We start from the raw sequence: 56,338 nt of genomic DNA on the forward strand, positions 1-56,338 counted from the left end.
CTGACCGAGGGCCTGGGCAATGCGAAGTTGCTGATACTCGACCACCGTCTGGGCGGCGACAGTGCGCCGACCATCGACCTGCGTACCTTCACCCCACCGGCAGACCCAACGGCGCCGCGTAAAGCCGTTCAGTAAGGAGTCGTCCCTTGAGTCTGTTCCATCATCATCACGATCACGCCGACCACGATAGCCATGACAGTCACGGCCATGGCGGCCATGGTCATCACCACCATCATCATGGCGCGAGCGGCCCGGCAGCGTTTCCCTGGCGGCGGGCAAGCCTGGCTGCGGTGCTGATCGCGTTTGCGATTGCAGCAGCGAGCCTGGTGCAGGTGCGTTCGGGCGAGGCGACCGTCGTCACACGCTTCGGCAACCCGTCCCGCGTCCTGCTGGAGCCGGGCCTCAACTGGCGCTGGCCGGCACCGTTCGAGGCGACCATCCCGGTGGATCTGCGCCTGCGAACCACTTCCAGCGGTCTGCAGGACGTCGGTACCCGCGATGGCTTGCGCATCATCGTTCAGGCCTACGTGGCGTGGCAGGTGCAGGGCGACGCCGACAACGTGCAGCGCTTCATGCGCGCGGTACAGAACCAGCCCGACGAGGCGGCGCGGCAGATCCGTACCTTTGTCGGCTCGGCGCTGGAAACCACGGCGAGCAGTTTCGACCTCTCCAGCCTGGTGAATACCGACGCCAGCAAGGTGAATATCACTGCCTTCGAAAATCAGCTGCGCCAGCAGATCGATCAGCAACTGCTGGCGACTTATGGGGTGCGTGTCCTGCAGGTCGGCGTGGAGCGACTGACCCTGCCTTCGGTAACGCTCAACGCTACCGTGGACCGCATGCGCGCCGAACGCGAGACCATCGCCACCGAGCGAACCGCCGTGGGCAAGCGTGAGGCGGCGCAGATTCGTTCGGCCGCCGAGCGCGATGCACGGATTGTCGAAGCCGATGCCACGGTCAAGGCGGCCGATATCGAAGCACAGTCGCGGGTTGAAGCCGCGCAGATCTATGGCCGTGCCTATGCGGGCTCGCCGCAGCTCTACAACCTGCTGCGCTCGCTGGATACGCTGGGCACTATCGTGACGCCCGGCACCCGCCTGATACTGCGCACCGACGCGGCGCCGTTCCGCGTGCTGGTGGACGGCCCGCCGACGCTGGATGGCAAGAGCGGAACGCAGCCATGAGCCAGCCGGTCGACGAAGCCGTGGCGCAGCGCCCGCCGGTAAACAGCCCTTGGTTGCAGGCGAGCCGTCTGGCGTTTCTGGGGCTGTATGGCGTGACATTGCTCGCCGCGCTTGCCTGGGCGACGTCCAACATACGCCAGATCGATCCACAGAACCGCGCGGTGGTCATGCACTTCGGCGCGATCGAGCGGGTTCAGAACGCAGGGCTGCTGATCGCCTGGCCGCAGCCGTTCGAACAGGTGGTGCTGCTGCCTTCGGCTGATCGGGTGATAGAGCGGCGCGTGGAAACCCTGCTGCGTTCGCCTGCCGCGTTGAAAGCCGATGAAGTCGCGACCCTGTCGGCACCCATGAGCGATGCACTGGCAGGCTCCGGTTTTCTGCTGACTGGCGATGCCGGTGTGGTGCAACTGGACGTCACGGTGTTTTACAAAGTGACTGACCCCACTGCCTTCGTGTTGCAGGGCGAGCATGTATTGCCCGCGCTGGACCGGCTGGTCAATCGCAGCGCTGTGGCGCTGACGGCGGCGCGGGATCTGGACACCATTCTGGTTGCCCGTCCCGAGCTGATCGGTGCTGACAGCCAGGCCGCCGAGCGCCGTGAGCGGCTGCGTGGCGATCTGGTGCGCGGCATCAATCAGCGTCTGGCCGAGCTCAAGGCGACCGGCATGGGCATTGGTGTCGAGGTCGCTCGGGTGGATGTGCAGTCGAGCCTGCCGACCTCGGCGGTCAACGCGTTCAATGCTGTGCTGACGGCCAGTCAGCAGGCCGATCAGGCCGTGGCCAACGCGCGCACGGAGGCCGAAAAGCTGACCCAGACCGCCAATCAACAGGCCGACCGAACCCTGCAAGTGGCGCATGCACAGGCGTCCGAGCGTCTGGCCAAGGCGCAGTCGGCTACCGCAACCGTTGTCAGCCTCACCCAATCAGCCGAAACCCGCAGCGACCCCGGCCTGATGCAACGTCTCTACCGTGAACGCGTACCGGTCATTCTGCATCAGGCGGGTTCGGTGACCACGGTCGATCCCAAAGACGATTCCCGCCTGATCATTCAGGGAGCACCACAATGAGTGGCGAAGCCGTTCACACCCACGACGCTGGTCAACCGCAAGCGCCTGGCAGTCTGCTGAGCAGCGCAGAACAGCGCAGTGCCGCCCGGCAACTGACCCTCGCGATGCTGGCCTTGGGCTTGCTGGGATTGGGACTGGTCTGGCGGTTTTTCGCCCCGGAGCAGGCAGGTGTCAGCCAATTGCTGTTGGGCGCTGCGTCACTGTTGGTGGCGATACCGGTGATCAGCGCCGGCTGGCACAGCCTGCGGCATCCGAGCCTGCACGGCATCACCGATCAGTTGATCGCACTGGCGATGCTCGGTGCCTGGGCCACCGGTGACCTGATGACCGCCGCGTTGCTGCCGATCATCATGATCTTCGGTCATGTGCTGGAAGAGCGCAGCGTGATCGGCTCGCAGGAGGCCATCGAAGCGCTGGGACGCCTGACTCGTAGCCAGGCGCGTTTGCTCGGCGCCGACGGCAGCGTGCGCGAGGTCGACAACGCGACGCTCAAAGCCGGCGATCAGGTGGAAGTGCGGGCGGGCGACCGCGTTCCGGCGGACGGTCGGGTGCTGTCCGGGCAAGCCAGTCTGGATACGTCGTCGATCACTGGCGAATCGGTCCCGCTGGAAGCCAGTGTCGGGGTCGAGGTGTTCGGTGGCGCCATCAACCTCGACGGCCTGCTGCGCATCGAAGTGACCCGCATCGGCGATCAGTCGACGCTGGGCAAGGTCATCGCGCTGATGCAGAGCGCAGAGCGTTCCAAGCCGCCTATCACGCGTCTGCTGGAGCGCTACGCAGGCAGTTACATGGTGCTGGTCTTGTTGATCGCGGCGCTCACCTGGTTTATCACTCAGGATGCCCAGGCGATGCTGGCAGTACTGGTCGCAGCCTGTCCCTGTGCGCTGGTGCTTTCGGCCCCGGCCACCGCCATTGCAGGTATTGCGGTCGCGGCGCGGCACGGGATTCTGATCCGCAGTTCGGCGTTTCTTGAAGAACTGGCTGACCTCAACTCACTGGTTGTGGACAAGACCGGCACCCTGACCTATGGCCGTCTGCGTCTGCAGTCAGTGCAGGCTGACGGTTCGCAGCATCCACAATTGCTGGAGCTGGCTGCGAGCCTCGGGTCTGCCAGCAGTCACCCGGTGAGTCGGGCCTTGGCCGGGCTGGTGGATAATGCCCGACTGCTGCCGCTGACCGACACCCGTGAGCGCCAGGGCCTGGGTGTGGTGGCCTCGACCGGGCAGGGCGATGCAGCACTGGGCCGCCCGGAGTTGTTCGCACAGATGGGCATCGTCACGCCTGCTGTCCCTGCACACGACGGCCCGCTGGCCGGTCTGTCGCTGGACGGGGTTTTTCTGGCCTGGCTGCTGCTGGCCGACAGTGTCAAACCCGAAGCTCAGGCGGCGCTGCTGGAATTGCGCGGCCTGGGCCTGGGCCGACAATTGCTGTTGACCGGTGACCGGCAGAGCGTGGCCGACAATCTGGCGCAAGATATCGGCATCGCTGACGTTCAGGCGCAGGCGCTGCCTGAAGACAAACTCAACCGCGTCATGGGCGAGATCTCCAGTGGTTTCCGGCCAATGGTGGTCGGCGACGGGGTCAACGATTCGCTGGCCCTGAAGGCGGGCGTGGTCGGCGTGGCGATGGGCGCGGGTGGGGCGGATATCGCGCTGGCATCCGCCGACATCGTGCTGATCGGCAGCGATCTGCGCCGCCTGGGCACCTGTGTGCGACTCAGTCGCCAGTGCCGTCACACCTTGCAGGTCAACGTCATCATTGGGCTGGGCTGGACGCTGGCCATCGTGGCTCTTGCCGCCTTTGGTCTGCTTGGCGCTGCGGGCGCGATGGTCGCAGCTATCCTGCACAATCTAAGCACCCTGTTGGTATTGGGCAACGCCGGACGTTTGCTGCGCTTTCAGGAGCCATTGCTCAAGCTCGAAGACGTGGGTGTGCAACATCAGGTCTCACGCCTGCACTGATGATCAGTGCGTCAAACGGCTTGAGCTTTGACTAATTCTGTTACAGATTAAGCGCTGTGTTTCATTGTGTGATCCAAATTCAGGCTGACTCTCGGCTCGAATCAGAGGGCACAGGGCTGTTCCCCCGCAGTTGATTCATAGCAGTTTTGCCGTCGCCAATGCCTTTTCGGGCCCTTTTGCGGGGCCTTTGCTGGATTACTCTTTTTTGAGTTTCTGGATAAGGGGGTGATTTTGAAATGCTTACACAACTTCCAACGACCTTGCAGAATCTCCACCTGCCGTTGCGGCTCCGGCTCTGGGACGGTCATCAGATGGACCTCGGGCCTGCGCCCAGCGTCACGATAGTCGTCAAGGATCCGCAACTGGTCTCCGACTTCAGTCACCCCAGTCTGGGCCTGCTCGGCAGCGCGTTTGTGGAGGGGCGGCTGGAACTGGAGGGCTCCATCAGCGAAGTGGTCCGGGTCTGCGATGAACTGACCCACGCGCTGGTGGATGATGACGACAGCGCTGGCAATCCGATCCGGGTCGAGCATGACAAGGACACTGACGCGGCCTCGATTGCCTATCACTACGATGTCTCCAACGACTTCTACCAGCTCTGGCTCGACAGGGAGATGGTCTACTCCTGCGCGTATTTCAAGACCGGGGACGAATCGCTGGAGCAGGCGCAGCAGGATAAATTCCACCACCTGTGCCGCAAGTTGCGGCTCAAGCGTGGTGAATACCTGTTGGACGTCGGCTGCGGCTGGGGCGGGCTGGCGCGTTTTGCGGCTCGCGAATACGGCGTGAAGGTCTTTGGCATCACGTTGAGCCAGCAACAATTGGCACTGGCCCGCGAACGCGTGCAAGCCGAAGGTCTGCAGGAAAAGGTCGACCTGCAATTGCTCGACTACCGCGACCTGCCGCAGGATGCGCGCTTCGACAAAGTGGTCAGTGTCGGCATGTTCGAGCACGTCGGGCACGCCAACCTGCCGTTGTACGCGCAACGCCTGTTCGGCGCGGTGAAGGAGGGCGGTTTGGTGATGAATCACGGCATCACCGCGCGGCACACCGACGGTCGTCCTGTGGGGCGTGGTGCCGGGGAGTTCATTGACCGCTATGTTTTCCCCAATGGCGAGCTGCCGCACATGGCCATGATCAGCGCCCATATCAGCGAAGCCGGGCTTGAAGTGGTCGACGTGGAAAGCCTGCGCCCGCACTACGCGAAAACCCTGGAGCACTGGAGCGCACGACTGGAATCCCGGCTCGACGAAGCCGCGCGAATCGTACCCGAACAGACCCTGCGGATCTGGCGGCTATACCTCGCAGGCTGCGCCTATGGATTCACCAAGGGCTGGATCAACCTGCACCAGATACTCGCCGTGAAACCCTTCGCCGACGGCAACACCGGACTGCCACTGACGCGCGAGGATATTTATGGGTGAAGTCCCGCTCGTCTCTTCAAGACAGGCAGCGTAGTGCACAGAGGTCTCACAGAATCGGTGAAATCAGCCGCGCCACGCGCATACCCAGTTGATGCAGACGCCGTGTTTCGTGGCTTTCCTGCACGGAGATTTCACGGGCGAGGTTGAAGTCGGCGGTGAGCATGGATTCCACCTGGCTGGAGAAGTCGCTGTCGACCGTGAGCAGCATCAATTCGAAGTTGAGGCGGAACGAGCGGTTGTCGAGGTTCGCGCTGCCGATGGCGGTGATCTCGTTGTCGACCAGGACGACCTTCTGATGCAGGAAGCCCGGCTCGTAGCGGAACACTCGTACCCCGGCACGTACGGCGTCGAAGGCGTACAGACTTGAAGCGGCGTAGACCACGTAATGGTCGGGGCGCGACGGCAGCAGCAGGCGCACGTCCACGCCGCGCAACACTGCCAGGGTCAGCGCAGCGGTCACGGCTTCGTCAGGGATGAAGTAGGGGCTGGTGATCCACACGCGCTCTTCGGCTGCGTGGATGGCTTCAACGAAGAACAGCGAGCAGGTTTCCTGCGCGTCAGCCGGGCCGCTGGTCAACAGTTGGCAAAGCACACCGTCTTCGGGAAACTCATCAGGCAGGCTTAACGGAGGCAGTTCGCGGGTGGCCCAGAACCAGTCCTCGGCGAACGACTCCTGCAAGCAGGCGACCACCGGGCCGATGACTTGCACATGGGTGTCGCGCCATGGAGCCAGCGGCGGCTTCAGGCCCATGTACTCATCACCCACATTGTGACCGCCCATATAACCTTTCAGGCCATCGACAACGACGATCTTGCGGTGGTTGCGGAAGTTGATCTGAAAGCGATTGAGCCAGCCGCCACGTGTGGCGAAGGCTTTTATCTGCACGCCACCGTCGCGTAGCTTATCGATATAACTGCCTGGCAAGGCGTGGCTGCCGATGCGGTCGTACAGTACAAAGATCGCCACACCTTCTGCCGCTTTCTCCAGCAGCAGCGCTTGCAGCTCGCGCCCGAGTTTGTCGTCATGAATGATGAAGAACTGAATCAGGATGGTCTTCTTCGCTTCTCGGATAGCCTGAAAAATGGCTCCGAAGGTTTCCTCGCCATTGATCAGCAACTTGACCTTGTTGTTGGCCAGCGCCGGCATGTTGCCCAGCTTGGGCATTGCACGCAGCGCCGCATAGGCATCTGACCGACGCGCAGCCACGGCTTCTTCCATCCACGGCCGCCAGTTGAGGCTGCCGATCGCGATCCGCATTTCCTGGTTGGCCTGGCGACGCGCCTTGATGTACGCGTCGAATGAGCTTCGGCCGAACACCAGGTAAGGCAGCAGGGTGAAATAGGGAATGAACAGCAGCGGCATCGCCCAGGCAATCGCGCCTTGGGAGGTGCGCACAGTCAGCAACGCATGGATGGCGGCGCCTGTACCGAGTAAATGAATGAAACCCAGGACATAACCGAAAAAGTACGGGTCGTGATAATCCATGTGGAACAATGCTCCTCGCCTTTGCTGCCTAACAGACCACAGCTGAACAGGAATGTCGCTATTTAATTCCGGGTGCAACTGGGCGACATGTGTGCCGTCTAAGGTTTATCTTTTGGCTGGATTATTCCAGTCTCGTTTTCATCCGCAGTGCCTGATCAGGAATCTTGAAATGAACAAACGCATGTTGGCTTGGATGTTTTGTCTGGCGGCTCCTATGGCTCAGGCGCAGATGCTGCAACCGGGTTTGTGGGAGCTGACGTCCAGCAATATGAAAGTGGACGGACAACAGCTGCCGGACATGCAGTTGATGCTGGGACAGTTGCAGAATCTGCCGCCCGAGCAGCGTGCGATGATGGAACAGATGATGAAGAAGCAGGGCGTCACCCTTGGCGGCAAAGGCGTGAGGGCCTGCCTGACTCAGGCGCAGGTGCAGTCGGACGACATTCCGCTGACTGACCCGGCATCCGGATGCACGCAAAAGATTACTGCGCGCAACGGCAAGACCTGGAACTTCCAGTTCAGCTGCCCGAAAGCCAAGGGCACCGGACAGGCGCAGTTCCTGAGTGATCGCGAGTTCACCACCAACGTGGTGGGCACGTTCAATGCCACCGGGCAGCAACAGAACGGCAGCATGGACACCCGCGCGGTTTGGCTTGGGCCGCAATGTGGCAACGTCGCCCCGCGTACCTGATCAAATTCATAGAGTTATGTTCCACGTGGAACACGCTGCGCAGAGGTGATGATTTTTTGTCACCTCTGATGGTGTGGCAGGTAACTTAATCTTCATGAAGGACCTCATCTTTCGTCCGTAACTGCATGTTATATTGTTACTAATGATGTGGATGAACCCTTCGTGAGCCGGGATGCTCAATTTGCTCTTTGAGACGTTCCATGCACCGACGCCAAGTGTTGCTCAACATGCTGCTTGCCAGCGCGGCCCTGACGTTGCCGTTGGGTGCCTATGCCACGCAAATTCGTAACGCCCGCCTTTGGCGTACCAACGACAAGCTGCGACTGGTCCTCGACCTGAGCGGCCCGGTGCAATACAAGACTTTCACCCTGACAGCCCCCGACCGCCTGATCATCGACGTCAGCGGTTCGCGGCTGACCGGCGACTTCAGTCAGTTGGCGCTGGACCGTACCGTTATAAAATCGATTCGCTCCGGGCATTACGGCCAGGGTGACGACACACGTATCGTGCTGGACCTCACCGCACCGGTACAGCTCAACAGTTTCCTGCTCGGCCCGGAAGGCGGGCAGGGGCATCGGCTGGTCCTGGACATGAGTTCCACGGTCCATGCGCCGGTGCAGATGGCTGAGCTGCCGCCGCCGGTGCCTGTGCCAATCCCGACCAGCAAGGCGCACACCGGACGCGACATCATGGTGGTGGTCGATGCCGGTCATGGCGGCAAGGATCCTGGCGCTGTTGGTTCGCGGGGTGAACGCGAAAAAGATGTGGTGCTGTCCATCGCTCAGTTGCTGGCCAGACGTTTGAAGCGCGAGAAAGGCTTCGACGTACGTCTAGTGCGCAACGATGACTTTTTCGTACCGCTGCGCAAGCGCGTCGAGTTCGCGCACAAGTCCAACGCCGACATGTTCATCTCCGTGCACGCCGATGCTGCGCCTCGTCTGACGGCATCGGGTGCGTCGGTGTTTGCCCTTTCCGAAGGCGGAGCAACGTCGGCAACGGCGCGCTTCATGGCTCAGCGGGAAAACGGCGCGGACCTGCTGGGTGCCACGTCGTTGCTCAATCTGAAGGACAAGGACCCGATGCTCGCCGGGGTGATTCTCGACATGTCGATGAACGCCACTATTGCAGCCAGTCTGCAATTGGGCCACACCGTTCTGGGCAGTCTCGAAGGTATCACCACGCTGCATCAGAAGCGCGTTGAACAGGCCGGTTTCGCCGTTCTCAAATCACCCGATGTGCCGTCGATTCTGGTCGAGACCGGCTTCATCTCCAACAGCCGTGACAGCCAGCGCCTGGTCACTGCGCGTCATCAACAAGCCGTTGCCGATGGCCTGTTCGATGGCCTGCAGCGCTATTTTCAGCGTAACCCGCCAGTGGACTCGCACATGGCCTGGCTGCAGGCGCAGAAGCAGGAACTGCCGGTCTGATCGGCTCAGCGGCAGCCATTCAAGCGGCTGCAGGTGATCTTGCTGCGCGTGCCGCTTGAGCTGGATACCCGAGTGATGGTCGTCCAGCCCACACGCTGCACAGTGCCTGCCCAAGCCTCGCCATCAGAAGCCAACCCGGTAAAAAACGTCAATTGACCATAGCGGCTGTTGGTCTGCGCCCAGCGGCGCTTGTCGCGCACTTCGTATCCCTTCAACCAGGTCGTCGATCCGGCAGTGGCCACGCTGTAGCTATTGCCCTGCGCATCGCTGCACGCCAATACCGTCGCGCTACGCGTACAGGTGGCGAGGTCGGCGGAGGGGCTTGGAGGTGCAGCCATCACATGCGCGCTGATCAGCATCGCCATCAAACCTGTTGAAACCCGTCTCATGAAGATCCCTTCACCAAGGCCATAGCTATTTTTGGTTGTTATACTATAACATCCGGATGTGATTAGAGCTGGCTGCCTGAGGGATTCGTCGCAGCCGATATGAACAAGGTTCAAGCCTTGCAGCTGCCTGGAGAGTCCTGATGGCAAATCTTCTACCCGTTACCGTTTTGTCCGGTTTTCTCGGGGCCGGTAAAAGCACTTTACTCAATTATGTGCTGCGCAACCGTGAAAACCTGCGGGTTGCGGTGATCGTCAATGACATGAGCGAGATCAACATCGACGGCAGCGAAGTTCAGCGTGATGTCAGCCTGAACCGTGCCGAAGAAAAGCTGATCGAGATGAGCAATGGCTGCATCTGCTGCACCCTGCGCGAGGACCTGCTCGAAGAGGTCAGCCGTCTGGCTCAGGACGGTCGTTTTGATTACTTATTGATCGAATCCACAGGAATCTCCGAGCCGTTGCCCGTGGCTGAAACCTTCACCTTCCGCGACGAGGCCGGCAAAAGCCTGATGGACCTGGCGCGCCTGGACACCATGGTCACCGTAGTCGACGGCGTGAACTTCCTGCTCGATTACGAGGCGGCAGACGGTCTGTCCACACGCGGTGAAACCCTGGGTGAAGACGATGATCGCTCGATCACCGACCTGCTGATCGAGCAGATCGAGTTTGCCGACGTCATCCTGCTCAGCAAGATCGACCTGATCAGCTCCAGTGAGCGTGAAGAGCTGATGGCGATCCTCAAGCGCCTCAACCCGGAGGCCGAGATCGTACCGATGGTGATGGGCCAGGTGCCGTTGGCGACGATTCTCAACACCGGGCGTTTTGACTTCCAGCGCGCTTCCCAGGCACCGGGCTGGCTCAAGGAAATGCGTGGCGAACACACGCCGGAAACCGAAGAGTACGGCATAGCATCAACGGCCTATCGCGCTCGCCGACCGTTCCATCCGGAGCGCTTTTTCGATTTCATCAATCGTCCCTGGGGCAACGGCAAGCTGCTGCGCTCCAAAGGCTTCTTCTGGCTGGCCAGCAAATACAAGGACGCAGGCAGTTGGTCGCAGGCAGGCGGCTTGATGCGCCATGGCTTTGCCGGACGCTGGTGGCGTTTCGTGAACCGAGACAGCTGGCCCGAGGACAAGGAAAGCGTCAAATCCATTCTGGAGAACTGGTCGACTGAAACCGGCGACTGTCGGCAGGAACTGGTGTTCATCGGCCAGAACATCGATTTTGTGCGGCTGACCGCCGAGCTGGATAACTGCCTGCTCACTGATGCGGAGATGGAGGCGGGTGTCGAGCGTTGGCGTGCGCTGGCCGATCCGTTTGGCGATTGGTACGAAGAGGTGGCTGCCTGATGCTGGCTTATCGTTTTAAACCTGAAACCGCAGTCCGCCAGGCGCACGGTGATACGCCCGACGTGTTGAGCGAGATTCTGCAGGACGGCGTCAACCTTGCGCTCTGGCAGCGTCAATTGCCTGCACACATAGAGGACTTCGGCGCCTTGCTACTGTCGATGAACGAGCCTCTGGCCGAGTCCATGACCCTGGAAGTGCGGGGCGGCGAGGTCGAGCCTGACTTGAGCGCGCTGGCATCGGGCTACTCCGATCTGCTGGGCTATCAGGGGTTCGTTGCCGACGTTTCCTGGCTGGTCGGCGCCTATGCCTGTCTGCTGGGTGCCGAGTGCGTTGGCCTGCGTTTGCGGGTGCTCGACAAGGCCATGTGCCCGCGCTTCCATGTCGATCATGTGCCGGTACGTCTTATCACCACTTATGGCGGGGTTGGCAGTCAATGGCTGCATGAAGGGGTGATGGACCGTAAACAACTGGGGTGTCTGGACGCCGAGCCGACGGATGCTGCCCGTATCCAGCAGATCAACAGCGGTGAAGTGGCGCTGCTCAAGGGCGAACGCTGGCACGGCAATGAAGGTTTTGGCCTGATCCATCGCTCGCCGCAACTGCTGCGCAACGAGCGCAGGTTGATTCTGACGCTGGACTGGCTGGCTTGAAGATCAGTCAGGAGTTATCCACTGCCCCTTGCTCTGGCCTTCGCAGAAAGGCTTGAGGTACAGCGCGTCACCGGCGACGCCGTAATAGTGGATATGCTCGCGATACGGCATATTGGCAACCTGCGCATTGCGGCAGACACCGAAGGCGCCTGCCGGGCACTGTTGCGAGTAAGTGGTCTCGGTCTTCTGCCCGGCCAGTTGCGGCTGGCAGAAGCTGTCGTGAAACAGGTTTGCCGGGATGTTGATATTTTCCTGGCAGACCTTCACGTCGAGCCTTTCGGCCTGGCTGTGGACCAGACACGCTTCGGCCCACGCCGAACCGGAAGACACTGTCAGCAACATCAACACCAGGCGGGCAGGCAGCCGCATTACTTGCATCGTTATCCTTCCTTGCTCTTCAATGAACCACGCATTCGCCAAAAGTGATCTCATGCTGCAAAACATACCGACGCATGTCATCGGTGGCCCGCTGGGCGCCGGCAAGACCAGCCTGATCAAGCGCCTGCTGGCGCAGAAGCCTGCCCATGAGCGCTGGGCCATATTGATCAACGAATTCGGGCAGATCGGCCTGGACGCCGCGCTGCTGACCACGGATGCCGATGGTATCGCACTTGGCGAAGTGGCTGGCGGCTGCCTGTGTTGCGTCAATGGCGTGCCGTTCCAGATCGGCCTGGGGCGTTTATTGCGCAAGGCGCGGCCTGATCGTTTATTGATCGAGCCTTCAGGGCTGGGCCATCCCGCGCAACTTATGACGCAATTGGGCGAAGCGCCGTGGCGCGGCGTCCTGGATGTGCAGCCCGGCGTGGTGGTGCTGGACGCGCAGGCAATGCTCGCCGGACAGCCGTTGCCGAGTACTCAGCAGGAAGCGCTGGCACATGCCGGGCTGGTGGTCATGAACAAGTCCGAGCAACTGGATGATGTCTCTCGCCAGGCATTGGCCGAACAGTTGCTGCCACACGCCTTGATCTGGACCCGACATGGGGAGCTGCTTCTGAACCGTGTGCCAGGGTTTGCCAGCGGTACTGCTGTGGATAAACAGGCTGTGGATAAGCTGATGCTGCCCAACGGCGTCGGCCACTTGCCCGCGCTATGGACCGACCCGAAGGTGCCGATCTGTCTGAGTCAGGTCAGTGCCGACGGCTGGAGCATCGGCTGGCGCTGGCATCCCTCGCAGCGCTTCGATCTGCAGCGCATCCTGCACTGGCTGGAAAGCCTTGATTGGCGGCGGGCGAAGATGGTTATCCACAGCGAGGGCGGCTGGTATTCCGGCAACGTGGTTGATGGGGCTCCGCTGGCCTGGCAAGTCAGCGAATGGCGTCAGGACTCACGCCTTGAGTTGATCTTTGCCACCGCTCAGGATGTGGATAAGTTGCAGGCGCAGATGGCGGGATGCCTGGCGTGACAGCTGCCAGTTAATAACTGAAGGCAGGACGAAGAGCGTCCGGAACGGCATGCCAACGCAGAGCATTGGCACGATAGTCAAAGCGCACTTGTGTAAGGATGAGCGCTGAATCGCGGCAGCCAGCGTCGTGCTCGGCTACTGCTTCCATTTCTGATGCGATTGACGCCATTCGCTCATCTGAATAACTTCAGCGCTGGGCGGTGGTGTTTTGATTTCAAACGGGTAGGGTGCCAGTTCGATTTGCGCAGTGTGCGCGCCGAACAGGGTGATCGTGCCAGGGTGACGTTGCTCGCCGGTCACGGTGAACTCGAAGCCATACACGCGGGCCAGGCGTTTGCGGCCTTGAGCGTCGCGCGCGAAGGTCAGGCGGCGCAGGGCAACCGCGTCGTCCAGCAGTTGCAGCTCAAGGCGTTCGCAGTGCTGCTTGACGCGTGCCAGCGCTTTTTCGCGCAGACCATGGGCGTGCCACCACCAGGCCGCGGCGCTCGCGAACAGCATCAGCACGAAGATGTTTCCCAGGGTCAGCATGACGGAGTGCTCCAGCGTAGGAGTCGTCAGCTTAACTGTCCTGAGTGATTTACAGCCATACTGCGCGACTTATATTTCTCATTATTGCATTTGCATCGTGTTCAGGATTCCGCTCCCCATGAAACGTACGCCTCATTTGCTCGCTATCCAGTCCCATGTGGTATTCGGCCACGCCGGCAACAGCGCAGCGGTGTTCCCGATGCAGCGTATCGGGGTTAACGTCTGGCCGCTCAACACGGTCCAGTTCTCCAACCACACGCAATACAAGCAGTGGACCGGTGAAGTGCTGGCTCCGCAGCAGATTCCTGCGCTGATCGACGGGATTGCCGCCATTGGCGAGCTGGGCAACTGTGACGCGGTGCTGTCGGGGTATCTGGGCAGTGCGGCGCAGGGCAGGGCGATTCTGACCGGCGTGGCACGCATCAAGGCGGCCAATCCGAAGGCGCTGTACCTCTGCGACCCGGTGATGGGCCACCCTGAAAAAGGCTGCATCGTAGCGCCTGAAGTCAGTGACTTCCTGCTGCAGGAAGCGGCGGCCATGGCGGACTTCATGTGCCCCAATCAACTGGAGCTGGACAGCTTCTCGGGGCGCAAGCCCGAATCACTGCACGACTGCCTGGCGATGGCGCGGGCTTTGCTGGCGCGTGGCCCCAAAGCGGTGGTGGTGAAACACCTCGATTACCCCGGCAAGGCCGCCGATGGCTTTGAAATGCTGTTGGTCACCGCCGAGGCCAGCTGGCACCTGCGCCGCCCGTTACTGGCGTTTCCGCGTCAGCCGGTCGGCGTGGGTGATCTGACCTCCGGGTTGTTCCTGTCGCGTGTGCTGCTGGGCGACGATCTGGTTGCAGCATTCGAGTTCGCTGCGGCCGCCGTCCATGAGGTGCTGCTGGAAACCCAGGCCTGTGGCAGCTACGAGCTGGAACTGGTGCGCGCTCAGGATCGCATCGCGCACCCACGGGTAAAGTTCGAAGCCGTGCGTTTGTAAGCGCCATACCCTCAAAGGCTCGGGCATCGATGCCCGAGCCAGAAAATTACAACGCTTCTTCCTTGATCTCCTGATAACGCTTTTCCAGTTCCTGGCGGATCTGGCGGCGTTGCTGCGCCTGGATGAAACGCCGCTTGGCATCGGCCGATTCGGGCTCCAGGGGCGGCACGCTGGCGGGCTTGCGATTGTCGTCCACGGCAACCATGGTGAAGAAGCAGCTGTTGGAATGGCGTACCGACCGCTCGCGGATATTTTCGGTGACCACCTTGATGCCCACCTCCATGGACGTGTTGCCGGTGTAATTGACCGAGGCGAGAAAGGTCACCAGTTCGCCGACATGCACCGGCTCACGGAAAATCACCTGGTCTACCGACAGCGTCACCACGTAGCGTCCGGCGTAGCGGCTGGCACATGCATAGGCCACTTCGTCCAGGTACTTGAGCAGCGTGCCACCGTGTACGTTGCCAGAGAAGTTGGCCATGTCCGGGGTCATTAATACAGTCATCGACAGCTGGGCGTTTCCGGGTTCCATAGCGTACTCACACGGTCAAGGTGTTCAAGGGGCGCCTATGCTGGCGCTCAAGGGGCTTGTGACAGTTATCGGGACGCTGGCCAACAGGCGGCCGTCACGCGTCATAACTATCTGTTTCCATATATTGCACCGCCTTTATGTCGAAGGGGGCGGTGTTAACCTGCAAAAACCTGTGGATCGGGGTTTTTCCTGCGTCTTTATCGGATTTTAATGACGAAAAGGATGGCTGTCGCCCTGTAGGACACGGCGATATCGGTTTGCAACATCATCATCACAAGGAGCTTCGCCACCATGCATGCCATCAATTTCATTCAGGATCTGGCAGTGATCATGCTGGTGGCCGGCGTGGTAACCATTCTGTTCCATCGCCTCAGGCAGCCGGTGGTATTGGGGTATATCGTTGCCGGGTTCATCATCGGTCCGCACACTCCGCCGTTCAGTCTGATCCATGACGAAGAAACCATCAAAATTCTGGCCGAACTGGGGGTGATCTTCCTGATGTTCTGCCTGGGGCTGGAATTCAGCCTGCGTAAGCTGTTCAAGGTGGGCGCCACGGCGTTCATCGCGGCCTTTCTGGAAATTGCCCTGATGATCTGGATCGGTTACGAGATCGGGCAGTTCTTTGGCTGGAAAACCATGGACTCGCTGTTTCTCGGCGCGATTCTGGCGATCTCCTCCACCACCATCATCGTCAAGGCGCTCAACGACCTGAAGATGAAGAACCAGCGCTTTGCCCAGTTGATCTTCGGCGTGTTGATCGTGGAAGACATTCTCGGCATCGGCATCATCGCGCTGTTGTCCGGCATCGCTGTCAGCGGCTCGGTCAGTTCCGGGGAAGTGTTCTCCACCGTCGGCAAGCTGTCGCTGTTCATGATCGTGGCGCTGGTGGTCGGCATCCTCGTGGTGCCTCGATTGCTGTCCTATGTCGCCAGGTTCGAAAGCAACGAGATGCTGCTGATCACCGTGCTGGGCCTGTGTTTCGGCTTCTGTCTGCTGGTGGTCAAGCTGGAATACAGCATGGTACTGGGTGCCTTCCTGATCGGCGCAATCATGGCCGAGTCGCGTGAGCTGCTGAAGATCGAGCGCCTTATCGAGCCGGTTCGCGACATGTTCAGTGCCATCTTTTTCGCGGCCATCGGTTTGATGATCGATCCGGGCATCCTGCTGCAATACGCCTGGCCGATCGCCGTCATTACCGTTGCCGTGGTGCTGGGCAAGATGCTGTCCTGCGGTCTGGGTGCCTTTATCGCAGGCAACGATGGCCGTACCTCGCTGCGCGTGGGCATGGGACTGTCACAGATTGGCGAGTTTTCCTTCATCATCGCGGCGCTGGGCATGACCCTGCAGGTCACCAGCGACTTTCTGTACCCGGTGGCAGTCGCCGTGTCCGCCATCACCACCCTGCTGACACCGTATCTGATTCGCGGCGCAGACCCGTTGTCGCTCAAGCTGGCGGCGATCATGCCTCGGCGCGTTGCCCGGGTGTTCGGCATGTACGGCGAGTGGTTGCGCAGCATTCAGCCGCAAGGCCAGAGTGCAGTCCTTGCCGGTATGATCAGGCGGATTCTCTTGCAGGTCGGCGTCAACCTGGCGCTGGTGATGGCGATCTTTTTCAGCGGTGGCTATTTTGCCGAGCGTCTTGGCGGCTACATGAGCGAGTGGGTGGCCGATATCAGCCATCAGAAAGCCTGGATCTGCGGCGCGGCGCTGCTGCTGTCACTGCCGTTTCTGATTGCCGCTTATCGCAAGCTCAAGGCGCTGTCGATGCTGCTGGCCGAGATGGGGGTGAAACCCGAGATGGCGGGCCGGCATACCGTGCGCGTGCGCAAGGTCGTGGCCGAGGTGATTCCGCTGTTATCGCTGGTGGTGATTTTCGTGATGCTGGCGGCATTGTCGGCAAGCATTCTGCCGGCCAACGAACTGCTGCTGGTGGTTGGACTGATAGCCGCCCTGGTCGCCGCGTTGCTGTGGCGCTGGCTGATCCGCGTGCATACGCGGATGCAGATTGCGTTACTGGAAACACTGGGTAACCATCAAGAGAACTCCGGGCACTGAGGCCCGGAGATTCTTGAATACTGCGCAGCAGGGGTGTCTCAGCTTTCCAGCCAGACATCCCGAGCCCAGTGCCAGACCGATTCCCAGCTGTCTTCGGTAACCAGTTCTTCCTCGGCGGACCACAGCAGCACCGTGCCGTCTTCCTCGACGCAGTAATAATCGTCACCGTCCTGGCAGATCGGAATCAGCTCGCGCGGCACGCCCAGATCCCAGGCCGTGGCAGCCACGTCTGGCAGGTAGGTGTGCGACTGCGGGTCGGTCACCGTGACGGGTTCAAGGCTGCCATACACCACATCGCTGACTGTCAGGAGAAATTCCTTGAAGACAAACGGAATGTTGATGAACAGCTGTTCCTCGATCTCGACCAGTTGGTCTTCGTCAGGCAGCTCAAGCGGAACCGGAACCGGTTCATTTGCTTCACGCAGTTGTTCAATGACTTCTTCCACGACACAGATCCTCTCACTTGATGGCGCGGGTTATACAGTAGCGTAAAGCCTTTCTCAAAATAACTATCCGAACGGATAAACAAAAACCCCGGACATATCCGGGGTTCTGAACGCGAGAACGGGTTCTGGTTCAACCGTTCTGGCGAATTCCTGCCACCAGCCAGGGCTGGTTATCGCCTTGCGGGCGTTCCATGTTCCAGCTTTCGCTGAACACTTCGCCCTGGTCGAAACGCGAGGTCTTGGACACGCCCGAGAACGTCAGCGTGGCGATGGTCTTGTCGGCCCGGTCATCCACACCGTCCAGCTGGACATTGAGGTTCTCGATGTAAGTCGACTGGAAGCCGTCGCCCAGGTCCGCACGTTCCTTTTTCAGGAACTGCAGCATTTGCGGAGTGACGAACTCGGCAATCTTGTCCATTTCGTTGGCGTCCCAGTGCTGCTGCAGCGACTGGAAGTGGCCGCGAGCAGCGTCCAGGAAGCGCTGTTCATTGAACCAGGCCGGTGCGTTGATCACTGGCGCAGCGGAGGCCGGGGAAGAACTGCCGAAGATCGGGTTCTGCGCAGGCTGGCTGGTTTCACGCTGGTACGGCGCACCGGCAGCGGCCATTTTCGGCTGTTGCTGCTGACGACGACGCGCAATGAAGCGGAAGATCAGGAAGGCGATGAGGCCCATGATCAGGATGTCGAACAGTTGCAGGCCGTTGAAGCCGTCACCCATGAACATCGACGCGAGCAGGCCGCCGGCAGCGATACCGGCCAATGGGCCCAGCCAGCGCGAAGCACCGCTTGCCGCAGGGGCAGGACGGCCCGCAGCGTTGGGCGCTGCCGCAGGCGTGGAGGGGGCGGCCTGACGTGTCTGGTGCGTAGGCGCCGAGCCCATGCTCTTACCGCCACCGAAGCGCGCGGCGTTCACATCCAGGCTCATGGTGAGCCCGATGCACAGCGCCATCGCGATGCTTAGAAAACGTTGCATAAGGGTATTCCCGTTTTGTGATTGCACGCGCGCCATGTTGCACAGCGGATGGCGACATGACCAGCGCGTTAGTGTTTCGGACTTTTACATAAACAGCGTAGGACTTTTCTACGCGCTTCGTAAGATGTGTACGAGGATTATCGTTCCTCACGCTACGGCGTGGGAACGATAGTCATGGGCGCATGGACAATGATCGACCGGCCTACAACGGCACCAGCTTCGCGTAGCCCATCATCAGCCACTTGCTGCCCTCGGGGAAGTTGACCTGCACCCGGGCCTGGGCGCCAGCGCCTTCGAAGTTGAGGATCACGCCTTCGCCGAACACCGCATGCTGGACGCGCTGGCCCATGGTGAACTCGGTTTCCGGAATGCCGGTGCCGTTGAACAGGCTGCTGCTGTTGAATTTCGGCGTGCCACCGAACGGACGGTTGACGCTGTTGGACAGTCGGACTTCCTGAATCAGCGCAGGCGGAATCTCGCGTACGAAACGCGAGACCTTGTTGTAGGTTTCGCTGCCGTACAGGCGACGCGTTTCGGCGTAGGTCATCACCAGCTGTTTCATGGCCCGGGTGATACCGACGTAAGCCAGGCGCCGTTCCTCTTCAAGACGGCCCGGTTCCTCCAGACTCATCTTGTGCGGGAACAGCCCTTCCTCCATGCCCACCAGAAACACGTGCGGGAATTCCAGGCCCTTGGCGCTGTGCAGGGTCATCAGCTGAATACTGTCTTCATGCTCCTGCGCCTGGGTGTCGCCCGCTTCCAGCGAGGCATGCCCCAAAAACGCTGCCAGTGGCGTCAGGTCTTCTTCGCTTTCGTGATTCTCGAAAGCACGGGCCGCGCTGACCAGTTCCTCAAGGTTTTCTACTCGCGCCTGACCTTTCTCGCCTTTTTCCTGCTCGTGATAGGTAATCAGCCCGGACTGTTCGATCACCGTCTGGGTCATCAGGTGCAGCGGCATTTCCATGACCTTGGCCGCGAGGTTCTCGATCAGCTCGATGAACCCGCCCAAGGCAGTGGCGGCGCGTCCGGTCAGGCCCTTGTTGGCCACCAGCAGGCGCATGGCTTCCCACATTGAAACGTCGGCATGACGCGCATGTTCGCGAATCGCTTCGACGGTCTTTTCACCGATGCCGCGCGCCGGAACGTTGATCACCCGCTCCAGCGCCGCATCGTTGCCACGGCCTTCCAGCAAACGCATGTAGGCCATGGCGTTCTTGATTTCAGCGCGTTCGAAGAAGCGCTGTCCGCCATAGATGCGGTACGGAATACGCTCACGCAGCAGGGCTTCTTCGAGTACCCGCGACTGGGCGTTGGAGCGGTACAGAATGGCGATGTCGTTGCGCGAAATACCGGTTTTCAGCGCGCTCTCGATGGTCTCGACCACGTAACGCGCTTCATCGTGCTCGTTGAACGCGGCGTACAGATTGATCAGCTCGCCATCACCAACGTCGGTCCACAACTCCTTGCCCAGGCGACCACTGTTATTGATGATCAAGCCGTTGGCAGCCTTGAGAATGCTCGCCGTGGAGCGGTAGTTCTGCTCAAGGCGGATGACTTCGGTGTCCGGGAAGTCAGAGGAATACTGGTGGATGTTCTCGATCTTCGCGCCGCGCCAGCCGTAAATGGACTGATCGTCGTCGCCGACCACCATCAGGCTGTCACCGCCCTGAGCGAGCAGGCGCAGCCACGCGTACTGCACGGCGTTGGTGTCCTGGAACTCGTCCACCAGGACGTGACGGAAGCGGCGCTGATAATGCGCCAGCAAGCCCGGGTTATCGCGCCACAGGTCGAGTGCGCGCAGCAGCAGTTCGGAGAAGTCGATGACGCCGGCCCGCTGGCAGGCGATCTCGTAGGCTTCGTAGACGCTTTTCATGGTGGTCAGGAACAGGTCGCCGCTGGCCTGAATATGTTTCGGGCGCAGGCCTTCGTCTTTCTGACCATTGATGAACCACTGGGCCTGGCGTGCAGGCCAGCGTTGTTCGTCCAGACCCAACTCGCGCATCACGCGCTTTACCAGACGCTGCTGGTCATCGCTGTCGAGAATCTGGAAGGTCTGTACCAGCCCGGCTTCCTGCCAGTGCGCACGCAGCAAACGGTGGGCCAGCCCGTGGAAGGTGCCCACCCACATGCCAGCCGGGCTGATGCCCATCAGCTGCTCGATACGGTGGCGCATTTCGGCAGCCGCCTTGTTGGTGAACGTCACCGACAGGACCGAATGCGGGGAGGCTTGCTCGACCTGCATCAGCCATGCGATGCGATGCACCAGCACACGGGTTTTGCCGGAGCCAGCACCAGCCAGGACCAACTGACGACCCAGAGAGGCGGCTACGGCCTGACGTTGGGCATCGTTGAGGGAATTCAGAAGAAGAGAGAGATCATCGCGCATCAGCGCATTCTAGGGTGCCGCGCGATGACGGGCAAACCATGCTTTGCGTCAGGCAATAAAAATGGCGGGGCGCTGACGACCGGTCGTCGCCTGTTGCCGGGAGCGAATGCGTTGCGTCTACCTTTACCTGTGAGCAGGCAGTGTCTGACGGGCGATTCGGCTTAATGTAGGATTATTCCCACAATTGCCGCTGATAACGCCCGCACGGCACGTTCCAGCTTCGTTTAACTGGGCGGCTGGCGGGTCATGTAGTATAACTACAAGAAAGCTACAACCCAGCCCACCTCTCTTTTGCCGAGTCTGCCCCTTGAATCTGCTGCAACACATCGCCCAGTCACGTAATTTGCTGCGCAAATCGGAGCTCAAGGTAGCCGACCATGTGCTGCTCGACCCTGCGGCCGTGATGCACAGTTCCATGGCAGACCTGGCGCACAGCGTCGGTATCAGCGAGCCGACCATCGTGCGTTTCTGCCGCGCCATCGGTTGCACCGGGTTTCAGGACCTCAAGCTGAAGCTGGCGCAGAGCCTCGCGGCGGGCGCAAGTTTTGGGCAGTTCGCGATTCACGAAGACGATTCGGTCGCCGACTACAGCCTGAAGATTTTCGACACCACGCTGCACACGCTCATGGAAGTGCGCGAAAACCTCGACCCCCATGCGTTGCAATTGGCGGTCACGGCCATGGCCGGAGCCAATCGGGTCGAGTTCTACGGGTTTGGCGCGTCCGGTGCAGTAGCCGCTGATGCGCAGCACAAGTTCTTTCGTTTGCTGCTGACCGCTGCGGCGTATTCCGATCCGCACATGCAGGCGATGTCAGCCGTTACGCTCAAGCCGACCGATGTTGCGGTGTGCATTTCGCAGTCAGGGCGTTCGAAGGATCTGCTGATCACCGCCAATCTGGTCCGCGAGAGCGGCGCGACGCTGATCACCCTGTGCCCCAGTCAGACGCCGCTGGCCGAGCTGTCGTCGGTCAATCTGGCCATCGACGTGCATGAAGACACCGAAATCTACACGCCGCTGACTTCTCGCATTGCCCACCTGGTGGTCATTGATGTGCTGGCAATGGGCGTTGCAATGGCGCGCGGCCCCGGTCTGGTGAACCATCTCAAAAGCGTCAAACGCAGCCTGCGTGGTTTGCGCCTGTCGCCGAAGTCGATCAAGGCTCACGAAGATTGACGTCGTTTTCAATTTGAAAACGACGTCAAGAGTCCCGCCAATGACCTGCGGTTATTGGCAGGGGCCCGCGACTGGATTAATTGAGGTAATGAGTGAATTGCATCCTGCAGGGCCAGTTTCTATCGATTCGGCTCCCGAGATGCGGTAATTGTATACTTTTGGCGTTTTTTTCCGGCTATCACGTTACAAGAATTAACCAGACTGTCATGTGTCCGCTGCAGTCAGCTTGCGCAACGAAGAAAGCCCTCCCCGGAAACCCTGAGGCGTCTGGCGAGGGCTTTACTGAATCTGTTACTTGTTGATCACTGTATAACGGTCAGCTCATCGATGCTTACCAGCAACTCGTCGTCTTGATAGATACGGACGGAGGTGATGGATGCATCGCTGGGCTGGGCGTATACGGCGGGTGTCTCGCGCCCTGTCCACGGCCCCAGACCTGTCGCGTAGTAGTTGAGGTCCAGATTCAATTGGCCCGCTTCGCTCGGTATGTTGCGCAGACTCAGCCATGGGAGAGAGTGACTGGCGGATGTAGGCACCAGGCCAGCCACGGTCAGCGTATTAACTTCCGGCGTTCTGTCATCACGCGCGATCCAGTTTTTGTCTTTGGTCGTCATTGGGTAGCTCCTTGCTAGTAATTGTTTAATGAGTGAGTTGCTTTCAGCAGGGCAAGTTTGTGTGTGGCGCGTCAGCGAGCGGCAATACATATATATTTTTTGAAATTTTTTTGATGAGCGCTGAACGAAAGTTCATCGATCTGTCACCTGCGTGCCGTCTGATTGTCACTGTCACGCTCCATTCTGGTGCTCCCACAAAACGTATTGGGAGACAGGATATGGCTCGGCATTACGATGATTTACCTACCAGCACCGTGAAAACCCGCCGTCAGCAGGAAGATCAGCGTCGCATGGAGTTTCGTCGGGCAATTGAAAGCTACAGTGAGGCACGTCAGCTCAATCAGGAGCTGTGTGACTACATGGATGGCATGGATAACGCTGTCTGGCAGACGATCAAGTTGCCCGCGGTCGACCGTCGAAACGCTCGACAAGCTGGCTGATCTGCGCACGTTCGGTGCGGATGAACGCAAGAAACGCATGTGCCACGGGTGAAAGGCGTTTGTCCCCGGCCTGAGCCACGCACCAGCTTCGATACAGTGGCAACTCCGCCACGGGCAGCTCAATCAGGGCGCCTGTGGCGAGTTCCTGGCAGACCGCGTGTCGGGTCAGCATCGCCAGGCCCAGCCCGGCAACCACGCATTCACGTTGTGCTTCGCTGGAAGAGACTTCCAGCGTCTGCGTGAAGTGCACGCGCTTCTCCTTGAAGAACTCCTCGCAGGCCCGTCGCGTGCCCGATCCTGTTTCCCGGGTCAGCAACGGCCATGGCTCCAGGTCTTTCAGGTTCAGCGCCGTGCGGGTGCTCAGCGGATGGTCAGGCGGTGCCACGGCGACAATCGGGTTATTCAGGAACGGCAAGAACTCCAGGCCCATGTCCAGGGGCACTGCCGACATCACCACAAGATCATCGCGGTTATCCGCCAGGCGCCTGATGACTTGCGCGCGATTGACCACCATCAGGCTCAGGCTGACTTCCGGGTGCTGGCGCTTGAAGGCGGCGAACAGGTGGGGGATGAAGTACTTGCAGCTCGATTCGACTGCCAGCTTCAACTGGCCTTGCAGTGAGCCCTGCATATCGGAAAGCTGCATGTCCAGGCTTTCCAGGCGCCCGAAAATATCCCGGCTGGCCTGTTGCAGGGCTTGCGCCGCTTCGGTCAGGTAGAGCTTTTTGCTGACGTATTCGAACAGCGGCTGGCCGATCAGCTCTTCGAGCTGTCGAATCTGCAGGCTGACAGCGGGCTGTGTGAGCGACATTTCTTCAGCCGCACGGCTGTAGGAGCGCAGATCGCACACCTCATTGAAAATGCGCAACTGACGCAATGTCATACGCATCAATGACTTACGCATTTACAAACGCTCCACTATCCAACCGAAGCGCTAACTATAAGCTTTTACTTATGCACCTCCCAACTTTTACTCATTTTTGTTAATCCTCGATTCGGCATAGGGTGGCTCTGCGACATTCAGTCACATACACGGTTACAAGTGTGGGTCGAGGGAAACGCCAGTGATAACAAAAATTCTGATCGCCAACCGCGGGGAGATTGCCGTTCGTATCGTGCGTGCATGCGCCGAGATGGGCATTCGCTCGGTGGCGATCTTTTCCGACGCTGACCGGCATGCCTTGCATGTCAAACGTGCCGACGAAGCCTACAGCATTGGTGCCGAACCTCTGGCGGGTTACCTGAACCCGCGCAAGTTGGTGAATCTGGCAGTGGAAACCGGCTGCGATGCGCTGCATCCCGGTTACGGCTTTCTTTCCGAGAATACCGAACTGGCCGATATCTGTGCCGAACGAGGGATCAAATTCATCGGTCCCTCAGCCGAAGTGATTCGCCGCATGGGGGACAAGACCGAGGCCCGACGCAGCATGATCAAGGCCGGTGTGCCGGTCACGCCCGGTACCGAAGGCAACGTGGCAGATATCGACGAGGCGCTGGCCGAGGGCGAGCGTATCGGTTACCCGGTGATGCTCAAGGCCACTTCCGGGGGCGGTGGACGTGGTATCCGTCGCTGCAACAGCCGCGAAGAACTCGAGCAGGCCTTCCCGCGCGTGATTTCCGAAGCGACCAAGGCCTTCGGTTCGGCAGAAGTCTTTCTTGAGAAGTGCATCGTCAATCCCAAGCACATTGAAGCGCAGATTCTGGGCGACAGCTTTGGCAATGTGGTGCACCTGTTCGAGCGCGACTGTTCGATTCAGCGACGCAATCAGAAGCTCATCGAAATCGCCCCCAGCCCGCAGCTGACGCCCGAACAGCGCGCCTACATCGGCGATCTGTCGGTACGTGCGGCCAAGGCGGTTGGTTACGAGAACGCTGGCACCGTGGAGTTTCTGCTCGCCGAGGGCGAGGTGTACTTCATGGAAATGAACACCCGGGTGCAGGTCGAGCACACCATCACCGAAGAAATCACCGGCATTGATATCGTTCGCGAGCAGATCCGTACTGCCTCCGGTCTGCCGCTGTCGGTCAAGCAGGAAGACATCATCCATCGCGGTTTTGCCCTGCAGTTCCGGATCAATGCCGAGGACCCGAAGAACAACTTCCTGCCCAGCTTCGGCAAGATCACTCGTTATTACGCGCCCGGCGGACCTGGCGTGCGCACCGACACGGCGATTTATACCGGCTACACCATTCCGCCGTTCTATGACTCGATGTGCCTGAAGCTGATTGTCTGGGCGTTGACCTGGGAGGAGGCCATGGACCGCGGCCTGCGTGCGCTCGATGACATGCGCCTGCAAGGGGTCAAGACCACGGCTGCCTATTACCAGGAAATCCTCCGCAACCCGGAGTTCCGCAGCGGTGAGTTCAACACCAGCTTTGTCGAGAGCCACCCCGAGCTGACCAATTATTCGATCAAACGCAAACCCGAAGAGCTGGCCCTGGCCATCGCCGCCGCCATTGCCGCACACGCCGGTCTGTAAGGAACAGTGAAATGTCCAAGAAGATTTTCGTAACCGACACCATCCTGCGTGACGCTCATCAATCGTTGCTGGCGACGCGCATGCGTACCGAAGACATGCTGCCGATCTGCGACAAGCTCGACCAGGTCGGCTACTGGTCGCTGGAAGTCTGGGGCGGCGCCACCTTCGATGCCTGCGTGCGTTTTCTCAAGGAAGACCCGTGGGAACGTCTGCGCCAGCTGCGTGCGGCCCTGCCCAATACCCGGTTGCAGATGCTCCTGCGTGGCCAGAACCTGCTGGGTTATCGGCATTACAGCGATGACGTGGTCAAGGCGTTTGTCGCCAAGGCGGCGGTCAACGGTATTGATGTGTTCCGTATTTTCGATGCCATGAACGATGTGCGTAACCTGCGGGTTGCCATCGAGGCGGTGAAAGCGGCGGGCAAACATGCACAGGGCACCATCGCCTACACCACCAGCCCGGTGCATACCATCGAGGCCTTCGTGGCGCAGGCCCGGCAGATGGAAGCCATGGGCTGTGACTCGGTGGCGATCAAGGACATGGCCGGCCTGTTGACGCCTTATGCCACGGGTGAGCTGGTCAAGGCGCTGAAGGCCGAGCAGTCGTTGCCGGTGTTCATCCACTCGCATGACACGGCCGGTCTGGCCGCGATGTGCCAGCTCAAGGCGATCGAAAGCGGCGCGGACCATATCGACACGGCGATTTCCAGCTTTGCCTGGGGCACCAGCCATCCGGGCACCGAATCGATGGTGGCCGCGCTCAAGGGCAGCGAGTTCGACACCGGGCTGGACCTGGAACTGCTGCAGGAAATCGGTCTGTATTTCTACGCGGTGCGTAAGAAATACCATCAGTTCGAGAGCGAATTTACTGCAGTCGACACTCGGGTGCAGGTTAACCAGGTGCCGGGCGGGATGATTTCCAACCTGGCCAATCAGTTGAAGGAGCAGGGCGCACTCAACCGCATGAGCGAAGTACTGGCTGAAATTCCGCGCGTGCGCAAAGACCTCGGTTATCCGCCATTGGTCACTCCGACTTCGCAGATCGTCGGTACTCAGGCGTTCTTCAACGTGTTGGCCGGGGAGCGTTACAAAACCATCACCAATGAAGTGAAGCTGTATCTGCAGGGAGGGTACGGCAAGGCGCCGGGGCAGGTGGATGAGAAGCTGCGTCGCCAGGCGATCGGCAATGAAGAACTGATCGATGTTCGTCCGGCCGACCTGCTCAAGCCGGAGATGACCAAGCTAAGGGCCGATATCGGCGCGTTGGCCAAGTCCGAAGAGGACGTGCTGACGTTTGCCATGTTCCCGGACATTGGCCGCAAGTTCCTGGAGGAACGCGCTGCCGGGACGCTGGCGCCGGAAGTGCTGCTGCCGATTCCCGAAGCCGGAAGCGTGGCGAAGGCAGGCGGTGAGGGCGTACCGACCGAGTTCGTCATTGATGTGCACGGCGAGACTTATCGGGTCGACATCACCGGTGTGGGCGTCAAGGCTGAGGGCAAGCGCCACTTCTACCTGACCATAGACGGCATGCCGGAAGAGGTGGTGTTCGAGCCGCTCAACGAATTCGTCGGCGGCGGGGCCAGTAAACGCAAGCAAGCCCATGCACCGGGCGACGTCAGCACGACCATGCCCGGCAACATCGTCGATGTGCTGGTCAAGGAGGGCGATGTGGTCAAGGCCGGTCAGGCAGTGCTGATCACTGAAGCGATGAAGATGGAGACCGAGGTTCAGGCGTCGGTCGCAGGCAAGGTCGTCGCCATCCACGTCGCCAAGGGCGACCGCGTCAATCCGGGCGAATTGCTGATCGAGATCGAAGGTTGAGCTGACACCTGCGCATCATCCAAAGGTTTACCTCAGGGAAGCACTCGTGGCTTCCCTTTTTTTTGTGCAGGCGGGCCCAGTGGTCACGACTATCGTTCCGCACGCTCCAACGTGGGAATGCAGTTCTGGGCGCCTTGCGTCCTCAGGATCAGCGAAACGCCTCAAGCCCCTTGATCTGTTGCCCGTCAGTGAAGTTATCCACAGCCAGCCAGTTTTCAAATGCCTTTCGTAATTCAGGCCATTCGCTGTCGAGGATCGAGTACCACGCGGTATCCCTGCTCTGGCCTTTGACCACCATGTGCTGGCGAAAGGTGCCTTCGTAGCTGAAGCCGAATCGCTCGGCAGCGCGTTTGGAGCGGGCATTGTTGGCGTTGCACTTCCATTCCAGGCGGCGATAGCCCAGTGCGAAGGCCTCTCTGGCCAGCAGGTAAATGGCTTCGGTGCCTTTGGGCGTGCGTTGCATGGCGGCGCTGAAGGTGACATGACCTATTTCGATTCGCCCGTGGGCAGCGACAATCGACATCAGGCTGATGACGCCTTCGGCCTTATCGGTCTGCTGATCGACCACGGTGTAAAACCAAGGATCGGTGGCTGCCTGATGCCCGACCAGCCACGCATCGAAGGCGCTACGGTCGATGAACGGCCCGTAAGGCAGATAATCCCACAGCTTCGGGTCCGCATTCGGGCCTTCAAATGCCGCCCACAAGTCATCGGCGTGACGCGCGACATCGAGTTTTTCCAGGCGAATGAAACGGCCTGTCAGTGTATGGGGCGTGGGTAATGCAGCGGCTTGCCAGTCCAGCAGGGTGTCGGACATCAGTCACTTCCTGTTTCAGAGTGCTTTGCGAAATTGTATGAGGCCGGGCCGTTCGGCGATTCGCTCGTACAACTGAATGGCCGTGGCGTTGGTTTCGTGGGTCAGCCAGTGCACCTTGTCGCAACCGTCTGCCTTGGCCGTGGCATAGACAAACTCGATCAGTCGCCTGCCGATGCCTGTTCCGCGTTTTTCGGGTGCGACGATCAGATCTTGCAGGTAACAGGCGTTATTGATGCTCCAGTTGGAGCGATGGTAGATGAAGTTCACCATGCCCACCGCCTCGTCACCCAGCCAGGCGAGCGCCGAGTGAGTCGGTTCGTTTGGGGCCACAAGGCGTTGCCAGGTGGTGTCGCTGACGCCTTCGGCCAGCTCGGTGTTGTAGAAGCGCAGATAGGCCTGCCACAGAGGCAGCCACGCGTGATGATCGTCGACGCTAACGGGGCGAATTCGCACATCGGTCATGAGCTGCTTCCTTCGCTCATCAAGCGAGCGATCAGTTGGTCATTTGCATCCTGGCTTGCGGCGAGGCCGTCGCGCACACCGGTTATGTCCGCAGCGTTGCGATTCTGACTGAGTTTACGTTTGCCCTGTAGCCGCTGCACCGGAATGGCGAATCCGACAATCGCTCCAAGCATTTTTGCGATGTAGTCCGCCGGCGCATCGTCAATGGACCAGGGTTGCGCCCGGCCGGATTCATGACGATGGGTCAGGTCAGCCAGCAATTGATGCAAGTGCGCGACGTCGGTAAAAACCTCGGCCTGCCCATAGGCATGCACGGCCACATAATTCCATGTGGGTACGACCTTGCCGTGCTCTGCCTTGCCTGGGTAGAACGACGGGCTGACGTAGGCATCGCCGCCAGGAAAAACCACCAGTGCTTCGGCGCCGGAGCTCAACTGCTGCCACTGTGCATTGGCTTTGGCCAGATGCCCGTAAAGTGTGCCTCGGGGGCCTTCGTCGCGGCGCAACAGCAGCGGCAGGTGGGTCGCCTGCAAGCCCTCTGCGCCGTCAGTGACCAGAATCGCCAGGCGCGTCTGCTCCATCTGCTGATGCAGGCTCGGTGTGTCGTTGTCTTTGAAAGCGGCGGGTATGTACATGGGGAATATCCTTGGCTGATGACCGGATCGTAGGCAAGGCATTGGTCTGATGTAAGATCCATTTTTTATAGTTTCAATAGGGCCAATGCATGCCTGATGTCCCCGTTGCGTTTCCGTCCACGCTCACCGGTATCGCGCTGGACCCGAATCAGGGCCTGAGCAAGCAGCTTTATAGCCTGTTGCGCCAGCAGGTCCTCGATGGGCGCCTGAGCAGCGGCACGCGCCTGCCAGCCAGCCGCGATTTGGCACATTCACTGGGCATCTCCCGTAACAGCGTGATACGGGCCTACGACCAGCTGTATGCCGAGGGCTTCATTGAAGGGCGCGTTGGCGACGGCACGTATGTCGCGCAGCTCTCTGAAGCAAGCGCTGCGCCCCGACGGGCAAGCCGTAAAAAACTATCCACCAACTTACCCACAGGTCTATCCACAGGGTTACGCACAGGTTTGTCCACAATCGCGGCTGAAATGCCGTCAGATTCCTCCTGTGAAGTTATCCACAACCCGACACGCGCGCTGCTCGAAAAGCATCGTTTGCATGAACCACCAACGGGTAGGCCGCGGGCCTTTCGGGTAGGCGTACCGGCGTTCGATCTTTTCCCCTTTGCCTTGTGGGGCAAGCTGTATGCCGCTTTTTGGCGCAAGCCGGACCTTGCTCAGCTCGGTTATGGGTCGGCGGCGGGAGACTCGCGGTTACGTGAACTGATTGCGGTCTACCTGCGCTCATCGCGTGGGCTGCATTGCAGTGCTGAGCAAATTGTGATCACCAGTGGTGCACAGCATGCGATCAGCCTTTGTGCACAGTTGCTTCTTGCCCCGGGCGAGGGCGTCGCCGTTGAGAATCCGGGGTATCGGGCGGCCGGTCATGCGTTTGCACTGGCAGGTGCCCGATTGCACGGGGTGGCTGTGGATAACGAAGGCATGCGTTGCGCCGACCTCGAGCAGGCAGACTGCAGGCTGGCCTACGTGACACCTTCACACCAATACCCGACCGGCGTGGTGATGAGCCTGGCAAGGCGCTTGGAGTTGCTGGCCTGGGCCGAGAAGCACAACGGCTGGATTGTCGAGGATGATTACGACGGTGAGTATCGCTACAGCGGTTCACCATTGGCGCCTCTGGCCGCGCTCGACCGCAACGCGCGCGTGCTCTACGTCGGGACGTTCGGCAAAATCGCCTTCCCGGCGCTGCGCCTCGGGTATCTGGTTTTGCCAGAGCAACTGGTGCCGATGTTCAGCCAGCGCAAGGCCGTGGACATGCGCCATACCGAAATTGGCGTTCAGGCGGTCATGGCGCAATTTATTGCGTCGGGTCATTTCCAGCGACACATACGTCGCATGCGGCGCGCGGCGCTCAGTCGGCGCAATGTGCTGCTGGATAACTGGCCTGCCGATATTCCGGGATGCGCGACAATGCCCAGAGGGGTTGCCGGGCTGCATGTCATGGTCAAGGTCGACAGCGTGGCGCGTGAGCAGGCGCTGATTGCCAAGGCCAATGGCGTCGGGGTCGAAATGAATGCCCTGAGTGATTACTGGCTGCCTGATTCCACTGAGCCTGTGGATAACCGGGCCGGGCTGGTGCTGGGGTTTGCCGCAGTGCCCGAGGACGAGATGGTCGAGGCATTGAACAGACTGCGCGAGGTCTGGTCCGAGTAGTCCCCTTGGCAGGCGTATAATCTGCGCTTTCTGTTACCTGTCCTTGAGATACCCATGAACAACTCTCTTACTGCAACACCCGGACGCAAGTTCGGCGCGCCGCTGGCCGCGCTGTTCCTGCTGCTGATGGGCGCCCAGTTCCTTCTGCTCAGTGTCGGCACCCGTCAGGTGATGCTGTGGATCGTCGGCGCGGCGTTGGGCGTAACGCTGTATCACGCGGCATTTGGTTTCACCTCGGCCTGGCGGGTGTTCATCCGCGAGCGGCGGGGTGCAGGCCTGCGCGCGCAAATGGTCATGCTGGCGGTCGCCGTTGTGTTGTTTTTCCCGGCACTGGGCGCGGGCACGCTGTTTGGCCAGCCAGTCACTGGTCTGGTTGCTCCGGTCGGGATTTCGGTCGTCGTCGGCGCGTTCATTTTCGGCATCGGCATGCAGCTGGGCGGTGGCTGTGCGTCCGGCACACTGTTCACTGCCGGTGGTGGCAATGCGCGGATGCTGGTGACCTTGCTGTTTTTCATCCTCGGCTCACTGATTGCCACCCATCACGTCGACTGGTGGTTTGCCCTGCCTTCGTTCCCGGCGGTGTCGGTGGTCAAAACCTTCGGCGTGCTGCCTGCGCTGCTGGTCAATCTGGCGCTGTTCGGCTTGATCGCCCTGGTGACCGTCAAGCTCGAAAAGCGCCGTCATGGCCAGCTTGAAACGCCGCCAGCCACGGACCATCGCGGTCTGAGTCGTGTGCTGCGCGGGCCGTGGATTCTGGTCTGGGGCGCTGTCGCGCTGGCGCTTCTCAATTACGCAACGCTGGCGTTGGCCGGTCGTCCGTGGGGCATCACCTCGGCGTTCGCGCTGTGGGGTGCAAAAGCGGCCAGCGGGCTGGGGGTAGACGTCGGCAGCTGGGTGTTCTGGCAGAGCGCTGCAAACGCCAAGGCGCTGGCGGCTCCGGTGTGGGAAGACATCACCAGTGTGATGGACATCGGCATCATGCTCGGTGCCTTGCTGGCGGCAGGTCTGGCAGGTCGTTTTGCACCCAGCCTCGATATCCCCACGCGCTCGCTGGTGGCGGCGGTCATCGGCGGCTTGCTGCTGGGCTACGGTTCGCGACTGGCCTACGGCTGCAACATTGGTGCGTACTTCAGCGGTATCGCATCCGGCAGCCTGCACGGCTGGCTGTGGCTGGTAGCGGCCTACGCCGGTAACGTCGTTGGTGTCCGCCTGCGGCCGATTTTCTTCACCGGCGAGCGTCCACAGGTGGCTCTTAATGGCTGCTGAAAACGTCTGAAACCCCGAGACAAGCGGGCCGCTTGCGAACCAACTGCCGGTTTCGTATTCAAAGGCCATGCGGTAACTGTGCGTATGCGGTTCGCTTATTTTTCGATGGGGTGGTTCTTTTGCAGCAAACGATCATTTCGAAAATCCGTTTTCTCGGCAAGACCATCGGCTACGTAGGATGGTCGCTTTTCTGGCTTTTGATCTGGGACGTGATTGTCACGGTCGACTTCATGCTCTACCTGGAACGCAAGATCACCTTGCCGTCCATGCCGTTGACCCTGCTGGGCTCGGCGCTGGTGGTGCTGACCAGCTTCCGCAACTCAAGTGCCTATAACCGCTGGTGGGAAGCCAGGACGCTATGGGGTGCGCTGGTCAACAGTTCACGCAGCTTCGCTCGGCAAGTGCTGACGCTGGTCGAGGATGACGACGGGATCAACCCGGTCAAGGCCACACTGTTGCGTCGCCATGTCGCGTATGTGAAGTGCCTGTCTGCGCACCTGAAGGGCGCCAAATGTGGTGATGAGGTTCAGATGCTGATTCCTCGCGAGGAATTTGAACGTCGTCACGACACCAACAACTTTCCCAACGACCTGCTCAATACGTCGGCTGCGCTGTTGGCCAAGGAGTATCAGGCCGGGCGGCTGGACAGCATTCGTCTGGCACGTCTGGAGTCGACCATGGTGGACATCTCCAATTGCCAGGGCGGCATGGAGCGTATTGCCAATACACCGTTGCCTTATCCGTACGTAGCCTTTCCGCGCCTGTTCATCACGCTGTTCTGCCTTATCGTACCGATTGGTCTGGTGGAGACCCTTGGCTGGTTCACGCCGCTGGCGTCGACGGTGGTGGGTTTCATGCTGTTGGCGATCGAGAAGATCGGTACTGACCTGCAGAGCCCGTTCCGTGCCAGTGAACATGAGATTCAGATGACGGCGTTGTGCGAAAACATCGAGCGCAATCTGGATTCGATGCTCAGGGGCGCGCAGGAAGAATGCAAGGCTTCATGAAGGGGTGAGGCGTCGCGCGAGTGCGTGACGCCTCGGGTAAAGCAGAAGTAGCCGCTTAACGCAGCTCGCCACACAGGTCCAGTTCGACCAGGCGCCGTACTTCCTCGGTCGTCAGGCGTGCGCCCAGCAGCGCATGCAGCTTGCCGAGCGCGGCCTCACGGGTCATGCCACCACCGGAGAGCACGCCTGCACCACGCAGTCGGCTCCCCGCTTCGTAGACATCCAGTTCGACACCGCCCTCATGGCACTGGGTAATCGCGACCACACAGACACCCAGCGCTCGGGCGTTCTCCAGACTGGCCAGAAATTGCGGATCGTCACTTGGGCCTGTGCCGCTGCCAAAGCACTCGAGCACCAGACCGCGGATACCGCTATTGATCAAACCGTCCAGCTGAGCAGCACCGACACCCGGAAACAGTGGTAATACTGCGACCTCTGCCAGTGTCTTCGGCTGGCGATAGTTCAATGCGTCAGGGAGCGAAACCACCGCATGGCCGCCACGCGAGCGTTGCAGCGGTGCGAACGGTTGACGGCCGAAGCTGCGAATTTTCGCGCAGCGTACAGGTGTCATCAGTTGCCCGTGAAAATACAACTGAACGCCTGACACCAGACCCGACCCCAGCGCCAGCAGGGCGCCGTTGACGTTTTCCCAGGCATCGCTGTCCTGCACGCCGGCAGGCAGCATAGAGCCGGTGAACAGCACCGGCGCGCTGAACCCCAGCAACTGGAAGCTCATCGCCGCTGCGCTGTACGCCAGGGTGTCGGTGCCATGCAGAACCAGCACTGCATCGCAACCGTCGACCTCAACCGCCTCGATTACCGCCTCGCGCAGACGCAACCAGTAGGAAGGCGTCATGTTGGCGCTGTCGATCAGCGGCGACATCTCGCGAAAGTGCCACTGCGGCACCACCAGTTCCGGGTGCTCGGCCAGTTGCCCGGCCATTCGCGCTTCGAAACCGGAGGCCGGTGCCAGGCCGTTGGCGCTGGCCTGCATGCCAATGGTGCCGCCGGTGTAAAGAACCATTACGCGTTGGGCTGGTTGTTGTGCGTCATGAGGCATGGCTCTACTCCGGCGTAGTGTCGCGGTGGTTATCGTGCTTCGGGTACAGGCTTGGCTGCCGCTTCGGCATCCTGTGTCGACTGACGCGTCGGATTGGCCGGCCATGCGTTGCGGTCCAGGTCCAGATCAGGGAACTGGCTGGAATCGAACACCGGCGTCTTGACCCCTGCCCGGCGTTGCGCATCGTAGTCGTTCAAAATGCGCTTGACGACTTTGAACAGCATTGCGAGCGCGATCAGGTTGACGAACGCCAGCATGGTCATGGTGATGTCGGCGAACGCCAGTACATCTTTCAGGTCGACGACGGCACCCCACATGATCAATACCAGCACCGCGATACGGTAGATGATGATGGTCTGGATCTTCTCGCCAAACAGGAACCGCAGGCTGTTTTCGCCCAGGTAGTAGTTGTAGAGAATCGAGGTGAAGACGAACAGTGCCAACGCCACGCTGATGAAGATTCTGCCCCAGTCACCGACTACGGCTGCCAGCGAGTTCTGTGCCAGAACGATACCGTTGCCGTCGTAGCCGATGTCGTAGATACCGGACAGAAGAATCAGCAAGGCGGTGCAGGTGCAGATCACGAAGGTGTCGAGGAACACGCTGAACGCCTGAACCACGCCCTGCGCTACCGGGTGCTCGACGTGTGCCACGGCAGCCACGTTGGGCGCACTGCCCAGACCGGCTTCGTTGGCGAAGACGCCACGTTTGACGCCCATCACGATCGCGCTGCCGATCAGGCCGCCGAATACCGGATCAAGGCCGAAGGCGCTTCTGACGATGGTCATCAGCATGCCGGGAACGTGGTCGATCTGCAGGACGATGACGTAGATGGTGACCGCGATGTAGATCAGGGTCTTGACCGGAACCAGCAGGTCGGAAATAGCCGCGATACGCTTGATGCCACCAATGAAGGCCAGGCCCAGCAGTACGACCAGACAGATGCCGGTGGTTCGGGTGTCGACGTTGAACGCGCTTTTCAGCGAGTCGGTCACAGCGTGCGATTGCAGGCCGTTGAAGGCAAAACCGAAGGTCACCAGCAGCAGTACGGCCATGACCATGCCCAGCCAGCGTTTACCCAGACCATGCTGGATGTAGAAAGCCGGACCGCCACGGAACTGGCCTTCGGAATCCTTGCGCTTGTAGAGCTGAGCGAGGGAGCACTCGATGAAGCTGCTGGCCATGCCGACCAGTGCGGTCACCCACATCCAGAACACGGCACCCGGACCGCCGAGCGTCACGGCAATGCCGACGCCTGCGATGTTACCGGCACCGACGCGGCCCGCAAGGCTGAGCATCAGGGCCTGAAACGAACTCAACTGGCCCGCGCTGCTGCGCAGACTGTCGCGAAAAACCGAGAACATGTGGAAAAAGTGTCGAAACTGAACGAAACGCGAGCGGATCGTGAAGTAACTACCCAGGCCTACGATAAGTACGATCAGTACTTTACCGGAGAGAAAGTCGTTAATCATTTCCAGCATTTTTGTTATTCCTCGCTACTTTTGAGGGGGCGCACTATACCGGTGCAAAGTTTTTACGTCTGTAGTCGCTTTCTTGTACGGCTGATTCTTCATTCGCGACGATGAATGAATACTTCCACGGATGGCTCCGCAAAAGTGGTGTGCCGAAGGCTCTGGGTCCAGTGTCGGAGCCCTTTGCTGCGGGCAAAAAAAAGGGTCTGGAGAATCACTCCCAGACCCTCAAAAAATTGAGGGGTGTCTAGGCCCTCAATCTGGTGAGCAGGTTGCGCAGGTCATTCCCTGTCAGGCCTTCAAGGGGGCCAGACGCGGAGCGATCATGTTTTCCGGGCGCAGGATGTCGTCGAGCATGGCGTCGTCGAGCAGACCTTCTTCACGCACCAGTTCCAGCACGCCGCGGCCGGTTTCCAGCGCGATGCGGGCGATACGGGTGGAGTTTTCGTAACCGATGTAGGGGTTCAGGGCGGTGACCAGACCGATCGAATGCTCGACCAGCTCGCGGCAGCGCTGTTCGTTGGCGGTGATGCCGACGATGCAGTGCTCGCGCAGCATGTCCATGGCGCGCTGCAGCAGACGGATCGAGTCGAAGATCTTGTAGGCGATCAGCGGCTCCATCACGTTGAGCTGCAGTTGTCCGCCTTCGGCAGCCATGGTCAGCGACAGGTCGTTGCCGATGATTTCGAAAGCAACCTGATTGACCGCTTCCGGGATCACCGGGTTGACCTTGCCGGGCATGATCGAGCTGCCTGGCTGGCGTGCCGGCAGATTGATTTCGTTGATGCCGGTGCGCGGGCCGCTGGACAGCAGGCGCAGGTCGTTGCAGATTTTCGACAGCTTGACCGCGGTACGCTTGAGCATGCCCGAGAACAGCACGAAGGCGCCCATGTCGGAGGTCGCTTCGATCAGATCGGCAGCAGGCACCAGAGGCTGACCGCTGATGAGCGCCAGACGATCGACCGCCAGCTTCTGATAGCCGGGGTCGGCGTTGATGCCGGTACCGATGGCGGTTCCGCCCAGGTTCACTTCGGTCAACAGCTCGGGTGCCAGGCTGCGCAGGCGGTTGAGGTCTTCGGTCAGGGTGGTGGCAAAGGCGCGGAACTCCTGACCCAGGGTCATTGGAACGGCGTCCTGCAACTGGGTGCGGCCCATCTTCAGCACATGGTTGAATTCTTCGCCCTTGGCGGCGAAGGACTGAATCAGGCTGGACAGGCTGGCGAGCAGGGCGTCGTGACCCAGCAGAAGACCCAGACGGATCGCGGTGGGGTAGGCGTCGTTGGTCGACTGCGCCATGTTGACATCGTTGTTGGGGTGCAGGTGTTTGTATTCGCCTTTCTCGAAACCCATGGTTTCCAGAGCGATGTTGGCGATGACTTCGTTGGCATTCATGTTGGTGGACGTGCCGGCGCCGCCCTGAATCATGTCGACCACGAACTGATCATGGAAGTCGCCGCGGATCAGGCGGGCGCAGGCCTCGCTGATCGCCGCATGCTTGGCGTCATTGAGGTGTCCGAGCTGATGGTTTGCATCTGCTGCCGCCTGCTTGACCATGGCCAGCGCGACTACCAGTTTCGGGTAGTGCGAAAGCGGCACGCCGGAGAGGTGAAAGTTGTTCACCGCTCGCAGGGTCTGGATGCCGTAATAAGCGTTGGCAGGTACTTCGAGAACACCAAGCAGGTCTTTTTCGATGCGCGATGATGCAGGCGAGGACATGATAAAAAAAGTCTCAAAAAGGCACGGACAATGCCGGAACGCCACGAATAGTGGGCTTGCCGTCTTCGATTGACCAATGCTGTTAAACGCTGGCCTATGCAATAACGGCATAATCAGCGCGTGACCTGGATTCCGTTCAGTGCGTAAAGGGGGCAAAATGTCGCACCGGTGCGCTTCTTCGGTCACATTTGCTGCGCCGTCAGGGTATGTATCCGCCTCGCTTCGCCGGGCGTCCCACCAGGACGCTGCAAACTGGTGCCGCAGGGCACGCGCAATTGCCTGTCGAAGCCGTCATCCATTGTCCGGGAGGACCTGATGAATCTGGAAAGCAAATGGCTGGAGGATTTCAGCGCCCTGGCGGCCACTCGCAGCTTTTCTCAGGCCGCCGAGCGTCGCTTCGTGACTCAGCCGGCATTCAGCCGGCGTATTCGCAGTCTTGAGTCGGCATTGGGGCTGACACTGGTCAATCGCTCGCGTACACCCATCGAGTTGACCGCTGCCGGACAATTGTTTCTGGTCACGGCCCGTACCGTGGTCGAGCAACTGGGCGAAGTCGTGCGTCATCTGCATCACCTGGAAGGCGGGCAGGGCGAGGTCATGCAGGTGGCTGCGGCGCACTCTCTGGCACTGGGGTTCTTTCCGCGCTGGATCGCCCAATTGCGCAACGAAGGGCTGAACATTGCCACCCGGCTGGTGGCAACCAACGTCGGCGACGCAGTGCATGCGTTGCGCGAAGGTGGCTGTGATCTGATGCTGGCGTTCTACGATCCCGATGCCGCGCTGCAGATGGACGCCGAAATCTTTCCCTCGCTGCATTTGGGCCACACCGAGATGTTGCCGGTCTGTGCCGCCGATGCCGAGGGGCGGCCGTTATTCGATATGGAAGGCGAGGGCAGTGTGCCGCTGCTTGCCTATAGCGCCGGGGCCTTTCTCGGGCGGTCGGTGAACCTCTTGTTGCGTCAGCGCAATCTGCGCTTCACGACGGTTTACGAGACGGCCATGGCCGACAGCTTGAAAAGCATGGCGCTGGAAGGGTTGGGGATTGCCTGGGTGCCGCAACTGAGTGTGCGCGCCGAGCTGGCGCGTGGTGAACTGGTGGTGTGTGGCGGACCGCAGTGGCATGTGCCGCTGGAGATCCGCCTGTACCGCTGCGCACTGGTGCGCAAGGCCAACGTGCGCCTGTTGTGGCGCAAGCTTGAAGGTGCGGCGGCGCCAGATTCCCGGTGACAAGCGCCGCTCCTGGCGATGCCGGAGAGCGACCCTGGTCTGCTCAGGGAAATCTGTTCAGATGATCAGCAATGATTTGCTTGTTGGCGTCGCTGTAGGCATAGCAATTGGAGCGTATTTTTTCGTGGCTTTCGATGATATTCGTCTGACACCACCATCCCCCTTATAGATAACCTCTGCGGCCTCATGAGTGCCGCCGAGCATATGGCCCAGCTCGTGCGCGGTGATTGCGAACGTTTCCAGTGAGGCTATGCCTGTGTAGCTTTTGTCGGTACTGGCGCCCAGAGTCTTTGAGTTGATCCTGTTCTGAGTCAACAGCAGGTACTTGGTGGTCGCGTTGCGCTCCAGGCCTTGGTCGATGACATACCGATCCATCCTGTTTTTCCAGGCGTAATAGGTTTCGTCTACATCGTCGCTCTGATAAGCGAAGTCAGTAAGGCCCGGGACGTCGCGAATGAACGCCAATCGCACATAACGACCCGTGAAGCTTTGCAGATCTTTTATGAGCCAGGCGAAGTAGTCTTGGCGTAGTTCCTGGGTGCCGTGATGTGACGTGTCGTTGTGGAGAACCAGGTACAGGGTCAACGGTTGCCTGGAGGCGCTATTGTTGGCCCATGCCGCATGGCTCAGCGCCAGCGCACATAGCAGCAGACAGCTTGTATATTTCTTGATCATCGCACTCATCCTTGAGTAGGTGGATTGTGGCCGGGCCGTGTGTAGTCCGGTGCCGGAGATCTAATAGCAACTGGCGTTGACAGGAAATCAGGATCAACATCTATCGCAGTAGCCCTTGTTTGATTAGTGTGCAGTACAAGTGCCGATTCTCTGCCGGATTTTTCCGTGCTGCCTCCCGCTATAAAAACCTGGACGGTTGAGCGTATGGGGGCTGTCATCCTGGCGCTTTGCGGTATACTGCGCGGCCTTTGGCCGGTTAAACCGGTCATTATTCGTACAACAAGCCACGCCGGTTCCCCCGCGTGGCTTGTTGTTTTCAGACGCGCCTGCGGGCGCCCGATGAGAGGCACGACGATGAGCGCACTGGTTGGCGTGATCATGGGCTCCAAGTCCGATTGGTCCACCCTTAGCCACACCGCCGATATGCTGGAAAAGCTCGGCATCCCTTTTGAAGTCAAGGTGGTGTCAGCGCACCGCACACCGGATCTGCTGTTCCAGTACGCCGACGAAGCGGAAGGCCGTGGCATTGAAGTGATCATCGCCGGTGCTGGTGGTGCCGCTCACTTGCCGGGCATGTGCGCTGCCAAGACCCACCTGCCTGTGTTGGGCGTTCCGGTGCAGTCTTCAATGCTCTCGGGTGTCGACTCGCTGTTGTCGATCGTGCAGATGCCGGCCGGTATCCCGGTCGCGACCCTGGCGATCGGCAAGGCGGGTGCAATCAACGCAGCGCTGCTTTCAGCGAGCATCCTCGGCGCAAAGCACCCGCAATTCCACGCAGCGCTGAAGAAATTTCGCACTGAACAGACAGACAGCGTCCTGGACAATCCAGACCCACGCCACGCCTGAGGTTTTTCCATGAAGATCGGTGTAATCGGTGGCGGCCAGCTGGGCCGCATGTTGGCATTGGCAGGTACGCCGCTGGGCATGAACTTCGCCTTTCTCGATCCTGCGCCGGACGCCTGTGCTGCGGCACTTGGCGAGCATCTGCGTGCCGATTACGGCGATCTGGATCATCTGCGTCAGTTGGCGGATGAAGTCGATCTGGTGACCTTCGAGTTTGAAAGCGTTCCGGCCGAGACCGTGGCGTTTCTGTCACAGTTCGTACCGGTCTATCCGAGCGCCGAAGCATTGCGCATTGCGCGTGACCGCTGGTTCGAAAAGAGCATGTTCAAGGACCTGGGCATCCCGACACCGGCATTCGCCGATATCCAGTCGCAGGCCGACCTGGATGCTGCAGTAGCCAGCATCGGTCTGCCTGCCGTGCTGAAAACCCGCACCCTGGGTTATGACGGCAAGGGCCAGAAGGTCCTGCGTTCGGCAGCCGATGTGGTCGACACATTCGCCGAGCTGGGCAGCGTGCCGTGCCTGCTGGAAGGCTTCGTACCGTTCAGCGGTGAAGTGTCGTTGATTGCCGTGCGCGCGCGTGATGGCGAGACCCGGTTCTACCCGCTGGTGCACAACACGCATGACAGCGGCATCCTGCGTCTGTCCATCGCCAGCACTGATCATCCTTTGCAGGCACTGGCCGAAGACTACGCCGGCCGCGTCCTGAAGCAGCTGGATTACGTGGGCGTGCTGGCATTCGAATTCTTTGAGGTCGACGGTGGCCTGAAAGCCAACGAGATTGCGCCGCGCGTCCACAACTCCGGTCACTGGACCACCGAAGGCGCCGAGTGCAGCCAGTTCGAAAACCACCTGCGGGCGGTTGCCGGTCTGCCGCTGGGCTCTACAGCCAAGGTCGGTGAAAGCGCCATGCTCAACTTCATCGGTGAAGTGCCCGCAGTGGACAAGGTCATCGCTGTCGAAGACTGCCACCTGCATCACTACGGCAAGGCGTTCAAGGCTGGCCGCAAGGTCGGACACGCCACGGTTCGCAGCGCTGACCGCGCAACACTGGATCGTCAGGTGAAGTTGGTAGAAGCGCTGATCAAAGGCTGATCAGGCCCACGGCTAGCGTGCCGATGCTCCGCGTTGGCACGCAGTTTCAAGAGACGCCGCGTCCTTTTGCGACGCGGAGCGTCGAGAACTGCATTCCCACGCAGAGCGTGCGGAACGAGCGTTTCTAACTGTCGTGCCGATGCGTCGCGTTGAAGCACTGTTCGAGACGCCTGGCCTCCGTTCAGGTAGGTTCAGCCCCGTCATTCATGAAGAATTCTCCACCCCGAAGCAAACTGGCCATTGCGCCGGAACCATTCCCTCTCGTCGTTCTCAGATAGCAGTAGGTCGGGGCTGCTGTCAGCCCGGGCGTATTCACTTAATACAGAGGGAAATGGCATGGGTATCATTGGAACCATCTTTATCGGCCTGATCGTTGGTCTGTTGGCTCGCTTTCTGAAGCCGGGCGACGACAGCATGGGCTGGATCATGACCATCGTGCTGGGTATCGCCGGTTCGCTTGCAGCCACTTACGGTGGTCAGGCGCTGGGTATCTATCAGGCAGGCGAGGGTGCAGGTTTCCTCGGCGCGCTGGTAGGTGCAATCATCCTGCTGGTTATCTACGGCATGATCAAAAAGAAATAACGCTTAGGCGTCAGCCCTCTGTTTTACAGTGCGCAGAGGGCTAGAATGCTCGGCAACTTTCCACCCCTTTGCCGAGCTTTATCATGCGTCGCTTCCTGTTGATGACTCTTCTGCTGTTATCCGCGCTCTGCGGTCCCGCATACGCCCAGTTGCCGGAAACCGACTGGCTTGAGCTGATGCCCAAGTCCGATCAAAAAGCCCTCGAAGCCATGCCCGAGATTGACCACAATTCTCCGGAAGCCATGGGCACGTTCGACAGCAAGGGTGGACTGAAGCAGAGCAAGGGTTTGCCTGCAGTCATGTATTCGACCAAAACCGTCCCGGCAATGAACGGCAAGACGATTCGTCTTGGCGGCTACCCTGTGCCTCTCGAAACCGACGCCAAGGGCCGCAGCACGCTGTTCTTCATCGTGCCTTATCCAGGCGCCTGCATTCACGTTCCACCACCGCCGCCTAACCAGCTGGTGCTGGTGCGTTACCCCAAGGGTCTGAAGCTGGATGATATCTACACACCACTGTGGGTAGAAGGCACCCTGAAAATCGAGAAGGTCAGTAACGACCTTGCCGATGCTGCGTATGCGATGGATGCGTCAAAGGTCCGCGTGGTGGTTGAGTCGGACCTTTGATGGGCTTGATCAATTACTGATCAGAGCGCCTCGCTCCAGATACTCACTCCCAGAACATGCATCTGGTCCGGTGCCAGGGTGACCACGTCGTCCAGCACGTTGGCGGTTTCGACGCAGACCATGCGCTGCCAGCCGTCCGCTGCCATGTCGGTGAACTTGCCGGTCTTCTCGATCCACGGGTTCCATAGGATGGCTGAGTTCGAGCCCGTGCTGCGGATGTGGATGCGTCGCTGCCACTGCGGGTCAACGACGCTGAGCACGCCTGGTGTGTCCTTGTAGATGCGGTCGGTTTCGCCTGTGAAGGTCAGGTCGCCGGTCTGCTCGCGTTCTTCCCAGTTTGCCAGGGTTTCGATGTAACGCAGGCCGTCGAGCCCTTCGACGCTGACCTGACGTACATCGCTGACTGCGAAATAGGTATGCAGCGCCTGGCTGATCACCACAGGCTCAGTGCCAAAGTTGTAGCTGACCAGACTGACATTCAGTGCGTGGTCCAGACGAATGCTCAATTTCAGGGCGACATTGTGCGGCCAGCCCGGCAAATGGCCTTCGGCCTCGGGAAGGACGAACTCCACCAGCAGTGCATCGCCATCTGCGCCGATACCCAGCAACTGCCAGTCGAGCGCTCGCACTTCGCCATGTGCCTTGGCAGGTTCGCTGCTGTCGCGCATGGCCTGAACGCTTTGCGGGTTGCGCTCCAGATTGCCGAACCACGGCCAGCAGATCGGCATGCCTGCACGAATGGGTTTGCCGCGCTTGAAAACGGCCTCTTCGTTCAGCCACACCAGCGGCTGCTGCCCGGCCACTTGATAGCTGAGGATGTGTGCGCCTTGTTGCGCAACCAGCAGCTCTGCTTCGCCGTGGCAAATACGCCAGCAGTTCAGCTCATCGTAAAGGATGGATTCAACGGTGGGTTCAACCGGGGATGTTGGCATGCAAAGTTCTCACTCAATGACCGTGACGAAAATAGACCGCTTCATGCAGGGCGAGTTTAACCGGGCAGCCAACCTGGAGCCGAGCGACAATTTACCGTCGCGCGGGAACCGAGCGCGTCCGGCCGCTGGCATCTATGGCCACGAATACGAACGCGGCCTCGGTGACCTTGCGCCATTCGCTGGTGAGCGGGTCGTCGCTCCACACTTCGACCATCATCTTGATCGAGGTGCGTCCGACTTCCAGGGTGCGGGTATAGAAGGAAAGCTGTTCGCCGACCGCGACCGGGACCAGAAATGCCATGCGATCGATGGCGACGGTCGCCACGCGGCCACCCGCGACTTTGCTGGCCATAGCTGTGCCTGCCAGGTCCATCTGGGACACCAGCCAGCCACCAAAGATGTCGCCAAAGCCATTGGTTTCGCGGGGAAGGGCGGTGATTTGCAGTGCAAGGTCGCCTTGCGGGGTTGGATCTTCTTGTTCGAGCTCGATCATGCCTAGGGTGCCTCTGACCCATGACTCTCATTATTGTATGCCGCGGTTAACAGGTGCCATTCAAAACCATGAGCATGAACATTATGTGTTCAGCGCCGGTGTGGCCCAAAGGGAAACTCTGCGAAACCCGCTGATTCAGACGTTTTCGCACAACTTCCCAAGGCTGTTGACGACTTGCGAGTATATCGGGCGTTGCGTCATAGAACGACCGTGGGTCTTCATTTTGTGTCAGTGGCAGTTCTGCCATGTGTTTTTTGTAGCAATTTGCTATCTTGCTGGACCTCTACAGGTGACAAGACTGCCTGTACACGCAATTTTGGTGCCTATCTGCGCCGTTGCTCCCGACAATCGCTTCTGCACGGCACCCCGCAGCAGCCAGCGTTGCTGTCGCTCGCCCCTTTTCAAAGAACACGTAAAGAGAAGCCTTGTCATGTCATCTGTTCCTCCAAGTTCCACGCAGCCTGCGCGGCCTTTGACTCGCAGCGATTACAAAACCCTTTCGCTGTCGGCCCTGGGTGGCGCGCTGGAGTTCTACGACTTCATCATTTTCGTGTTTTTCGCGGCGGTGGTCGGCAAACTGTTTTTCCCGGTGGACATGCCCGACTGGCTGCGCATGATGCAGACGTTCGGCATTTTCGCCGCCGGTTATCTGGCGAGACCCCTGGGCGGCATTATCATGGCGCACTTCGGCGATCTGCTGGGGCGCAAGAAAATGTTCACGCTGAGCATTTTCATGATGGCGGTGCCGACCCTGATCATGGGTCTGCTGCCGACCTACGCACAGATCGGCATGTGGGCGCCGATTCTGCTGCTGTTGATGCGCGTCATTCAAGGTGCCGCCATCGGCGGTGAAGTGCCTGGCGCCTGGGTCTTCGTGTCCGAGCATGTGCCTGCACGGCGTGTCGGGTATGCCTGCGGCACCCTGACCGCGGGCCTGACAGCGGGCATCCTGCTGGGCTCGCTGGTCGCCACGGCGATCAACAGCATCTATACCCCGGTCGAGGTATCGGATTACGCATGGCGTATCCCTTTCCTGCTGGGTGGCGTGTTCGGTCTGATGTCGGTGTATCTGCGTCGCCTGCTGCATGAAACGCCGGTGTTTGCCGAGCTGCAACTGCGCAAGGCACTGGCCGAAGAGGTGCCGCTCAAGGCGGTACTGCGTGATCATCGTGGCGCCGTTGCGCTGTCGATGCTGATGACCTGGTTGCTGTCTGCCGGCATCATCGTCGTGATCCTGATGACACCGACCATCCTGCAAACCATCTATGGCTTTCCGGCCGCTACCGCGCTGAAAGCCAACAGCCTGGCGATTGTCTTCCTGAGCGTGGGTTGCATCGCTGCGGGCGCGCTGGCGGATCGTTTCGGCGCAGGCTGGGTGTTTCTGCTGGGCAGCGCAGGTTTGTTGGTCAGTTCCTGGACGTTCTATCACATCCTCGGCAGCCATCCGGAAGTGCTGTTCCCGCTGTATGCCGTGACGGGTCTGTTCGTCGGTACGATCGGCGCGGTTCCTTACGTCATGGTCAAGGCATTCCCGCCTGTGGTGCGCTTCTCGGGGCTGTCGTTCTCCTACAACCTGGCGTACGCGATCTTCGGCGGTCTGACGCCGATGGTCGTGACCTTCATGCTCAAGAGCAGTCCGATGGGGCCGGCGTGGTATGTCGCGATCCTCTGCGGTCTGGGCATGGCCATCGGTGTGTTTTTGCTGAGCCGAAAGCGCTGATCATCAGCCGCTGCTGAATCGCTCGGGCACCGCTACAGCAAAAGGCTATCTACCTGCACAGGTCGATAGCCTTTTCATCTTATTGTCATAATCAATTCATAGAGTAGTCATAAGACTGGCCCAAAAAGGCTCGTGGACACCTACACACCCTGCCAGGAGCGCAAGGATGACACTCAAGCGTTTGATGACTGCACTGACATTGGTTGCCGCCGGAGTGACGGCAGCCAATACGCTGGCTGCGGTCGACCCTGCCATCCAGGCCTATACCAGGACCTCCGGTGTGTCGGGCAATCTCTCCAGTGTCGGCTCCGATACCCTGGCAAATCTGATGACCCTGTGGGCCGAGGCCTACAAGAAAGAATACCCGAGCGTGAACATCCAGATTCAAGCGGCCGGCTCCTCCACGGCGCCACCCGCGCTGACCGAGGGCACGGCCAATCTGGGCCCGATGAGCCGCAGGATGAAGGACGGCGAGCTGTCGGCTTTCGAGCAGAAGCATGGCTACAAGCCCACTGCCATCCCGGTCGCGGTGGATGCTTTGGCGGTTTTTGTGCACAAGGACAACCCGATCAAGGGCCTGACCCTGCAGCAAGTGGACGCGATCTTCTCCGCGACCCGCCTGTGCGGCGCCAGGGCAGATGCGAAAACCTGGGGTGATGTCGGCGTGACCGGCGATCTGGCAGCGAAACCGATCCAGTTGTTCGGTCGTAACTCAGTGTCGGGTACCTACGGTTATTTCAAGGAAGAAGCGCTGTGCAAAGGCGACTTCAAGGCCAACGTCAACGAGCAGCCCGGCTCTGCTTCGGTGGTCAGCGCGATCAGCAATTCGCTTAACGGCATCGGTTATTCGGGCATCGGTTACAAGACATCCAACGTCAGAACTGTGCCGCTGGCGAAGAAGGAAGGGGGCGAGTTTGTCGAAGACAGCGAAGCCAATACCCTGAACGGCAGTTATCCACTGTCGCGCTTCCTTTATGTCTACGTGAACAAGGCGCCAAACCAGCCCTTGGCGCCGCTGGAGGCCGAGTTTGTAAAACTGGTGCTGTCGAGACAGGGCCAGGAAGTGGTGATGAAGGACGGTTACATCCCGCTGCCCGCCCGTGTCGTCGAGAAGACGCTGGCCGATCTTGGCCTGCAGGGCGCGGGCGGCGTGGCGGTAAAGTAGTCACGTACGCGTTGGAGCGGGGCTCAATGGACTGGCCTGCATACAAATTAAACAGTCCGCCGCCGGTTTCGCAGGCAGCGGGCTTTCTTGCGTCACCTTGCTGTAATGTTTCTGTCATACAAGGCGTCTACGGTGTGTGCGCATGAATGAGCTGTTCAAATCGACGATGGACCAGAGCTCGCCTCCAGCGCGTATTGATTTCAATACGCCCGCGATGGTGCGCAAGCGTCGTGTCCGTGCGTTTACCGACCGGCTCACTCACTGGTACGTCGCTATTGGCGGCCTTGCCGTGCTGGCTGCCATTACGCTGATCTTTTTCTACCTGGCCTATGTCGTTGCGCCGCTCTTCAAAGGCGCCAGCCTGACCGCCGAACCTGCGCTGAATACCGCCTGGCTGCAGGATGCCGGCGCTCCGCTGATGATTACCATCGAAGAGCAGAACCAGATCGGCATGCGCATTTCCGACAAGGGCGAAGTGGTCTTTTTCAACAGCGAGGACGGCGCAGAGCTGCGGCGCATTGCCTTGCCGCTCCCTGCGGGCGTGTCCGTTGCGTCCATCGGCAAGGATCAGCCCGGCGCGCCCTTGATAGCCCTGGGTTTGTCCAACGGTCAGGTGCTGGTGTTCAGGCACTCCTACCTGACGACCTACCCGAACGATCAGAAAACCATCACCCCGAGCGTGGCCTGGCCTTACGGCGAAGCGCCCCTGGTACTGGATGAGGCCGGGCGTGCGGTCGAGCATGTCACCGTCAGTGCCGATGGCGACAGCCTGAAGCTGGCAGGGTCTACCGGCACTCAGTTGCATGTCATCTCGCTCGAACAGAAAGAAAACATGATGACCGGCGAGATGACCCGCGAGCAGACGCGTGTCGAGTTGCCGCAGATGTCCGCAGCGGTCAAGGCGATCTACATCGACCCGCGTCAGCAATGGTTGTATGTCATCAACGGGCGCGCGCAGGCGGATGTGTTCAGCCTGCGCGATCGCAGCCTCAATGGCCGCTATAAATTGCTGGAAGACGGCAACGCCGAGATCACGGCGAGCGCTCAACTGGTCGGCGGCATTTCGCTGATCATCGGCAACTCGAAAGGCAGTATGTCCCAGTGGTTCATGGCCCGGGACACTGACGGTGAGCAGCGCCTGATGCGCATCCGCGATTTCAGCCTGGGCAGCGCACCGATCGCGCAGATCAAGGCCGAGCAGCGCCGCAAGGGGTTCATCGCTCTGGATGCTTCCGGCAAGCTGGGCGTATTCCACAGCACAGCGCACCGCACCCTGCTGATCGACAAGGTCGCCGAGGGGCCCGGTATTCTGGCGTTATCGCCACGCGCCAACCGGATTCTGATTGAAAGCGCTGGCAAGCTGCTGCCGCTGACGCTGGACAACCCGCACCCGGAAGTCTCCTGGAGTTCGCTGTGGGGCAAGGTCTGGTACGAGAATTACGATGAACCCAAGTACATCTGGCAGTCCACGGCGTCCAACTCCGACTTCGAGCCCAAGCTGAGCCTGGCGCCGTTGACCTACGGCACGCTGAAAGCGGCGTTCTACGCCATGCTGCTGGCCGCGCCGCTGGCCGTGGCTGCCGCGATCTACACCGCCTACTTCATGGCCCCGGGCATGCGCCGCAAGGTCAAGCCGGTGATCGAATTGATGGAAGCGATGCCGACGGTGATTCTCGGCTTTTTTGCCGGATTGTTTCTGGCCCCATATCTGGAAGGGCATTTGCCCGGCATCTTCAGCCTGTTGCTGCTTACGCCGATCGGCATTTTGCTGGTGGGCTTTTTCTGGACCCGCCTGCCTGATTCGTTTCGCTTGCGTATTCCCGATGGCTGGGAAGGCGCGATTCTGATTCCGGTCGTGCTATTGGTGGGCTGGTTTTCACTGAGCATGAGCCCGCATCTGGAGAACTGGTTCTTCGCGGGTGACATGAGCACCTGGATTCGTGACCACCTGGGTATCACCTACGATCAGCGCAATGCACTGGTAGTCGGCATCGCCATGGGATTCGCGGTGATCCCCAACATTTATTCGATTGCCGAAGACGCTGTGTTCAGCGTGCCGCGCAGCCTGACGCTGGGTTCGCTGGCACTGGGCGCGACGCCGTGGCAGACCCTGACGCGGGTGGTGATTCTGACCGCCAGCCCCGGCATCTTTTCCGCCTTGATGATCGGCATGGGCCGGGCCGTGGGGGAAACCATGATTGTGCTGATGGCGACCGGTAACACGCCGATCATGGACATGAACCTGTTTGAAGGCATGCGTACGCTGGCGGCCAATGTCGCGGTGGAGATGCCGGAGTCGGAAGTGGGCGGCAGCCATTATCGGGTGCTGTTTCTCGCGGCGTTGGTGCTGTTGATGTTCACCTTCGTGATGAACACCCTCGCAGAGCTGATTCGTCAGCGTCTGCGCAAGCAATACTCGTCGCTGTAAGGAAGGTAGGCGTTGGTGAAGCGGAACTCCCTCAGGAACTGGTTCAAAAGTGGCGCCCCCGGCGTCTGGATGAGTGCGGGTGCCGTATCCATCGCTGTGATCATGACCATCGGCCTGTTGGCGGTGATCGCCGTGCGTGGCCTTGGGCATTTCTGGCCCGCCGATCTGGTGAGCGCGCAGTACGCGGTGCCCAATCAGGAACCGAGCGTTCTGGTCGGCGAGCGGGTCGAGCAGGAGCAAGTACCTCGTGCGCGCCTGAAAAGCGCGGGCCTGCCGGTGCCTGATCAAGGGCCGGAATTCATGACCCGCGAGCTGTTCAAGGTCGGCAATCGCGATCTCAACCCCAGTGACTTCAACTGGGTGGTAGGCGAATGGCTGACCGGGCAGAGCCGGCCTGCAGACCTGATGACGCTGGAGCGTCGCGAGTGGGGCAATTTCTACGGCTATCTGGTCAACGTCAAGGAAGACGGGCGTGTCGTGGCCGAAGGCGAGGCAGCATGGCCGGTCCTGCAAGAGCGCATCAAACGCGTCGAAAAGCTGGCTGACGAGCTCTACAGCCTGGAAAAGAAAGACATTGGTGCCATCAATCACGGTATCGAGCGCCTGCGCCTGCAGGCCCGCAAGCTGGAACTCGATGGCCGACTGGATGCCGCCGCGCAAGCGGACATGGCTGCCGAGCGGGCCGAGCTGGATGCGCGTTACAAGGTGATCGAGGCGCGCCTTGACGGGCTGCACCAGGCCTTTGATCGCGACAGCCTGACCGCACGCGATGGCAACGGTAAAGAGATCGAGCTCAGCCTGGGCAAAGTGGTGCGTGCCTATCAGCCCAATGCGATGGGCACGGTGACCAAGCTTGGCTTCTACTTCGAGAAACTGTGGGAGTTTCTCAGCGCCGACCCACGCGAAGCCAACACCGAGGGCGGTATCTTCCCGGCGATCTTCGGCACGGTGATGATGACCCTGATCATGGCCGTGATCGTCACGCCGTTCGGTGTGCTGGCGGCGGTCTACCTGCGTGAGTATGCGCGCCAGGGGCCGGTTACCCGGTTGATTCGCATCGCTGTGAACAACCTTGCCGGTGTGCCTGCGATTGTCTACGGCGTGTTCGGTCTGGGATTCTTCGTCTATGTGCTGGGCGGCTCGGTGGATCGGCTGTTCTTTCCTGAAGCGCTGCCGGCCCCGACGTTCGGTACGCCGGGCCTGTTATGGGCCTCGCTGACCCTGGCACTGCTTGCCGTGCCGGTAGTGATCGTGGCGACGGAAGAAGGGCTGGCGCGCATTCCGCTGACCCTGCGTGAAGGTTCGCTGGCACTGGGTGCAACCAAGGCCGAGACGCTGTGGAAAATCGTACTGCCAATGGCTAGCCCCGCGATGATGACCGGGCTCATCCTCGCGGTAGCGCGTGCCGCCGGGGAAGTTGCGCCCTTGATGCTGGTGGGCGTCGTCAAGCTGGCGCCGTCGCTGCCGCTGGACGGCAACTATCCTTATCTGCACCTCGATCAGAAGATCATGCACCTGGGTTTCCACATTTACGACGTCGGCTTCCAGAGCCCCAACGTCGAGGCCGCACGCCCGCTGGTGTATGCCACCGCGCTGCTGCTGGTGCTGGTCATCGCCTTGCTCAATCTGTCGGCGGTGAGCATCCGTAACCATTTGCGGGAAAAGTACAAGGCGCTCGACAATTGATCCCGAATTCGCCCTTTGGCAAACGCGGCCGTGCGATGACGCGAACAGTTCGCACAGGAGCAATCCATGCAGCATGAAAGCCCGACGAGTGGCATGAACATGTCGGCCCTGAGGCGTCACAAGCAACGTCTGGATCTGGCCGACGAGAGCGTGGCCATCGAAGTGCCGGGCCTGAATCTGTTCTATGGCGACAAACAGGCGCTGTTCGATATTGCCCTGAATATCCCGAAGCAGAAGGTGACCTCGTTCATCGGTCCGTCCGGGTGTGGCAAATCGACGTTGTTGCGCTGCTTCAACCGCATGAACGACCTGGTCGATGGTTGCCGGGTCGAGGGTGCGATCAACCTGTACGGGCACAACATCTACACCAAGGGCGAGGAAGTCGCCGAGTTGCGTCGCCGCGTCGGCATGGTGTTTCAGAAGCCCAATCCGTTCCCCAAGACGATTTATGAAAACGTGGTCTACGGGCTGCGTATTCAGGGGATCAACAAGAAGCGCGTGCTCGATGAAGCTGTCGAGTGGGCGCTGAAAGCCGCTGCGCTCTGGGATGAAGTCAAGGATCGGCTGCATGAGTCGGCATTGGGTTTGTCCGGGGGGCAGCAGCAGCGTCTGGTCATTGCCCGAACGATCGCCGTGGAGCCGGAAGTCCTGCTGCTCGACGAACCCTGTTCGGCACTCGATCCGATTTCGACCCTTAAAGTCGAAGAACTGATCTACGAACTGAAATCGAAATACACCATTGTGATCGTTACCCACAACATGCAGCAGGCGGCTCGGGTGTCGGATTACACCGCGTTTATGTACATGGGCAAGCTTGTCGAGTTTGGTGATACGGATACCTTGTTCACCAACCCGGCAAAAAAACAGACAGAAGACTACATCACCGGTCGTTACGGGTAGTACGTGCTTCGTCAGCCCTGAACCACCGCTGCGTTTTCGCAATTAACCGGACGTTCCAAGGACACCCAGCATGATCCACAAAGACAGCCATACGCATCACATTTCCCAACAGTTCAACGCTGAACTCGAAGACGTTCGCAGCCATTTGCTCGAAATGGGTGGCCTGGTCGAGAAGCAGGTGAACGATTCGGTCACAGCGCTGATCGAGGCAGACTCCGGTCTAGCCCAACGTGTTCGCGAGGTCGACGACCGGATCAATCAGATGGAGCGCAGCATCGACGAGGAATGCCTGCGCATTCTGGCTCGTCGTCAGCCTGCGGCGTCCGACCTGCGCCTGATCATCAGCATTTCCAAGTCGGTGATCGACCTGGAGCGCATTGGTGATGAAGCGACCAAGATCGCGCGCCGTGCCATCAAGCTCTGCGAAGAGGGCGAGGCACCACGCGGCTACGTCGAGGTACGTCACATCGGCGATCAGGTGCGCAACATGGTGCGCGATGCGCTGGATTCGTTCGCCCGTTTCGACGCCGAGCTGGCCCTGTCGGTGGCGCAGTACGACAAGACCATCGACCGCGAGTACAAGACGGCCCTGCGCGAGCTGGCGACCTACATGATGGAAGATCCACGCTCGATCTCCCGGGTACTGGACGTCATCTGGGTGCTGCGCTCTCTGGAGCGAATCGGCGACCATGCGCGCAACATTTCCGAGCTGGTGATCTATCTCGTGCGTGGGACCGACGTGCGGCACATGGGTCTCAAGCGCATGAAGGAAGAAGTGCAGGGTATATCGAGCGAAACCGCTAATGTTCCGGGCGACGCTGACGATAAGTAAGATTGCCTGCGAGAAAAACGCCCAGCACGCGCTGGGCGTTTTTCGTTACGCAGATCAGTATTTCCCGTCGCCTGCGGATTAAATGTCGCGGCGCAGTCAATCAATATGGCAGTTGGCTATCGGTCAACGCTATGCTTGCCGAAACAAAGGGCGTGTTGGCATACCGCAGTTCGCCTCCAGGTGAACACGCCCGCAGGAGCGTCGATGAGTAAGGTCAGTGTATTGGTGGTGGATGACGCGACTTTCATTCGCGACTTGGTCAAGAAAGGGCTGCGCAATTATTTTCCCGGGATTCATACCGAGGACGCGGTCAATGGTCGCAAGGCTCAGACGTTGCTGGGCAAAGAGGCGTTCGACCTGATTCTGTGCGACTGGGAAATGCCAGAAATGTCCGGCCTGGAGCTGTTGACATGGTGCCGTCAGCAAGACAATTACCTGAGAACCGTGCCGTTCATCATGGTGACCAGCCGTGGCGACAAGGAAAACGTCGTGCAGGCCATTCAGGCCGGTGTGACCGATTTTGTCGGCAAGCCGTTCACCAATGAACAGCTGCTGACCAAGGTCAAGAAAGCACTGGCAAAAGTCGGCAAGCTCGACGCCGTCATGTCCACAGCCCCGGCGCGCATGAACTCGCCGCTCAATGACTCGCTGAGCGCATTGACCGGTGGCAAGGCCGAAGTGGTTCGTGCCGCGCCTGTTGCCGCCGCCGCTGCCCCCAAGCCAGCCCCTGCACCCGTCAGATCGGCAGAGCCGACCGGTCGCGGCCAGGGCCAGTTGCGCCTGCCCAACGGCACTCAGTCGTGTGTGATCAAGGCCCTCACCCTGAAAGACGCCACACTGGTGATTCGCGTCAGCGAAAACCTGCCACAGGTACTCGATAGCGCGGTGCTGGACCTGGAGCAGGGCGAGGAAAACGAGGTCGCACGCCTGAACGGCTATCTGCACTCTGTTGCCGCGTTCGAGCAGAAGCCCGACAGCGAATGGTTGCAAGTGACCTTCCGCTTTGTCGATCACGACGCGCAGAAGCTCGATTACCTGTCGCGTCTGATCGCTCGTGGCACGGCGCAGAAGCACTTCATCCCGGGCGCCTGATACTTGCCTCTGAGCTGAGTGGCATGCCCATGCGCGTCAGCCTTGCGCGGTGTTACACGACACCGCGTACCGAGCCTCTGGCGCGCCTTCCTTGACGCTTCATTCATGTCCGATTGATACCCTTGCGTCCTCTTCTGCCTGCAAGGCTGCTAGGCTTGGCACCCAGTGCCCTTGAACCCGAACATCTCCGATGCTTGAACGCCTGCTTATCCTGTTTGCCCTGACGTTGACTGTGCAGTCGGCCGGGGCTGTCACGATTTATAAATTCACCGATGCCAATGGCGTGGTGTCCTTTTCGGACCGGCCGACGCCCGGCGCATCGGTCATGGTGTTTCGGGACCGCATGGTCGAGCGTATCGACGGCCAGGTGCACTTGAGTGTCAGGCGTGAAAAGGGCGTACACAGCCTGTATGTGCGCAACGATCTGTACGCCCCGGTCGAAGTCGAACTCAGGCTTTCCAGTGTGACCAACGTGCTGGGGGTCTCTGGCTCGTCGGCAACGTTGCGTCGCACGATCCCTGCGCGCAGCAACCAGCGCGTGGTGGTCTTGAGCCCCAGGGTGGGGAGCAAGCCGATGAACTACGCCTCGGTGCTGACTTCAACCCTGGGTGATCCCAAGGGCTCGGTGCAAGCCTATAAATACCCGCTGCCGTGGATTGGCGGGCCGTTCCGCCTGACGCAGGGCCCGAATGGCCGATACAGCCATTACGGCGTCAAAGGGCGCTATGCAATGGACATCGCCATGCCGGAGGGCACGCCGATCATTGCCGCGCGCGGCGGCACGGTTGTGAAGATCGAAAACAGCCAGTCAGGGCGCGGCTCGAATGCGTCAGGCAACTTTGTGCGCATTCTGCACGACGACGGCACCATGGGCGTCTACCTGCACCTGATGCGCGGCTCGGTGAGTGTCAGGGAGGGTCAACGGGTGAGTGTTGGAACAGCGCTGGCACGTTCGGGCAACACCGGCAACAGCACCGGCCCGCACCTGCACTTCGTCGTGCAGCGCAACTCGGGGAACGAACTGGTCTCGATCCCCTACGAATTCGCCACACCAGTACAGAGTCTGCCCAACTTCGCCGTCGGCGGGAATTGAGGGGGAGCTATTCATAGCTCCACGCCCTGCGTCCGCCCTTGGGCAGGCGGCGCTGATCGGGTCAGTCCAGCTTCAGTACCTTGGCCAGAACGATTTTCGGGCCTTTCATCTTTTTGATGATAATGCGCAGGCCTTCGACTTCCAGCTGTTCCTCTTCTTCCGGCACACGCTTGAGCGTGTCGTAGATCAGACCGGCCAGCGTCTCGGCTTCGATGTGATCCAGGTCGACGCCCAGCAGGCGCTCGATCTTGAACAATGGCGTATCGCCCCGTACCAGCAGTTTGCCGGGCTGATAGGCGAGAATGCCGCGTTCAACCTTGCGGTGTTCGTCCTGGATGTCGCCCACCAGCACTTCGAGCACGTCTTCCATGGTCAGGTAGCCCACGATCTTGCCGTCGGCTTCTTCTACTACGGCGAAGTGCGCGCCACCCTTGCGGAACTGCTCGAGCAACTGTGACAAAGGCATGTGCCGGGAAACACGTTCCAGCGGGCGGGTCAGCTCGGCGAGGTTGAACGACTCCGGAATATGGTCCAGCGCTGCCAGCTCCAGCAGCAGGTCCTTGATGTGCAACAGGCCGACGAACTCGCCACGTTCAGCGTCATACAGCGGATAACGGCTGAATTTGTGACGGCGGAACAAGGCGAGGATTTCCTTGAGCGGCGCATTGAAGTCCAGCGACACCATGTCTTCGCGGGAGTTGGCCCAGTCGACCACTTCCAGCTCGCCCATTTCCACTGCCGACGCCAGCACGCGCATGCCCTGATCGCTGGGGTCCTGGCCACGGCTGGAGTGCAGGATCAGTTTCAGTTCGTCGCGGCTGTAGCTGTGTTCATGGTGCGGGCCGGGCTCACCCTGGCCAGCGATGCGCAGAATGGCGTTGGCGCTGGCGTTGAGCAGGTAGATGGCCGGGTACATCAACCAGTAGAAGAAGTACAACGGCGCCGCTGTCCACAGCGACAGCAGCTCCGGCTTGCGGATCGCCCAGGATTTGGGGGCCAGCTCGCCGATCACGATGTGCAGATAGGAAATGATGAAGAAGGCGGTAAAGAACGACACGCCCTTGATCAATTCCGGCGTGTCCACGCCCATCGCCGCGAGCAATGGCTCCAGCAGGTGCGCGAAGGCCGGTTCACCGACCCAGCCCAGACCCAGAGAGGCGAGGGTGATACCCAGCTGGCAGGCCGAAAGGTAGGCGTCCAGCTGGCCATGGACCTTGCGCAGGATGTGCCCGCGCCAGCCGTTCTTGTCGGCAATGGCTTCAACCTTGGTCGAGCGCAGTTTGACCATGGCGAACTCTGCCGCAACGAAAAAGCCGTTGAGCAGGACCAGGAACAAAGCAAAAAGAATCATGCCGAAATCGGCGAAGAGTGAAGACAGGTTAAAACTAGGGGAAGGGTC

Annotated in this window: 52 protein-coding genes (2 of these 52 only partly in view); 32 read left to right on the top strand and 20 right to left on the bottom strand. The window is 60.1% G+C overall.

Annotated features, from left to right (window positions below; genetic code table 11):
• From LCH65_RS16780 to cfaB, 5 genes are all read left to right on the top strand, one after another.
• On the top strand, positions 1-135 hold the final stretch of the coding sequence (locus LCH65_RS16780; protein WP_226439642.1) for a protease modulator HflK. 1,812 nt of this gene lie to the left of the window's left edge; the window shows 135 of its 1,947 coding nt (coding positions 1,813-1,947); its start codon lies beyond the left edge, outside the window; the stop codon is at positions 133-135.
• A gap of 11 nt (positions 136-146) precedes the next feature.
• Complete coding sequence (locus LCH65_RS16785; protein WP_003432786.1) at positions 147-1,184, top strand: protease modulator HflC; 1,038 nt, start codon at positions 147-149, stop codon at positions 1,182-1,184.
• Positions 1,181-2,251, top strand: coding sequence for a protease modulator HflK (locus tag LCH65_RS16790; RefSeq protein WP_003367903.1), 1,071 nt, complete (start codon positions 1,181-1,183; stop codon positions 2,249-2,251). Before LCH65_RS16785 ends, LCH65_RS16790 begins: the two co-directional genes overlap by 4 nt.
• The gene (locus LCH65_RS16795; protein WP_226439643.1) at positions 2,248-4,212 is read left to right on the top strand and encodes a heavy metal translocating P-type ATPase; all 1,965 of its coding nucleotides are present in this window, start codon (positions 2,248-2,250) and stop codon (positions 4,210-4,212) included. The genes LCH65_RS16790 and LCH65_RS16795 overlap by 4 nt, the downstream gene beginning before the upstream one ends.
• 236 nt (positions 4,213-4,448) lie before the next feature.
• Positions 4,449-5,636, top strand: coding sequence for a C17 cyclopropane fatty acid synthase CfaB (gene cfaB, locus LCH65_RS16800; protein ID WP_226439644.1), 1,188 nt, complete (start codon positions 4,449-4,451; stop codon positions 5,634-5,636).
• Positions 5,637-5,682: 46 nt separating this feature from the next.
• Here the strand turns inward: cfaB and cls are convergent, their stop codons facing one another.
• Positions 5,683-7,122, bottom strand: a complete 1,440-nt coding sequence (cls, locus tag LCH65_RS16805; RefSeq protein WP_054082260.1) for a cardiolipin synthase — start codon at positions 7,120-7,122, stop codon at positions 5,683-5,685.
• A 169-nt stretch (positions 7,123-7,291) separates the two neighbouring features.
• Between cls and LCH65_RS16810 the strand changes: the two genes are divergently transcribed.
• Positions 7,292-7,813, top strand: a complete 522-nt coding sequence (locus tag LCH65_RS16810) for a DUF3617 domain-containing protein (RefSeq protein ID WP_003367913.1) — start codon at positions 7,292-7,294, stop codon at positions 7,811-7,813.
• A gap of 200 nt (positions 7,814-8,013) precedes the next feature.
• Positions 8,014-9,240: an N-acetylmuramoyl-L-alanine amidase gene (locus LCH65_RS16815; RefSeq protein ID WP_054082259.1), complete on the top strand. Its 1,227-nt coding sequence runs from the start codon at positions 8,014-8,016 to the stop codon at positions 9,238-9,240.
• A 5-nt stretch (positions 9,241-9,245) separates the two neighbouring features.
• Here LCH65_RS16815 and LCH65_RS16820 read toward each other — a convergent pair whose 3' ends face one another.
• The gene (locus tag LCH65_RS16820) at positions 9,246-9,629 is read right to left on the bottom strand and encodes a hypothetical protein (protein ID WP_032609357.1); all 384 of its coding nucleotides are present in this window, start codon (positions 9,627-9,629) and stop codon (positions 9,246-9,248) included.
• Positions 9,630-9,769: 140 nt separating this feature from the next.
• Between LCH65_RS16820 and zigA the strand changes: the two genes are divergently transcribed.
• Both zigA and LCH65_RS16830 read left to right on the top strand, forming a co-directional pair.
• Positions 9,770-10,978, top strand: a complete 1,209-nt coding sequence (gene zigA, locus LCH65_RS16825; RefSeq protein ID WP_054082258.1) for a zinc metallochaperone GTPase ZigA — start codon at positions 9,770-9,772, stop codon at positions 10,976-10,978.
• On the top strand, positions 10,978-11,628 hold the full coding sequence (locus tag LCH65_RS16830; protein ID WP_054082257.1) for a DUF1826 domain-containing protein: 651 nt from the start codon (positions 10,978-10,980) through the stop codon (positions 11,626-11,628). Before zigA ends, LCH65_RS16830 begins: the two co-directional genes overlap by 1 nt.
• A gap of 3 nt (positions 11,629-11,631) precedes the next feature.
• Here the strand turns inward: LCH65_RS16830 and LCH65_RS16835 are convergent, their stop codons facing one another.
• Positions 11,632-12,006: a hypothetical protein gene (locus tag LCH65_RS16835; protein WP_003367925.1), complete on the bottom strand. Its 375-nt coding sequence runs from the start codon at positions 12,004-12,006 to the stop codon at positions 11,632-11,634.
• Between the two features lie 52 nt (positions 12,007-12,058).
• Here LCH65_RS16835 and LCH65_RS16840 point away from each other — a divergent pair, with 52 nt between their 5' ends.
• Positions 12,059-13,030 (top strand): CobW family GTP-binding protein, encoded by a 972-nt coding sequence (locus LCH65_RS16840; protein ID WP_122241471.1) that lies wholly within the window; start codon positions 12,059-12,061, stop codon positions 13,028-13,030.
• A 135-nt stretch (positions 13,031-13,165) separates the two neighbouring features.
• Here LCH65_RS16840 and LCH65_RS16845 read toward each other — a convergent pair whose 3' ends face one another.
• Complete coding sequence (locus tag LCH65_RS16845) at positions 13,166-13,558, bottom strand: DUF3301 domain-containing protein (RefSeq protein WP_003367929.1); 393 nt, start codon at positions 13,556-13,558, stop codon at positions 13,166-13,168.
• Between the two features lie 118 nt (positions 13,559-13,676).
• On the opposite strand from LCH65_RS16845, the gene pdxY reads away from it, so the two are divergent.
• Positions 13,677-14,543, top strand: coding sequence for a pyridoxal kinase PdxY (pdxY, locus tag LCH65_RS16850; RefSeq protein ID WP_054082256.1), 867 nt, complete (start codon positions 13,677-13,679; stop codon positions 14,541-14,543).
• Between the two features lie 46 nt (positions 14,544-14,589).
• On the opposite strand, the gene LCH65_RS16855 is transcribed toward pdxY, so the two are convergent.
• Positions 14,590-15,075, bottom strand: a complete 486-nt coding sequence (locus tag LCH65_RS16855; protein ID WP_003367933.1) for an acyl-CoA thioesterase — start codon at positions 15,073-15,075, stop codon at positions 14,590-14,592.
• A 291-nt stretch (positions 15,076-15,366) separates the two neighbouring features.
• Here LCH65_RS16855 and LCH65_RS16860 point away from each other — a divergent pair, with 291 nt between their 5' ends.
• Positions 15,367-17,130 carry a cation:proton antiporter gene (locus LCH65_RS16860; RefSeq protein ID WP_226439645.1) on the top strand — a complete coding sequence of 588 codons (1,764 nt, stop codon included), beginning with the start codon at positions 15,367-15,369 and terminating at the stop codon, positions 17,128-17,130.
• A gap of 38 nt (positions 17,131-17,168) precedes the next feature.
• Here the strand turns inward: LCH65_RS16860 and LCH65_RS16865 are convergent, their stop codons facing one another.
• The 3 genes from LCH65_RS16865 to uvrD form a co-directional block, all read right to left on the bottom strand.
• A complete protein-coding gene (locus LCH65_RS16865) occupies positions 17,169-17,576 on the bottom strand; it encodes an SMI1/KNR4 family protein (RefSeq protein WP_003316056.1) in 408 nt (135 codons plus the stop codon).
• Between the two features lie 130 nt (positions 17,577-17,706).
• On the bottom strand, positions 17,707-18,549 hold the full coding sequence (locus LCH65_RS16870) for a Tim44 domain-containing protein (protein WP_003432820.1): 843 nt from the start codon (positions 18,547-18,549) through the stop codon (positions 17,707-17,709).
• Positions 18,550-18,751: 202 nt separating this feature from the next.
• Complete coding sequence (gene uvrD, locus LCH65_RS16875) at positions 18,752-20,935, bottom strand: DNA helicase II (RefSeq protein ID WP_003367943.1); 2,184 nt, start codon at positions 20,933-20,935, stop codon at positions 18,752-18,754.
• A gap of 307 nt (positions 20,936-21,242) precedes the next feature.
• On the opposite strand from uvrD, the gene hexR reads away from it, so the two are divergent.
• Positions 21,243-22,109: a transcriptional regulator HexR gene (hexR, locus tag LCH65_RS16880; protein WP_003367945.1), complete on the top strand. Its 867-nt coding sequence runs from the start codon at positions 21,243-21,245 to the stop codon at positions 22,107-22,109.
• 302 nt (positions 22,110-22,411) lie between these two features.
• Here the strand turns inward: hexR and LCH65_RS16885 are convergent, their stop codons facing one another.
• Positions 22,412-22,723, bottom strand: coding sequence for a hypothetical protein (locus tag LCH65_RS16885; RefSeq protein WP_003432821.1), 312 nt, complete (start codon positions 22,721-22,723; stop codon positions 22,412-22,414).
• Between the two features lie 254 nt (positions 22,724-22,977).
• Between LCH65_RS16885 and LCH65_RS16890 the strand changes: the two genes are divergently transcribed.
• Positions 22,978-23,163 carry a hypothetical protein gene (locus tag LCH65_RS16890; RefSeq protein WP_003316061.1) on the top strand — a complete coding sequence of 62 codons (186 nt, stop codon included), beginning with the start codon at positions 22,978-22,980 and terminating at the stop codon, positions 23,161-23,163.
• On the opposite strand, the gene LCH65_RS16895 is transcribed toward LCH65_RS16890, so the two are convergent.
• Positions 23,117-24,067, bottom strand: coding sequence for a LysR family transcriptional regulator (locus LCH65_RS16895; RefSeq protein WP_054082255.1), 951 nt, complete (start codon positions 24,065-24,067; stop codon positions 23,117-23,119). The genes LCH65_RS16890 and LCH65_RS16895 overlap by 47 nt on opposite strands.
• Before the next feature lie 160 nt (positions 24,068-24,227).
• Here LCH65_RS16895 and LCH65_RS16900 point away from each other — a divergent pair, with 160 nt between their 5' ends.
• Together LCH65_RS16900 and oadA are read left to right on the top strand one after the other, a co-directional pair.
• Positions 24,228-25,643, top strand: a complete 1,416-nt coding sequence (locus tag LCH65_RS16900) for an acetyl-CoA carboxylase biotin carboxylase subunit (RefSeq protein WP_226439646.1) — start codon at positions 24,228-24,230, stop codon at positions 25,641-25,643.
• A gap of 11 nt (positions 25,644-25,654) precedes the next feature.
• A complete protein-coding gene (gene oadA, locus LCH65_RS16905; RefSeq protein WP_226439647.1) occupies positions 25,655-27,463 on the top strand; it encodes a sodium-extruding oxaloacetate decarboxylase subunit alpha in 1,809 nt (602 codons plus the stop codon).
• A 148-nt stretch (positions 27,464-27,611) separates the two neighbouring features.
• Here the strand turns inward: oadA and LCH65_RS16910 are convergent, their stop codons facing one another.
• The 3 genes from LCH65_RS16910 to LCH65_RS16920 are packed head-to-tail and all read right to left on the bottom strand — an operon-like array spanning position 27,612 to position 29,377.
• Positions 27,612-28,280 (bottom strand): GNAT family protein, encoded by a 669-nt coding sequence (locus tag LCH65_RS16910; protein WP_044310360.1) that lies wholly within the window; start codon positions 28,278-28,280, stop codon positions 27,612-27,614.
• A 15-nt stretch (positions 28,281-28,295) separates the two neighbouring features.
• Positions 28,296-28,742 (bottom strand): GNAT family N-acetyltransferase, encoded by a 447-nt coding sequence (locus tag LCH65_RS16915; RefSeq protein ID WP_058398165.1) that lies wholly within the window; start codon positions 28,740-28,742, stop codon positions 28,296-28,298.
• The gene (locus LCH65_RS16920; RefSeq protein WP_226439648.1) at positions 28,739-29,377 is read right to left on the bottom strand and encodes an FMN-binding negative transcriptional regulator; all 639 of its coding nucleotides are present in this window, start codon (positions 29,375-29,377) and stop codon (positions 28,739-28,741) included. Before LCH65_RS16920 ends, LCH65_RS16915 begins: the two co-directional genes overlap by 4 nt.
• 89 nt (positions 29,378-29,466) lie before the next feature.
• On the opposite strand from LCH65_RS16920, the gene LCH65_RS16925 reads away from it, so the two are divergent.
• The 3 genes from LCH65_RS16925 to LCH65_RS16935 all read left to right on the top strand — a co-directional run bounded on the left by LCH65_RS16925 (position 29,467) and on the right by LCH65_RS16935 (position 33,302).
• Entirely contained in the window at positions 29,467-31,029 is a 1,563-nt protein-coding gene (locus LCH65_RS16925) for a PLP-dependent aminotransferase family protein (protein ID WP_226439649.1), read from the top strand.
• A 54-nt stretch (positions 31,030-31,083) separates the two neighbouring features.
• Complete coding sequence (locus tag LCH65_RS16930; protein ID WP_003432829.1) at positions 31,084-32,295, top strand: YeeE/YedE family protein; 1,212 nt, start codon at positions 31,084-31,086, stop codon at positions 32,293-32,295.
• 119 nt (positions 32,296-32,414) lie between these two features.
• Complete coding sequence (locus LCH65_RS16935) at positions 32,415-33,302, top strand: bestrophin family ion channel (protein WP_003316074.1); 888 nt, start codon at positions 32,415-32,417, stop codon at positions 33,300-33,302.
• Between the two features lie 55 nt (positions 33,303-33,357).
• Here the strand turns inward: LCH65_RS16935 and LCH65_RS16940 are convergent, their stop codons facing one another.
• The 3 genes from LCH65_RS16940 to aspA all read right to left on the bottom strand — a co-directional run bounded on the left by LCH65_RS16940 (position 33,358) and on the right by aspA (position 37,550).
• The gene (locus LCH65_RS16940) at positions 33,358-34,362 is read right to left on the bottom strand and encodes an asparaginase (RefSeq protein WP_003432830.1); all 1,005 of its coding nucleotides are present in this window, start codon (positions 34,360-34,362) and stop codon (positions 33,358-33,360) included.
• Positions 34,363-34,391: 29 nt separating this feature from the next.
• Entirely contained in the window at positions 34,392-35,843 is a 1,452-nt protein-coding gene (locus LCH65_RS16945) for an alanine/glycine:cation symporter family protein (protein ID WP_054082252.1), read from the bottom strand.
• 282 nt (positions 35,844-36,125) lie between these two features.
• On the bottom strand, positions 36,126-37,550 hold the full coding sequence (gene aspA / locus LCH65_RS16950) for an aspartate ammonia-lyase (RefSeq protein ID WP_003367966.1): 1,425 nt from the start codon (positions 37,548-37,550) through the stop codon (positions 36,126-36,128).
• Positions 37,551-37,865: 315 nt separating this feature from the next.
• On the opposite strand from aspA, the gene LCH65_RS16955 reads away from it, so the two are divergent.
• A complete protein-coding gene (locus tag LCH65_RS16955) occupies positions 37,866-38,777 on the top strand; it encodes a LysR substrate-binding domain-containing protein (RefSeq protein ID WP_003367967.1) in 912 nt (303 codons plus the stop codon).
• 57 nt (positions 38,778-38,834) lie between these two features.
• Here LCH65_RS16955 and LCH65_RS16960 read toward each other — a convergent pair whose 3' ends face one another.
• A complete protein-coding gene (locus LCH65_RS16960; RefSeq protein WP_226439650.1) occupies positions 38,835-39,452 on the bottom strand; it encodes a hypothetical protein in 618 nt (205 codons plus the stop codon).
• Positions 39,453-39,806: 354 nt separating this feature from the next.
• Between LCH65_RS16960 and purE the strand changes: the two genes are divergently transcribed.
• The 4 genes from purE to LCH65_RS16980 all read left to right on the top strand — a co-directional run bounded on the left by purE (position 39,807) and on the right by LCH65_RS16980 (position 42,598).
• Positions 39,807-40,298 carry a 5-(carboxyamino)imidazole ribonucleotide mutase gene (gene purE, locus LCH65_RS16965; RefSeq protein ID WP_003340324.1) on the top strand — a complete coding sequence of 164 codons (492 nt, stop codon included), beginning with the start codon at positions 39,807-39,809 and terminating at the stop codon, positions 40,296-40,298.
• Between the two features lie 9 nt (positions 40,299-40,307).
• Positions 40,308-41,390, top strand: a complete 1,083-nt coding sequence (locus LCH65_RS16970) for a 5-(carboxyamino)imidazole ribonucleotide synthase (protein ID WP_003349746.1) — start codon at positions 40,308-40,310, stop codon at positions 41,388-41,390.
• Positions 41,391-41,726: 336 nt separating this feature from the next.
• Positions 41,727-41,972 carry a GlsB/YeaQ/YmgE family stress response membrane protein gene (locus tag LCH65_RS16975; protein ID WP_002555896.1) on the top strand — a complete coding sequence of 82 codons (246 nt, stop codon included), beginning with the start codon at positions 41,727-41,729 and terminating at the stop codon, positions 41,970-41,972.
• A gap of 83 nt (positions 41,973-42,055) precedes the next feature.
• Positions 42,056-42,598 carry a DUF3299 domain-containing protein gene (locus LCH65_RS16980; RefSeq protein ID WP_003367971.1) on the top strand — a complete coding sequence of 181 codons (543 nt, stop codon included), beginning with the start codon at positions 42,056-42,058 and terminating at the stop codon, positions 42,596-42,598.
• Positions 42,599-42,618: 20 nt separating this feature from the next.
• On the opposite strand, the gene LCH65_RS16985 is transcribed toward LCH65_RS16980, so the two are convergent.
• Entirely contained in the window at positions 42,619-43,530 is a 912-nt protein-coding gene (locus tag LCH65_RS16985) for a D-hexose-6-phosphate mutarotase (RefSeq protein WP_226439651.1), read from the bottom strand.
• 91 nt (positions 43,531-43,621) lie between these two features.
• Complete coding sequence (locus LCH65_RS16990; protein ID WP_003316086.1) at positions 43,622-44,023, bottom strand: acyl-CoA thioesterase; 402 nt, start codon at positions 44,021-44,023, stop codon at positions 43,622-43,624.
• A 430-nt stretch (positions 44,024-44,453) separates the two neighbouring features.
• On the opposite strand from LCH65_RS16990, the gene LCH65_RS16995 reads away from it, so the two are divergent.
• From LCH65_RS16995 to LCH65_RS17030, 8 genes are all read left to right on the top strand, one after another.
• A complete protein-coding gene (locus LCH65_RS16995) occupies positions 44,454-45,743 on the top strand; it encodes an MFS transporter (RefSeq protein WP_003432834.1) in 1,290 nt (429 codons plus the stop codon).
• A 166-nt stretch (positions 45,744-45,909) separates the two neighbouring features.
• Positions 45,910-46,908 (top strand): phosphate ABC transporter substrate-binding protein PstS, encoded by a 999-nt coding sequence (locus LCH65_RS17000; protein WP_161429416.1) that lies wholly within the window; start codon positions 45,910-45,912, stop codon positions 46,906-46,908.
• A gap of 142 nt (positions 46,909-47,050) precedes the next feature.
• Entirely contained in the window at positions 47,051-49,336 is a 2,286-nt protein-coding gene (locus LCH65_RS17005) for an ABC transporter permease subunit (RefSeq protein WP_054082249.1), read from the top strand.
• 69 nt (positions 49,337-49,405) lie between these two features.
• Positions 49,406-51,022, top strand: coding sequence for a phosphate ABC transporter permease PstA (gene pstA, locus LCH65_RS17010; RefSeq protein WP_176556721.1), 1,617 nt, complete (start codon positions 49,406-49,408; stop codon positions 51,020-51,022).
• 66 nt (positions 51,023-51,088) lie between these two features.
• Complete coding sequence (gene pstB / locus LCH65_RS17015) at positions 51,089-51,922, top strand: phosphate ABC transporter ATP-binding protein PstB (protein WP_003401255.1); 834 nt, start codon at positions 51,089-51,091, stop codon at positions 51,920-51,922.
• Positions 51,923-51,992: 70 nt separating this feature from the next.
• Positions 51,993-52,754, top strand: a complete 762-nt coding sequence (phoU, locus tag LCH65_RS17020) for a phosphate signaling complex protein PhoU (RefSeq protein WP_002555887.1) — start codon at positions 51,993-51,995, stop codon at positions 52,752-52,754.
• 204 nt (positions 52,755-52,958) lie between these two features.
• Entirely contained in the window at positions 52,959-53,846 is an 888-nt protein-coding gene (locus LCH65_RS17025) for a response regulator (protein ID WP_003432838.1), read from the top strand.
• A gap of 190 nt (positions 53,847-54,036) precedes the next feature.
• The gene (locus LCH65_RS17030) at positions 54,037-54,939 is read left to right on the top strand and encodes a M23 family metallopeptidase (RefSeq protein WP_044310352.1); all 903 of its coding nucleotides are present in this window, start codon (positions 54,037-54,039) and stop codon (positions 54,937-54,939) included.
• 61 nt (positions 54,940-55,000) lie between these two features.
• Here the strand turns inward: LCH65_RS17030 and LCH65_RS17035 are convergent, their stop codons facing one another.
• A protein-coding gene (locus tag LCH65_RS17035) for a hemolysin family protein (protein ID WP_003367992.1) crosses the window boundary here: on the bottom strand, positions 55,001-56,338 show its 3' portion. It continues 3 nt past the right edge of the window; only the last 1,338 of its 1,341 coding nucleotides appear in the window; its start codon lies beyond the right edge, outside the window; it ends in the stop codon at positions 55,001-55,003.

Origin of the sequence: Pseudomonas sp. MWU16-30316, from assembly GCF_020515645.1 — a bacterium.
Taxonomy (GTDB): Bacteria; Pseudomonadota; Gammaproteobacteria; order Pseudomonadales; family Pseudomonadaceae; genus Aquipseudomonas; species Aquipseudomonas cerasi.

Coding starts and splice junctions, on each gene's coding strand:
- LCH65_RS16790 (WP_003367903.1), top strand. CDS start 1,181: ATGAGCCAGCCGGTCGACGAAGCCGTGGCGCAGCGCCCGCCGGTAAAC.
- LCH65_RS16795 (WP_226439643.1), top strand. CDS start 2,248: ATGAGTGGCGAAGCCGTTCACACCCACGACGCTGGTCAACCGCAAGCG.
- cfaB (WP_226439644.1), top strand. CDS start 4,449: ATGCTTACACAACTTCCAACGACCTTGCAGAATCTCCACCTGCCGTTG.
- cls (WP_054082260.1), bottom strand. CDS start 7,122: ATGGATTATCACGACCCGTACTTTTTCGGTTATGTCCTGGGTTTCATT.
- LCH65_RS16810 (WP_003367913.1), top strand. CDS start 7,292: ATGAACAAACGCATGTTGGCTTGGATGTTTTGTCTGGCGGCTCCTATG.
- LCH65_RS16815 (WP_054082259.1), top strand. CDS start 8,014: ATGCACCGACGCCAAGTGTTGCTCAACATGCTGCTTGCCAGCGCGGCC.
- LCH65_RS16820 (WP_032609357.1), bottom strand. CDS start 9,629: ATGAGACGGGTTTCAACAGGTTTGATGGCGATGCTGATCAGCGCGCAT.
- zigA (WP_054082258.1), top strand. CDS start 9,770: ATGGCAAATCTTCTACCCGTTACCGTTTTGTCCGGTTTTCTCGGGGCC.
- LCH65_RS16830 (WP_054082257.1), top strand. CDS start 10,978: ATGCTGGCTTATCGTTTTAAACCTGAAACCGCAGTCCGCCAGGCGCAC.
- LCH65_RS16835 (WP_003367925.1), bottom strand. CDS start 12,006: ATGCAAGTAATGCGGCTGCCTGCCCGCCTGGTGTTGATGTTGCTGACA.
- LCH65_RS16840 (WP_122241471.1), top strand. CDS start 12,059: ATGCTGCAAAACATACCGACGCATGTCATCGGTGGCCCGCTGGGCGCC.
- LCH65_RS16845 (WP_003367929.1), bottom strand. CDS start 13,558: ATGCTGACCCTGGGAAACATCTTCGTGCTGATGCTGTTCGCGAGCGCC.
- pdxY (WP_054082256.1), top strand. CDS start 13,677: ATGAAACGTACGCCTCATTTGCTCGCTATCCAGTCCCATGTGGTATTC.
- LCH65_RS16855 (WP_003367933.1), bottom strand. CDS start 15,075: ATGGAACCCGGAAACGCCCAGCTGTCGATGACTGTATTAATGACCCCG.
- LCH65_RS16860 (WP_226439645.1), top strand. CDS start 15,367: ATGCATGCCATCAATTTCATTCAGGATCTGGCAGTGATCATGCTGGTG.
- LCH65_RS16870 (WP_003432820.1), bottom strand. CDS start 18,549: ATGCAACGTTTTCTAAGCATCGCGATGGCGCTGTGCATCGGGCTCACC.
- uvrD (WP_003367943.1), bottom strand. CDS start 20,935: ATGCGCGATGATCTCTCTCTTCTTCTGAATTCCCTCAACGATGCCCAA.
- LCH65_RS16885 (WP_003432821.1), bottom strand. CDS start 22,723: ATGACGACCAAAGACAAAAACTGGATCGCGCGTGATGACAGAACGCCG.
- LCH65_RS16895 (WP_054082255.1), bottom strand. CDS start 24,067: ATGCGTAAGTCATTGATGCGTATGACATTGCGTCAGTTGCGCATTTTC.
- oadA (WP_226439647.1), top strand. CDS start 25,655: ATGTCCAAGAAGATTTTCGTAACCGACACCATCCTGCGTGACGCTCAT.
- LCH65_RS16910 (WP_044310360.1), bottom strand. CDS start 28,280: ATGTCCGACACCCTGCTGGACTGGCAAGCCGCTGCATTACCCACGCCC.
- LCH65_RS16915 (WP_058398165.1), bottom strand. CDS start 28,742: ATGACCGATGTGCGAATTCGCCCCGTTAGCGTCGACGATCATCACGCG.
- LCH65_RS16920 (WP_226439648.1), bottom strand. CDS start 29,377: ATGTACATACCCGCCGCTTTCAAAGACAACGACACACCGAGCCTGCAT.
- LCH65_RS16925 (WP_226439649.1), top strand. CDS start 29,467: ATGCCTGATGTCCCCGTTGCGTTTCCGTCCACGCTCACCGGTATCGCG.
- LCH65_RS16930 (WP_003432829.1), top strand. CDS start 31,084: ATGAACAACTCTCTTACTGCAACACCCGGACGCAAGTTCGGCGCGCCG.
- LCH65_RS16940 (WP_003432830.1), bottom strand. CDS start 34,362: ATGCCTCATGACGCACAACAACCAGCCCAACGCGTAATGGTTCTTTAC.
- LCH65_RS16945 (WP_054082252.1), bottom strand. CDS start 35,843: ATGCTGGAAATGATTAACGACTTTCTCTCCGGTAAAGTACTGATCGTA.
- aspA (WP_003367966.1), bottom strand. CDS start 37,550: ATGTCCTCGCCTGCATCATCGCGCATCGAAAAAGACCTGCTTGGTGTT.
- LCH65_RS16955 (WP_003367967.1), top strand. CDS start 37,866: ATGAATCTGGAAAGCAAATGGCTGGAGGATTTCAGCGCCCTGGCGGCC.
- LCH65_RS16960 (WP_226439650.1), bottom strand. CDS start 39,452: ATGATCAAGAAATATACAAGCTGTCTGCTGCTATGTGCGCTGGCGCTG.
- purE (WP_003340324.1), top strand. CDS start 39,807: ATGAGCGCACTGGTTGGCGTGATCATGGGCTCCAAGTCCGATTGGTCC.
- LCH65_RS16970 (WP_003349746.1), top strand. CDS start 40,308: ATGAAGATCGGTGTAATCGGTGGCGGCCAGCTGGGCCGCATGTTGGCA.
- LCH65_RS16975 (WP_002555896.1), top strand. CDS start 41,727: ATGGGTATCATTGGAACCATCTTTATCGGCCTGATCGTTGGTCTGTTG.
- LCH65_RS16980 (WP_003367971.1), top strand. CDS start 42,056: ATGCGTCGCTTCCTGTTGATGACTCTTCTGCTGTTATCCGCGCTCTGC.
- LCH65_RS16985 (WP_226439651.1), bottom strand. CDS start 43,530: ATGCCAACATCCCCGGTTGAACCCACCGTTGAATCCATCCTTTACGAT.
- LCH65_RS16990 (WP_003316086.1), bottom strand. CDS start 44,023: ATGATCGAGCTCGAACAAGAAGATCCAACCCCGCAAGGCGACCTTGCA.
- LCH65_RS16995 (WP_003432834.1), top strand. CDS start 44,454: ATGTCATCTGTTCCTCCAAGTTCCACGCAGCCTGCGCGGCCTTTGACT.
- LCH65_RS17000 (WP_161429416.1), top strand. CDS start 45,910: ATGACACTCAAGCGTTTGATGACTGCACTGACATTGGTTGCCGCCGGA.
- LCH65_RS17005 (WP_054082249.1), top strand. CDS start 47,051: ATGAATGAGCTGTTCAAATCGACGATGGACCAGAGCTCGCCTCCAGCG.
- pstA (WP_176556721.1), top strand. CDS start 49,406: ATGAGTGCGGGTGCCGTATCCATCGCTGTGATCATGACCATCGGCCTG.
- pstB (WP_003401255.1), top strand. CDS start 51,089: ATGCAGCATGAAAGCCCGACGAGTGGCATGAACATGTCGGCCCTGAGG.
- phoU (WP_002555887.1), top strand. CDS start 51,993: ATGATCCACAAAGACAGCCATACGCATCACATTTCCCAACAGTTCAAC.
- LCH65_RS17025 (WP_003432838.1), top strand. CDS start 52,959: ATGAGTAAGGTCAGTGTATTGGTGGTGGATGACGCGACTTTCATTCGC.
- LCH65_RS17030 (WP_044310352.1), top strand. CDS start 54,037: ATGCTTGAACGCCTGCTTATCCTGTTTGCCCTGACGTTGACTGTGCAG.